48 protein-coding genes are annotated in these 57671 nt (G+C 55.3%); 20 read left to right on the top strand and 28 right to left on the bottom strand.

Going from position 1 to position 57671, the window contains the following annotated elements:
• Positions 1–15: 15 nt before the first annotated feature.
• The 4 genes from B1C80_RS26020 to B1C80_RS26000 all read right to left on the bottom strand — a co-directional run bounded on the left by B1C80_RS26020 (position 16) and on the right by B1C80_RS26000 (position 4370).
• Positions 16–336, bottom strand: coding sequence for a multidrug efflux SMR transporter (locus B1C80_RS26020; protein WP_077924110.1), 321 nt, complete (start codon positions 334–336; stop codon positions 16–18).
• A 143-nt stretch (positions 337–479) separates the two neighbouring features.
• Positions 480–1535, bottom strand: coding sequence for a sugar phosphate isomerase/epimerase (locus tag B1C80_RS26015; RefSeq protein ID WP_077924109.1), 1056 nt, complete (start codon positions 1533–1535; stop codon positions 480–482).
• 477 nt (positions 1536–2012) lie between these two features.
• Positions 2013–3161 carry a Gfo/Idh/MocA family protein gene (locus B1C80_RS26005; RefSeq protein ID WP_077924108.1) on the bottom strand — a complete coding sequence of 383 codons (1149 nt, stop codon included), beginning with the start codon at positions 3159–3161 and terminating at the stop codon, positions 2013–2015.
• 72 nt (positions 3162–3233) lie between these two features.
• Positions 3234–4370, bottom strand: a complete 1137-nt coding sequence (locus B1C80_RS26000) for a Gfo/Idh/MocA family protein (protein ID WP_077924145.1) — start codon at positions 4368–4370, stop codon at positions 3234–3236.
• Between the two features lie 224 nt (positions 4371–4594).
• On the opposite strand from B1C80_RS26000, the gene B1C80_RS25995 reads away from it, so the two are divergent.
• On the top strand, positions 4595–5845 hold the full coding sequence (locus B1C80_RS25995; RefSeq protein WP_077924107.1) for a sugar MFS transporter: 1251 nt from the start codon (positions 4595–4597) through the stop codon (positions 5843–5845).
• 183 nt (positions 5846–6028) lie between these two features.
• Here the strand turns inward: B1C80_RS25995 and B1C80_RS25990 are convergent, their stop codons facing one another.
• The 3 genes from B1C80_RS25990 to B1C80_RS25980 all read right to left on the bottom strand — a co-directional run bounded on the left by B1C80_RS25990 (position 6029) and on the right by B1C80_RS25980 (position 9310).
• A complete protein-coding gene (locus tag B1C80_RS25990; RefSeq protein WP_077924106.1) occupies positions 6029–6607 on the bottom strand; it encodes an HD domain-containing protein in 579 nt (192 codons plus the stop codon).
• Positions 6608–6911: 304 nt separating this feature from the next.
• On the bottom strand, positions 6912–8381 hold the full coding sequence (locus tag B1C80_RS25985; RefSeq protein WP_077924105.1) for an NAD(P)/FAD-dependent oxidoreductase: 1470 nt from the start codon (positions 8379–8381) through the stop codon (positions 6912–6914).
• Between the two features lie 20 nt (positions 8382–8401).
• Positions 8402–9310 (bottom strand): LEA type 2 family protein, encoded by a 909-nt coding sequence (locus B1C80_RS25980; RefSeq protein WP_077924104.1) that lies wholly within the window; start codon positions 9308–9310, stop codon positions 8402–8404.
• Between the two features lie 226 nt (positions 9311–9536).
• Here B1C80_RS25980 and B1C80_RS25975 point away from each other — a divergent pair, with 226 nt between their 5' ends.
• The 3 genes from B1C80_RS25975 to B1C80_RS25965 all read left to right on the top strand — a co-directional run bounded on the left by B1C80_RS25975 (position 9537) and on the right by B1C80_RS25965 (position 14838).
• A complete protein-coding gene (locus tag B1C80_RS25975) occupies positions 9537–10346 on the top strand; it encodes an META domain-containing protein (protein WP_236648930.1) in 810 nt (269 codons plus the stop codon).
• Positions 10347–10540: 194 nt separating this feature from the next.
• Positions 10541–13969: a ThuA domain-containing protein gene (locus B1C80_RS25970; protein ID WP_077924103.1), complete on the top strand. Its 3429-nt coding sequence runs from the start codon at positions 10541–10543 to the stop codon at positions 13967–13969.
• A gap of 128 nt (positions 13970–14097) precedes the next feature.
• Complete coding sequence (locus tag B1C80_RS25965; protein WP_077924102.1) at positions 14098–14838, top strand: DUF6503 family protein; 741 nt, start codon at positions 14098–14100, stop codon at positions 14836–14838.
• Here the strand turns inward: B1C80_RS25965 and B1C80_RS25960 are convergent.
• From B1C80_RS25960 to B1C80_RS25945, 4 genes are all read right to left on the bottom strand, one after another.
• Positions 14832–15581 (bottom strand): GLPGLI family protein, encoded by a 750-nt coding sequence (locus tag B1C80_RS25960; RefSeq protein ID WP_077924101.1) that lies wholly within the window; start codon positions 15579–15581, stop codon positions 14832–14834. The genes B1C80_RS25965 and B1C80_RS25960 overlap by 7 nt on opposite strands.
• 41 nt (positions 15582–15622) lie before the next feature.
• Positions 15623–18478: an outer membrane beta-barrel protein gene (locus B1C80_RS25955; protein WP_077924100.1), complete on the bottom strand. Its 2856-nt coding sequence runs from the start codon at positions 18476–18478 to the stop codon at positions 15623–15625.
• A 238-nt stretch (positions 18479–18716) separates the two neighbouring features.
• Positions 18717–20105, bottom strand: a complete 1389-nt coding sequence (locus B1C80_RS25950) for an anthranilate synthase component I family protein (RefSeq protein WP_077924099.1) — start codon at positions 20103–20105, stop codon at positions 18717–18719.
• A gap of 2 nt (positions 20106–20107) precedes the next feature.
• Positions 20108–21112 (bottom strand): NYN domain-containing protein, encoded by a 1005-nt coding sequence (locus tag B1C80_RS25945; RefSeq protein ID WP_077924098.1) that lies wholly within the window; start codon positions 21110–21112, stop codon positions 20108–20110.
• Between the two features lie 305 nt (positions 21113–21417).
• On the opposite strand from B1C80_RS25945, the gene hisB reads away from it, so the two are divergent.
• Positions 21418–22566: a bifunctional histidinol-phosphatase/imidazoleglycerol-phosphate dehydratase HisB gene (gene hisB / locus B1C80_RS25940; protein ID WP_077924097.1), complete on the top strand. Its 1149-nt coding sequence runs from the start codon at positions 21418–21420 to the stop codon at positions 22564–22566.
• A gap of 286 nt (positions 22567–22852) precedes the next feature.
• Complete coding sequence (locus B1C80_RS25935; RefSeq protein WP_077924096.1) at positions 22853–23425, top strand: 1-acyl-sn-glycerol-3-phosphate acyltransferase; 573 nt, start codon at positions 22853–22855, stop codon at positions 23423–23425.
• On the opposite strand, the gene lpxB is transcribed toward B1C80_RS25935, so the two are convergent.
• Both lpxB and B1C80_RS25925 read right to left on the bottom strand, forming a co-directional pair.
• Entirely contained in the window at positions 23422–24528 is a 1107-nt protein-coding gene (gene lpxB, locus B1C80_RS25930) for a lipid-A-disaccharide synthase (protein ID WP_077924095.1), read from the bottom strand. The genes B1C80_RS25935 and lpxB overlap by 4 nt on opposite strands.
• 29 nt (positions 24529–24557) lie before the next feature.
• The gene (locus B1C80_RS25925) at positions 24558–24974 is read right to left on the bottom strand and encodes a 6-carboxytetrahydropterin synthase (RefSeq protein WP_077924094.1); all 417 of its coding nucleotides are present in this window, start codon (positions 24972–24974) and stop codon (positions 24558–24560) included.
• Between the two features lie 277 nt (positions 24975–25251).
• Between B1C80_RS25925 and rfaD the strand changes: the two genes are divergently transcribed.
• Positions 25252–26217 carry an ADP-glyceromanno-heptose 6-epimerase gene (gene rfaD, locus B1C80_RS25920; RefSeq protein WP_077924093.1) on the top strand — a complete coding sequence of 322 codons (966 nt, stop codon included), beginning with the start codon at positions 25252–25254 and terminating at the stop codon, positions 26215–26217.
• A gap of 15 nt (positions 26218–26232) precedes the next feature.
• Here rfaD and B1C80_RS25915 read toward each other — a convergent pair whose 3' ends face one another.
• Genes B1C80_RS25915 through B1C80_RS25905 form a run of 3 tightly spaced genes read right to left on the bottom strand, consistent with a single transcriptional unit; the run spans position 26233 to position 28759 of the window.
• Positions 26233–26604 carry a DMT family protein gene (locus B1C80_RS25915; RefSeq protein ID WP_077924092.1) on the bottom strand — a complete coding sequence of 124 codons (372 nt, stop codon included), beginning with the start codon at positions 26602–26604 and terminating at the stop codon, positions 26233–26235.
• A 22-nt stretch (positions 26605–26626) separates the two neighbouring features.
• Entirely contained in the window at positions 26627–28174 is a 1548-nt protein-coding gene (locus B1C80_RS25910; protein ID WP_077924143.1) for a S8 family serine peptidase, read from the bottom strand.
• 33 nt (positions 28175–28207) lie between these two features.
• Positions 28208–28759, bottom strand: a complete 552-nt coding sequence (locus B1C80_RS25905; RefSeq protein ID WP_236648929.1) for an ABC transporter permease — start codon at positions 28757–28759, stop codon at positions 28208–28210.
• Between the two features lie 142 nt (positions 28760–28901).
• On the opposite strand from B1C80_RS25905, the gene B1C80_RS25900 reads away from it, so the two are divergent.
• Positions 28902–30197, top strand: coding sequence for an aminopeptidase P family protein (locus B1C80_RS25900; RefSeq protein ID WP_077924090.1), 1296 nt, complete (start codon positions 28902–28904; stop codon positions 30195–30197).
• 70 nt (positions 30198–30267) lie between these two features.
• Here the strand turns inward: B1C80_RS25900 and B1C80_RS25895 are convergent, their stop codons facing one another.
• The 3 genes from B1C80_RS25895 to B1C80_RS25885 all read right to left on the bottom strand — a co-directional run bounded on the left by B1C80_RS25895 (position 30268) and on the right by B1C80_RS25885 (position 32066).
• Positions 30268–30888 carry a TetR/AcrR family transcriptional regulator gene (locus B1C80_RS25895; protein ID WP_077924142.1) on the bottom strand — a complete coding sequence of 207 codons (621 nt, stop codon included), beginning with the start codon at positions 30886–30888 and terminating at the stop codon, positions 30268–30270.
• A gap of 161 nt (positions 30889–31049) precedes the next feature.
• Positions 31050–31493: a hypothetical protein gene (locus B1C80_RS25890; RefSeq protein ID WP_077924089.1), complete on the bottom strand. Its 444-nt coding sequence runs from the start codon at positions 31491–31493 to the stop codon at positions 31050–31052.
• 141 nt (positions 31494–31634) lie between these two features.
• On the bottom strand, positions 31635–32066 hold the full coding sequence (locus B1C80_RS25885; RefSeq protein WP_077924088.1) for a hypothetical protein: 432 nt from the start codon (positions 32064–32066) through the stop codon (positions 31635–31637).
• A gap of 157 nt (positions 32067–32223) precedes the next feature.
• Here B1C80_RS25885 and B1C80_RS25880 point away from each other — a divergent pair, with 157 nt between their 5' ends.
• On the top strand, positions 32224–33438 hold the full coding sequence (locus B1C80_RS25880) for a saccharopine dehydrogenase family protein (RefSeq protein ID WP_077924087.1): 1215 nt from the start codon (positions 32224–32226) through the stop codon (positions 33436–33438).
• Positions 33439–33567: 129 nt separating this feature from the next.
• A complete protein-coding gene (locus B1C80_RS25875; protein WP_077924141.1) occupies positions 33568–34371 on the top strand; it encodes a hypothetical protein in 804 nt (267 codons plus the stop codon).
• 78 nt (positions 34372–34449) lie between these two features.
• On the opposite strand, the gene B1C80_RS25870 is transcribed toward B1C80_RS25875, so the two are convergent.
• Positions 34450–36015 (bottom strand): SusD/RagB family nutrient-binding outer membrane lipoprotein, encoded by a 1566-nt coding sequence (locus B1C80_RS25870; protein WP_077924086.1) that lies wholly within the window; start codon positions 36013–36015, stop codon positions 34450–34452.
• Between the two features lie 38 nt (positions 36016–36053).
• Positions 36054–39344, bottom strand: coding sequence for a SusC/RagA family TonB-linked outer membrane protein (locus B1C80_RS25865; protein WP_077924085.1), 3291 nt, complete (start codon positions 39342–39344; stop codon positions 36054–36056).
• 246 nt (positions 39345–39590) lie between these two features.
• On the opposite strand from B1C80_RS25865, the gene B1C80_RS25860 reads away from it, so the two are divergent.
• Both B1C80_RS25860 and nspC read left to right on the top strand, forming a co-directional pair.
• Positions 39591–40412, top strand: coding sequence for a TonB family protein (locus B1C80_RS25860; RefSeq protein WP_369822743.1), 822 nt, complete (start codon positions 39591–39593; stop codon positions 40410–40412).
• A 69-nt stretch (positions 40413–40481) separates the two neighbouring features.
• On the top strand, positions 40482–41633 hold the full coding sequence (gene nspC, locus B1C80_RS25855) for a carboxynorspermidine decarboxylase (protein ID WP_077924083.1): 1152 nt from the start codon (positions 40482–40484) through the stop codon (positions 41631–41633).
• A gap of 235 nt (positions 41634–41868) precedes the next feature.
• Here nspC and B1C80_RS25850 read toward each other — a convergent pair whose 3' ends face one another.
• Both B1C80_RS25850 and B1C80_RS25845 read right to left on the bottom strand, forming a co-directional pair.
• A complete protein-coding gene (locus B1C80_RS25850; RefSeq protein WP_077924082.1) occupies positions 41869–42843 on the bottom strand; it encodes a UDP-glucuronic acid decarboxylase family protein in 975 nt (324 codons plus the stop codon).
• A 102-nt stretch (positions 42844–42945) separates the two neighbouring features.
• Entirely contained in the window at positions 42946–44277 is a 1332-nt protein-coding gene (locus B1C80_RS25845; RefSeq protein WP_077924081.1) for a UDP-glucose/GDP-mannose dehydrogenase family protein, read from the bottom strand.
• 356 nt (positions 44278–44633) lie between these two features.
• On the opposite strand from B1C80_RS25845, the gene B1C80_RS25840 reads away from it, so the two are divergent.
• Positions 44634–45803, top strand: coding sequence for an acyl-CoA dehydrogenase family protein (locus B1C80_RS25840; protein WP_077924080.1), 1170 nt, complete (start codon positions 44634–44636; stop codon positions 45801–45803).
• Positions 45804–45887: 84 nt separating this feature from the next.
• Here B1C80_RS25840 and B1C80_RS25835 read toward each other — a convergent pair whose 3' ends face one another.
• Both B1C80_RS25835 and pgeF read right to left on the bottom strand, forming a co-directional pair.
• Entirely contained in the window at positions 45888–46130 is a 243-nt protein-coding gene (locus tag B1C80_RS25835) for a GlsB/YeaQ/YmgE family stress response membrane protein (protein ID WP_077924079.1), read from the bottom strand.
• 83 nt (positions 46131–46213) lie between these two features.
• Complete coding sequence (gene pgeF / locus B1C80_RS25830; RefSeq protein ID WP_369822742.1) at positions 46214–47020, bottom strand: peptidoglycan editing factor PgeF; 807 nt, start codon at positions 47018–47020, stop codon at positions 46214–46216.
• A 259-nt stretch (positions 47021–47279) separates the two neighbouring features.
• On the opposite strand from pgeF, the gene B1C80_RS25825 reads away from it, so the two are divergent.
• The 7 genes from B1C80_RS25825 to B1C80_RS25795 all read left to right on the top strand — a co-directional run bounded on the left by B1C80_RS25825 (position 47280) and on the right by B1C80_RS25795 (position 55439).
• Complete coding sequence (locus B1C80_RS25825) at positions 47280–47681, top strand: hypothetical protein (RefSeq protein WP_077924078.1); 402 nt, start codon at positions 47280–47282, stop codon at positions 47679–47681.
• Between the two features lie 179 nt (positions 47682–47860).
• Complete coding sequence (locus tag B1C80_RS25820) at positions 47861–49351, top strand: S8 family serine peptidase (RefSeq protein ID WP_077924077.1); 1491 nt, start codon at positions 47861–47863, stop codon at positions 49349–49351.
• A 73-nt stretch (positions 49352–49424) separates the two neighbouring features.
• The gene (locus tag B1C80_RS25815) at positions 49425–49658 is read left to right on the top strand and encodes a hypothetical protein (RefSeq protein ID WP_236648928.1); all 234 of its coding nucleotides are present in this window, start codon (positions 49425–49427) and stop codon (positions 49656–49658) included.
• Positions 49659–49894: 236 nt separating this feature from the next.
• Entirely contained in the window at positions 49895–51547 is a 1653-nt protein-coding gene (locus B1C80_RS25810; RefSeq protein ID WP_077924075.1) for a putative maltokinase, read from the top strand.
• 31 nt (positions 51548–51578) lie between these two features.
• Positions 51579–52427 carry an SDR family oxidoreductase gene (locus tag B1C80_RS25805; RefSeq protein WP_077924074.1) on the top strand — a complete coding sequence of 283 codons (849 nt, stop codon included), beginning with the start codon at positions 51579–51581 and terminating at the stop codon, positions 52425–52427.
• A gap of 65 nt (positions 52428–52492) precedes the next feature.
• On the top strand, positions 52493–54556 hold the full coding sequence (gene glgB, locus B1C80_RS25800) for a 1,4-alpha-glucan branching protein GlgB (RefSeq protein ID WP_077924073.1): 2064 nt from the start codon (positions 52493–52495) through the stop codon (positions 54554–54556).
• 109 nt (positions 54557–54665) lie between these two features.
• Entirely contained in the window at positions 54666–55439 is a 774-nt protein-coding gene (locus tag B1C80_RS25795) for a hypothetical protein (RefSeq protein ID WP_077924072.1), read from the top strand.
• Between the two features lie 81 nt (positions 55440–55520).
• Here B1C80_RS25795 and arr read toward each other — a convergent pair whose 3' ends face one another.
• From arr to B1C80_RS25780, 3 genes are all read right to left on the bottom strand, one after another.
• Positions 55521–55967 (bottom strand): NAD(+)--rifampin ADP-ribosyltransferase, encoded by a 447-nt coding sequence (gene arr / locus B1C80_RS25790; RefSeq protein WP_077924071.1) that lies wholly within the window; start codon positions 55965–55967, stop codon positions 55521–55523.
• 71 nt (positions 55968–56038) lie between these two features.
• Positions 56039–56629, bottom strand: coding sequence for an HD family hydrolase (locus B1C80_RS25785; protein WP_077924070.1), 591 nt, complete (start codon positions 56627–56629; stop codon positions 56039–56041).
• 201 nt (positions 56630–56830) lie between these two features.
• Entirely contained in the window at positions 56831–57091 is a 261-nt protein-coding gene (locus B1C80_RS25780; protein WP_077924069.1) for a hypothetical protein, read from the bottom strand.
• Between the last annotated feature and the right edge of the window lie 580 nt (positions 57092–57671).

Here is a 57671-nt window from a genome sequence, read left to right as displayed (position 1 = left end):
TTACAGGGCATTCGTTCAGTGGGCCGACACCGTTTTCAGCCCGATGACCGAGCCGATCAGCAGCGCGATGAAGAACAACCGCCAGAAGTCGCCCGGCTCCCGGAAAAACAGTATCCCGATCAGCACCGTACCCACCGCGCCGATACCCGTCCAGACGGCGTAGGCCGTACCGAGCGGAATCGAGAGGGTGGCTTTGTTCAGAAAGTAAAAACTCAGGACCGCACATACCACAAACCCAGCCGCCCAGCCGGGTTTCTGAAAATTGTCAGATAGTTTGAGACAGGTCGTGAAGCCGACTTCAAAGAGTCCGGCCAGAATCAGCAGCAACCAGGCCATTGGATTATAAACGCATTAGTACGTATTGACAACCACCGCCCGGCCCCATTTGTCTGCAAAGGCCCGGCAATCCGCATAAAAAAGTGCCGGAAGCAACGCCCCCGGCACCCTTGAATTTGCCTGAATAAGTTATCAACAACCGCTTAGGGCAGGCCCAGCACTTTTTTGTTGAAGCTTTCGTCGGCTCCGGTGCCGGCGAAGTCGTCGAAGGCACGTTCGGTAACCCGGATGATGTGGCCATCGATAAAGGGCGCCCCTTCGGCCGCTCCCTGTTCAGGATGCTTCAGCGCACACTCCCACTCCAGCACGGCCCAGCCCTCGTAGTCGTACTGTGCCAGTTTGGAGAAGATACCCGAGAAATCGACCTGGCCGTCGCCCAGCGAACGGAACCGCCCGGCGCGTTCTACCCAGCCCTGGAAACCACCGTATACGCCCTGCTTACCGGTTGGGTTAAACTCGGCATCTTTTACGTGGTACGCGTAGATCCGCTCGTGGTAGAAGTCGATGAACTGCAGGTAATCGAGTTGTTGCAGCAGGAAGTGGCTCGGGTCGTAGTTGATACCGGCCCGCGGGTGGTTATTCACCTTCTCCAGGAACATCTCGAACGTAATGCCATCGTGCAGGTCTTCGCCGGGGTGCAGCTCATAGCCCACGTTGACGCCTGCCTCATCGAAGGCATTCAGGATGGGGAGCCAGCGGTTGGCCAGTTCGGTAAAGCCCGTCTCGACCAGTCCGGCCGGCCGTTGTGGCCAGGGGTACATAAACGGCCACAGCAGCGCCCCCGAGAAGGTGACGTGGCTCGTCAGACCGAGGTTTTTCGAGGCTTTGGCCGCCAGCATCAGCTGATCAACGGCCCAGGCCTGCTGTTCGGTTGGTTTACCAGCCAGTTCAGCCGGGCCAAAGCCGTCGAACATGGGGCCGTAGGCGGGGTGTACCGCTACCAGCTGCCCCTGCAGGTGGGTCGACAGTTCGGTGATTTCGACACCGATGTCGCCGAGTTTGCCTTTCAGTTCATCGCAATAGGTCTGGCTTTCGGCCGCCTGCTTCAGATCAATGACGCGCGGGTCCCAGGTGGGCAGCTGAATGCCCTTATACCCCAGGTCTGCCATGTATCTGGCAATGGTATCCAGCGAATTAAAGGGGGCGGCATCGCCCAGAAACTGAGCCAAAAAAATGCCGGGGCCTTTCATTGTTTTCATCCTTTATTGAGCGAGTTAGTGATTGTGTGATTGTGTGATTGTGTGATGACTACGAGCCGCTATTGGCGCTACTACGCGCTTTGGATAGTATCTTCAACAACTGATAGCCCTCATTCATCAAATCACTCAATCGTGTTTCAGATACTATTTCTGTAAAAATTAACATCTCCAGCCAAAAGAGCGACTCGTCTAATTACTCAACGACAATGCTGAGCTTAACGAAAAACTCATTCTGGCTACGGGCACGGCGAACAGCGCGGTATTTGGCAGCAGATGAAGATGATGACCGTATCAATTGCTTACCAAAATATGAGCTTCGTAAGCATGGGGAAGAGCCCGGGAAACCCGAACACAACGAAGCATGAACGTTTTCAGACATTGCTCCATGTTGTCAGCAAATTCACCTTTATCCAGTCTGGCAGGCTCCATAATTATGCCTAGGTCAGCGTCGTCGCGCTCAATCGCTCATTCACCCAATCACTCAATGGTTACCCACCCCTGGCTGCGGTTGCTTTCCAGAATTTTTTCGCAGATGAGCAGTTCGCGGTACCCGTCGGCGAACGTCGGATACGTCGGGTTCTCGGGTTGTTTACCGGCTTCGATGGCTGCGTAGACTTCTTTGAACATCTGTTTCGACGTATCGGGAAAGCCTTCGTTATGCCCACCGGGGAAGCTGATGACCGAGCGCGCTTCGGCATGAACCAGCGACGGATCGTCGGTCATGGTCTGGTTGTACCCATCGCGGTTACCGATCCAGAGCTGGTTTGGCGACTCCGAATCGAAGGCGAAGGTTTTCTTCGAACCTGAAATTTCGATCTTCAGCTGGTTCTTGCGACCGGCCGATACCTGCGAAACCGTAATGACGCCCCGGTTGCCATTGTCGAACCGCAGCAGCACGTTGGCATGATCTTCGGTGTTGATCGGCACATCGGCATAATCTTCCGGCTGCAGCATCTTGCCCGAGTACGTCTCAACGGGCTTCAGGGGCTTCTTACGGGTTTTGTGAACCGTATTGAAGTCGGCCAGTACGGCTACCGTTTTTACTCCGGTCACGTATTCGAGCAGGTCCATCAGGTGCGAACCGATGTCGGCAATAGCCCGCGAATCGCCCGATTTGTCGGGTTCGAGCCGCCAGTTGTAGTCGGTATTGTAAAAGAGCCAGTCCTGGAGGTACGAGCCAATAATGCTGTACACATCGCCCAGCTCACCTTTCTCACGCATGACCTTCATCTGCCGAACCAGCGGGTAATAACGCAGGTTGAAATGAACGGCATTGACCAGCCCCGTTTCTTTAGCCAGCTGTACGAGCTCCTCGGCTTCGTGCAGATCTTTGGCCAGCGGCTTTTCGCAGATCACGTGCTTACCGGCCAGCAAAGCGGCTTTCGACTGCTGATAGTGCAGGAAGTTGGGCGTGCAGATGTGTACCACCTGGATATCATCCATCTTGAGCAACTCCTCAAACGTAGCCGATCGCTCAATACCGAGCTGATCGGCCTTCTGACGGGCCAGCTCCGGCGTTACTTCGCAAAGAGCCAGTACATTCGTGTTGGGCAGGCGACGGAGGGCTTCGATATGCGCCGGTCCGATGAATCCGGTGCCGACGACACCGATGTTGATTTTTTGCATGAAAGGTAGTCCCGAAGCTCCAGCTTCGGTTGAGGTTTGGTGTTTGTTACAGCCGAAGCTGGAGCTCCGGTTTTACTCAACAAATTTGGTCCACTTGGTAGAGTCGTTCTGGCTGGAGGCTATCACGGTATCGATAAAAGCCAGCCCGCGCACGCCATCATAGACCGTTGGGAAGTCATAGAGCGGATCGGCCGGCCGACCTTCCATATGCGCCCGAACGGCGTAGGCAAAGTTGCGGTAAATGTTGGCAAAAGCCTCAAAAAATCCTTCCGGATGGCCCGCGGGCAGTCGACCGTGCGCTTTGGCAGCCGCCGACAAATCACCCACCGACGGGCGAATGATGCGCTGGCTTTCCTGCGTCTTGTAGAGGAGGGTGTTGGGTTCCATCTGGCGCCACTCGAGGCCGCCCAGTTCACCGTATACGTAGATTTTCAGGGAGTTTTCTTCGCCGTTGCTGATCTGGCTGGCGTGCAGAACCCCTTTGGCACCCCCTTCGAAGCGCAGCAGCACATTGCCATCGTCATCCAGCTGACGGCCCGGCACGAAGGTGCTCAGGTCGGCGCATAGTTCACTGATTTTTAGTCCGGTGATGTACTCGGCCAGGTTTTCAGCATGAGTACCGATGTCGCCCATGGCCCCGGCCGCACCCGACCGCGCCGGATCTGTACGCCAGATTGCCTGTTTGTAGTCGTTGTGCTCTTCATCTTTCGAGAGCCAGCCCTGCGGGTATTCGACAACAACCTTCCGGATCGGACCCAGCTTGCCGTTGCGCACCATGTCGCGGGCTTCTTTCACCATCGGGTAGCCGGTATAATTGTGGGTCAGGCCGAACACCAGACCGGTTTTTTCCACAATGGTTACTAGGTCTTTGGCTTCCTGCAGGTTGAGGGTCATCGGCTTATCGCAGATGACGTGAAACCCGTTTTCCAGTGCCATTTTGGCGGCCGGGAAGTGCAGGTGGTTGGGGGTAACGATACTGACAAAGTCAATACGGTCGCCTTCGGGCCGTTCCTTCTCGGCCAGGATCATCTGCTCGAACGAATCGTAGACCCGTTCGTCGGGCAGATAGAGTGCCCGACCGGTAGCTTTGGATTTTTCGGGCGACTGGCTGAAGCAGCCGGCCACCAGTTCAATTTCGTGGTCGAAGATAGCGGCCCGACGGTGTACAGCCCCGATGAAGGCGTCGAGGCTACCCCCTATCTGACCCATGCGCAGTTTGCGATGCATAACGAAGTTTTTTAAGTAAAGAGCCTGTTCGGGCCGGTTTACCCGTTGTTCGGCGTGAACAATTTTCGGGGCGGAAATTAGCGGAATAACTTTTTTTTAGGAAATTTTGCACGAACGGACTACTTACAACAGGTAATTGCTACCATTAGACACCTTTTTTTGACAAACCATTTCGTTCTAATCTAAACCCCTAAAGTGTATTCCAAATGAACCTAACCATCAACCGTTCTCGGCTGTTCAACGCCAGTTGCTTCGCCCTGATCACTACCGCTATGTCATTTGGCATTCGGGCGGGTGTGTTAACTCAACTTCAAGAGTCGTTTTCTATCAGTGCAGAGCAGGTTGGATTTATCAACCAGATGGCCTTCCTGAGCTTTGCCGTAGCAGCCGTTGTTGGTGGCCCTATTTATAATATCATAGGCCCGCAACGCATTGCCTGGGTAGCGTTTGCAAGCCACATTGTTGGCCTTGGCCTAACGGTATCGGCAACCAGCTACGAGATGCTTCTGGTGGCTACATTTATCCTAGGCTTCGGGAATGGCATGGTCGAGGCAGCCTGTAATCCGTTAATTGCCAGCATGTACAGTGGCAATGAAACCACCAAAATGCTGAACCGTTTTCACATGTGGTATCCCGGTGGTATTGTAATCGGCAGCCTGGTTTCACAGTTTATGACCAGCGTAAATTTGGATTGGCGGCTTCAGTTTGGGGTTATTTTCATTCCGACCCTGGCGTATGCGGCTATGTTTTTAGGGCAGCAGTTTCCGGTAACCCGGGTTGAGGGAGGCAGTTTGATCGGCCAAAACCTGAAGGCCATATTTTCACCCCTGTATCTGTTTATGCTGGCCTGCATGTCGTTGACGGCTATCTCTGAATTCGGTCCAAACCAGTGGATTGAGCCAATCATGAAGAATGCCGGTGCTAATCCAATGGCTATTCTGGCTATCGTAACGGGTCTGATGGCAGTAGGGCGCTTTTTTGCGGGTCCAATTGTTCACCGCCTGAACCCAACAGGCGTTTTGCTGGGGTCATCTATTTTTACCGCGATCGGTATTTACTCCATGAGCCAGGCCAGCGGTAGCATGATTTACGTATCGGCCATTATTTTTGCCATTGGCGTGTGCTATTTCTGGCCAACCATGCTTGGATTCGTAGCCGAATACATCCCGAAAGCAGGCGCTTTTGGCTTATCAATCATGGGTGGTATCGGCATGTTCTCCACGTCAATTTTTCAGCCGATTATTGGCAGTTGGTTAGATGCAGAACGCTCTAAGGTAGCAGGTCGGGGGTTGACAGGGCCTGAAGGTGACTTGATTGCAGGCCAGGCTACACTCGGCTACATGGTTACCTTCCCACTGATCCTGATTGTTGCTTTCAGCGTCCTCTGGTTCCTGATGCGCAACCGCAAGCCGGGCCACGTAGACGAAAGCGTCGTGCTGAACCAGCCGATCCAATAAGCAATCCGTTTATTCTATCATCAAAAAGCCCTACTGCTGATCAGCAGTAGGGCTTTTTGATGGTGCCCGATCAAGGTTGACATACTCGCCAGACAACCTGCCGTCCGGTTGCCCCCAATCCGGCAGAGGTCCGGAGTTGTATCCTATTGGCTCGCCTGACAGCGGCAACCAACTCCGGCCGACTTATACCAGGGCCCGTAGCGCATGCAATCGCTGTTCCTTAGCCGCTTGCCGGGTAGCAATGGCTGTGGGGGTCCAGTAGTGATGGCTGGCCAGAAAGCCAACCTGTATCTGGTTCCAGGCAGTCTCATCGGCCACCATATCCCGAACTTTCAGTTCTTCGAAAAGCGAGTGGGCAATGGGTTCGAAATCGGTGCGGCCCAGGTAATCCAGGTCAGCATCGCACAGGATCTCTTCCAGCTTGTTCTGAGGAGTTTGTGGGACGCGCGTGGCCATGATCATCCCGCAGATGGTCTCGATTTGCCTGTCATTGTAATCAAAATCGGGTAACACCTGCCGCACGTACACGCAGCCAGCTTCTTCGTGGCCCCGGTAGGTCGACAAAAAGCCCACATCATGAAACAAAGCCGCCGTATGGAGCAGCGTCAGCGACTCTTCGTCAGTGACGCCCTCGCCCTGAGCAATCCGATTGACGGCCTCCACTACGTCGCGCACATGATGCAGACCATGATAATGCAGGGTTGGCGATAGCCCGGCCCTCAGTCTGTCAATAATAAACTGTTCAATATCAACAAGATTCATGAATGGCTACGATCAACTATTCCGTATTTTTTTCAGCGAATGTAAGCGGAGAATCCAATATCCTACTGAAATAGTACCGGAATATCTGTAATTTAATTCAAGTAGCGATCCTCTCCGTACTACCAACACAACCGCCCGCACCAGGCAGACCAGTGAACCCGGACGGGTCAACCTAAGCGGTCGCAGCGGGGAGGTCATTCAGAATCCGTTTTCGGTCGCCTTTCGTGAACGCGTCAACGCCAGGCATAAAGGCGCTATCGATACGTATTGTATCGATAAATCACGGGCATACCGCTGGCGACACTCAATAGACCCACTTTACGGCCCGTTTCACCACGCCCGGCAAATTATCGAGTACGTAGTCAAGCCAGATCGATTTGTTGACCCGGCTGGCGGTAGGGTACGGGTATATTTTGTTGAAGAAATCGCCGACCGTAAGCTTCTTCTGTACCGCCAGAATCAGCTCCTGCGCCAGCTCACCCGCGTTGGGCGCAATGACCGTTCCACCCAGCAAGCGGGTTCCAAACGGGTTGAGGCCTTTGGGCTCGGTGAACAGGATCATTTTTGCGTATTCGTAGGCTTCAATGACAGCCCGATCGTCTTCGGCAAAATCATAGACAACCCGTTCGTAGCGGATGTTACGCTTCGTCAGCTCGTCTTCCTGGAGGCCGAAGGTTGCCACTTCGGGATCGGTGAAGGTTACCCAGGAGAAATGATCGTAACTCAGTTTTTTATCGAGCACCTGGCCCGGCGTCAGCAGGTTGGTCACCAGCGTTGACACGTGTAACTCGGCCGCGTGGGAGAAATAGCGGGTACCCGCTGGTGCCCCGGCAGCCGCGTCGCCAGCCGCAAAAACGTGCGGATTGGTTGTTTGCAGGAAGTCGTTGAGTCTGATCTGCCCTTTATCGTTCAGTTCGATACCCGCAGCCGGCAGGTTCAGGTCCCTGACGCTGGCTGTCCGGCCAACGGCTACCAGCACCGCATCGAACGGTAGGGTCTCGGTGGTGCCGTTTTGGCTCTCGATCCGGGCCGTATGCGGGTTGGGGAAGGCGGTTACCTGCTGCCCCAGCCGGAACGTGATCCCTTCGACCTCGAGCCGCTGCTGTAGCAACGCCGACACCTCGGGCAGCTCTTTGCTCAGAATCCGGTCTTCCTGCCCCACAACGGTTACCTGGCTCCCAAACCGCGCAAACGCCTGCCCCATCTCCATGGCAATGGGCCCGGCACCTACAATCAGCAAGCGGTTGGGCAAGCGGTCGAGCGAGAAAATGGTCTCGTTGGTATGTACCTCAACGGCTTCGACCCCGTCAGCCTTCAGCAACTGCGGCTTCGACCCGGTGCAGAGGACAATGTTTTTGGCCGACGTCCGTAGGGGTGGCCCGTCTTCGCTGGTCACTTCGATTTCCTGCCGGCCCACGAAGCGTGCCGTTCCCAGCGCCACATCGAGCCCTTCGGTATCGCGCAGGTAGGCCGCGTTTTCGTGGGTGCGGATGATGTCCTGCCGTTCCCGGACGTACTGCATTACGGCCCCCAGATCGGTAGCGCCCTGCATGGTCCAGCCAAACGGGCCGGAGCGCCGGGCGTTATGAATCATCCGGCTCACGTGGATCAGGGCTTTACTCGGTACGCAGCCATCGTTGAGGCAGTCGCCCCCGATACGCCGGTCTGATCGGTCAATGATAAGCACATCGAAGCCCAGGCGTTTCATGGCAATGGCCACACCCAGACCGGCCGAACCGGCTCCGATAGCAATTAAATCGTAGTGCGTCTTCATGGTGGTTGTCGGCCGGTCGGCTAGTCTTTTTTGAAGTCGGCCAGGGTTCCGCGAATGGTCGTGTTGAACTTGCTGTTTTTGAACGCCAGATTCCCGTTTTTATCGATGATTTTACACTGAAACGTCACCAGGAAAGGAGTGTCTTTTTTGTCGAACAGCATCTTGGGCAATAAACCCAGCGACTGCCCCGGCTTTACCGTTACCGGAAAAACAACGGGCGTGACGGCCTGTTGTTTGATCAAAATTGGTTCAGGCTGCTCCCCCTCCGCAATCTGCTTTCCGTCAATGGATACCGTGTAGCGCGTATCGGTGAAGTTGTACGGAAACCGGTTCCGGTTTTCGACGTTCACCTTCGCGGCCACATCCGTCCGCTTCAGGCCGAGTTTGCCGAAATCGATGTCTTTAATTTTGATGGTCGGAATGTAGTACGTAGGCAGCTTCTTCTCGATGGTCTGCGTGAACGTACGTTCGCCCAGAATCGGCACGTCGAGATCGAACGTGGCCCGAACCCCGTAGGTGGTACTGTCGATGCCTTTCTCATCGAGGGTTTTGAGCACCGTCATCAGTTTTTTATTCAGCAGCTTCATGGGCAGCGTAATGAACGTGCTGTCGCCCGACTCGACCTCGATGGGTTTGGCGTAGGTTTCTTCGACAATGGGCGTTTTGGCCATGTAGACCGTATACCGCAATCCAGTGGCCTTGAACCCTACCGGCAGCGGGTTATCGATCAGCATCTTCAGGGTCATATCGATCACATCGTCATCGATATTGGTGATATCGAGCGTGCTGACTTCCAGGCGTGGTTTGAGTGTGTTGTCATACGCGCCCCCTTCCGATTCGGCATTATTTTTCAGTCGGCTATACCAGATATAAGCGCCAATGACGCCGAGCAGCAGCAGCCCCAGGGCAATGATCCATCCTCTTTTCATAACGTTGTGTTAATAAGCTAACTTAACGATACACAGGCAATGACTGTTCAGAAGCCGTCCGAATTAATGAGACTGGCCGTAGCCATCAGCTTAGGGGCATAAATCGCCTGGTCAAACAGCTTCTCAGCCGGTTAAACTATTTACTCCGTTTTAAACCTAAAAGGCATCAAAGACATTATTAGTCAGGTAGGGACCGGTTGGTTTTCTGCCCATCTCAACTCCCGTCATGACACTGAGACTCGTTTTGGTTCTGTTGCTTATCAGTGCGGCATGCCGCAGGCCGTCGACCCGGTTAGGCGCGACGCTTACCCCAACCGGACAGGCGTCCCGACCGGTTTCGACCACGCCCCTCCCCCAGTTGGCCGACTACAGCTCCGCGCTGAAAGCCGGCCATGAACTCGTTGCAACCGGCACGGAGCCGTTCTGGTCGCTGACCATCAACCCTTCCAAAAACCGACTACAATTTTCGACCCTGACCGGCGACAGTCTGACGACAGCCGTACCGCCAATGACCGCGGGCCCGGACGGCAGTTTCCGGTATGAGACCGAAGCCGGCGCCGACCGCATCACCATTCAGTTCCGGCCCGACAGCTGCGTCAACGCCATGTCGGGCCAGCGCTACGATTACCGCGTAGCCATCTCGTACAAGCGTCAGAATTACGCGGGCTGTGGCGCGTCGCTCCGGCAGGTTGCCCTGCTCCAGGACATCTGGGTGCTGAAAACCCTGAACGGGAAACCTGTACAGGCCGCTGGCCCTCGCCAGGAAGTACCCCGGCTGGAGATCCAGCTAACCGAAGGCCGGGTTATGGGTACCACCGGCTGCAACCGCCTGAGCGGGCGCGTCAAGGCCGACACCCGACTCATTCAGTTTGGACCGCTGGCCGTAACGAAAATGGCCTGCCTCGACGAATCCGGCCGGACCGAGGGCGACTTCCTCGAAGCGCTCAGCCAGTCGCTCGCCTACAGCGTTACAAACGGCACCCTGACACTGCTGCGGGACAGCAAACCAATTATGACCTTCAGGAAGGTAGACTAGGTGGTTTACAGCCCGGTATAAAATGCGTAAACCCCGTCAAAAAAGCGGCAAAACGGGTATAAAACCTAGCCAACGAGCTTACTAGATCGGTGTCTTTTTGGTACATTTGTTTCTTGGTATAAGCCAATGTGGCTTTCCGTCCGGAACATAGCTTCCGTCGTACTGTTCCCAGTTACCCAATCAGGTATATCTCTATGAAAAATGAATGGCTCCCCTCCCGCTCATGGTTGCTGGCGGGTGCGCTGGCAGCGCTGTTGCCCGGTCTGAGCGATCAGGCACTGGCCCAGTCATCGGCCAAACCAGCAACCGCAGCCGTCAAACCGATGGCGCTGAACCGCGTGCTGGTCTTCTCCAAAACAAAAGGCTACCGGCACGGCTCAATCCCCGCCGGTAAACGCGCGATGGTTAAACTCGGTCAGGAGAACGGCTTTGCTGTCGACACCACCGAAGACGCCAGCCAGTTTACCGATGCCAACCTGAAACGCTACGGTGCCGTAATCTGGCTCAGCACCACCGGCGACGTGCTGGACGACGCCCAGCAGGCGGCTTTTGAGCGGTACATTCAGGCCGGGGGTGGCTACGTGGGCATCCACGCTGCGACCGACACAGAATACGGCTGGCCCTGGTACAACAAGCTGGCGGGCGGGCAGTTTGCCAGCCACCCCGGTAATCCGAACGTTCAGGAAGGCGAAGCGTATGTGGTCAATAAAGACCACGCGTCGATGTTTGGCTTCCCCGACCGCTGGAAAGTCAAAGACGAGTTCTACGACTTCAAGAACTTCAACACCGATGTGAACGTGCTCGTCAAGATTGATGAGAAAACGTACAAAGACGGAAAAATGGGCGATAACCACCCCATGTCGTGGTATCACGATTACGACGGCGGCAAAGCGTTCTACACCAATTTTGGTCACCCCGACGAAACGTTTGTCAACCCGGTTTATCTCAAGCATCTGATGGGCGGACTCAAATCCGTGATGGCTACCAGCCTGAAATACAGCCAGGCCAAAACCCAGCCCTATCCCGAAGAAAACCGGTTCGAGAAACAGGTACTCGTATCGAGCCTCGACGAACCGACCGAACTGGCGGTGCTGGACAACGGTAAAGTGCTGTTTGCCGAACGGAAAGGCGCGCTGAAGCTCTGGGACCCGAAAACCAAGGCGGTAAAAGTAGTGGCCAATTTCCCGGTCTATACCAAGTTCGAATACGGCCTGATGGGTATCAACATCGACCCGAACTTCAAACAGAACAAGTGGATTTATGCCTACTACTCGCCCGTTGCCCGGGCCGAAGCTCCCGGCGATACCGCCCAGCACTTGTCCCGCTTCGTGTACGACGACGTTCGGGATACCCTGCTGCTGAACACCGAAAAGGTGCTGCTGACCGTACCCGTCAAGCGCACCGACTGCTGCCATACCGGCGGTTCTATTGCGTGGGATCGTACGGGTAACCTCTACCTCTCGACCGGCGACGATACCAACCCCTTCAACTCTCAGGGGTTTGCGCCCATCGACGAGCGGCCGGGCCGGAGCGGCTGGGATGCCCGCCTGACCAGCAGCAATACCAACGACCTGCGCGGCAAAATCCTGCGCATCAAGCCAGAAGCCGACGGTACCTACTCTATACCGGAGGGCAACCTGTTTCCGAAAGGCAATCCCAAGGCCCGTCCGGAAATTTACGTGATGGGTAACCGTAACCCCTACCGCATTGCCGTTGACCAGCGTACGGGCTTCCTGTACTGGGGCGAAGTAGGGCCCGATGCTGGTGAAAACAGCCCCAAGAAAGGCCCACGGGGTCATGACGAGATCAACCAGGCGCGTAAGGCGGGCTACTACGGCTGGCCACTGTTCGTAGCCGACAACCGCGCCTATAACGCATACTCGTTCAAAGACAGCCTGTCGGGTCCGCTGTTCGATCCGATGAAGCCGATCAACGACTCGCCCCACAACACCGGTTTGCGCGAGTTGCCCCCGGCGCAGAAAGCGTTTATTTATTATCCCTATGCCGAGTCGCCCGAGTTTGGGGAGATTGTTGGCAAGGGTGGTCGTAACGGCATGGGCGGCCCGGTTTATTACTACGACGACTATCCGGAAACCCCCGTCAAATTCCCCCGCCACTACGACGGGAAGTTCTTCGCCTACGACTGGATGCGCGACTGGATCAACCCCGTTACCATGACTAAAGAGGGTGACTTCGTGAAAATGGAGCGGTTCATGCCCAGCGCCAAATTTTCGCACACCATCGACATGCAGTTCGCCAATGACGGTAGCCTCTATACGCTGGAATATGGCCAGCGCTGGTTTGCCGCCAACGACGATGCCCGCCTGAGCCGCATCACCTACAACGCCGGTAACCGCAGACCGGTAGTCGTAGCCTCTGCCAGCAAAATGGTGGGCGCGGCCCCGCTGACGGTGAAGTTCGACAGCAAAGGCACCACCGATTATGACGGCGACGCGCTGAAGTACGAATGGTCGTTTGGCAAAGGACTACCCAAACAAACCACCGCCAGCCCATCGGTAACGTTTGCCAAACCCGGTGTTTATCCGGCCGTTCTGAAAGTGACGGATGCTGCCGGTAACGTGGCCACTAAAACGATGGATATTCGGGTAGGGAACGATGAACCCAAAGTCGACCTGGCCGTGACCGGAAACCGCTCGTTTTACTTCCCCAACAAGCCGGTCAAATACGCCGTTAAAGTGGTTGATAAAGAAGACGGTACGCTCCAGAAAGGTATCAGCGCCGACGACGTGACGATGACGATCGACTACCTCGAAGGTTTCGATAAAACGATGCTGGCGCAGGGTCACCAGGCCAATACCAGTTTCTCGACCGGCAAACGCCTGATCGAACTGAGCGACTGTAAAGCCTGCCATGCCATCGACAAAAAGTCGATCGGACCGGCTTACCTCGATGTAGCCAAAAAATACAAAGGGGCGTTCCAGATCGAAGGCAAACTGGCCAACAAGATCATCAAAGGCGGGGGCGGTGTATGGGGCGAACAGGCCATGAGCGCACACCCGCAGCTCAAAGACAGCGAAGCAACCGAGATGGTCCGGTATATTCTGTCGCTGGCCGATGAGAAAACAGCCAACAAGCAGCCGGTAGCCGGTAACTACGTACCCGCCGATCAGAAGAAAGAGGGTGCCTACGTCCTGACGGCCTCGTATACCGACCGTGGTAACGGCACCATGGGCCCACTGACGGGAACAACCACACTGGCGCTGCGTAGTCCGAAGATCAAAGCCACCGCTGCCGATACGAAAAAGGATATCCGCGAAGTCGACATTCCCAAGCAGGGACCAGCCGCTTTCGGTACCAAATCGGGCAGCTACGTAGCCTTCAACGATATCGACATGACTGATATTCAGAGCCTGTCGGTGATGGCGTTTGCGCCGAACGAACGAGCCGCTGGTGGTAAGCTCGAGGCTCGTCTCGACTCGCCCACGGGTACGCTGATCGGTGAGGCCGATGTGAAACAGGGAACAACCGGTCCGGTAAGCCTGCCCTTCCGGCAGCCGGTGGCGGGCACTCACAAGCTGTATCTGATTTTTGTGAACCCATCGGCCGGGCAGAAACCCCTGTTCGCCGTTGATCGAGTACAGTTCTCCACCTCGGGTATGTAAGCGATTGCATTTCTACCTGACAAGAAAAGCCGGATTCTATCCGGCTTTTCTTGTTACAACCTGACAGGTACTCCTTTTCTTTCAAGAGCCGCTTTTTGTAGGTTTGTATCTCTCGCGCTCCGTATCCTATGCTCCGTCTTCTCCTTGTCGCCAGCTCCCTGTTCCTCATCACAGCCGCCTGCCAACCGCAGAACGACGCTCGAACTATTATCGATCAGGCGATTGCGGCCCACGGTGGCGATGCATACCAGAATAAGCGGATCTCGTTCGACTTCAGGCAGTTTCACCTCGTGCTGGAACAACAGAATGGCCGTTTTCGATACGAACGCAGCTATCGGGACTCGGCCGGCGTAGCCATTCGCGAAGTGCTTACCAACGATTCGTTTACCCGCACCCGCAACAACCAGGCTCAGCCGCTCGATACCGCCCAGATCGGTAAATACAGCCGGGCGGTGAACTCGGTAGCCTATTTTGTGCTGCTGCCACACAAACTGAGCGACCCGGCCGTACTGGCCGATTATGCCGGCCAAAGCCAGATTGACGGGCAGGCTTATCATAAAGTACGGGTGCGGTTTCGGGCCGAAGGCGGTGGCAACGACTACCAGGATACGTTCTTCTACTGGTTCAACCAGCAGACCCACACCATGGATTACCTGGCCTACAGCGAAGGAGGCCCCCGCTTCCGCAAAGCCATCAACCCCCAAACGATCGGCGGTATCCGGTTTCAGGACTATATCAATTACAAGGGCGACGAAAAAGATACGACCTCGGTAGGCACCTATGACCAGCGCTACCAGGCGCGACAACTCCCCGAGCTATCGCGCATTGAGCAGAAAAACATTCAGGTTACGCCCCTGGCCAATCAGTAGCGAATGGTCCAGAACGGGTTGCGATGAGCGGTCATGCTCTCCGCAATATGCTGCGAAATCAGGGCGTCGTAAGCTGTATCAGTCAGCTTTTTGCCTTTCAGTTTGGGTAGCTTCAGATCGTCGGGGGTGAGCTTACGGAAAGCCACGCCGGTTGCTTCGATGATGACGTCTCCTTCGTTCAGGTTCAGCTCCAGAATGACGCCGGGCAAACCACTGTACCGCTCCGGACCGGCCGGCACCGGAATATCCTGCGCAAACCAGGCCGTTATCTTCTGCTTCTTGATGGGATCTTCCGTATCGGCCCGCATACAGATGTAGCCCGCCACCTCCTTGATCTGGTTACCGATTTTCCAGGTCGGTGTATGCAGGGAGTCTTCAACGATATAGGTTTTACCCAGCATCTCCATCACATCGATCTTTTTATCCTTGTCGAAGTTTCGGTACAGCACCAGATCGGCATTACGCCACGAATACTGACCGTCTTCGGTTTCGCCCTGCTCGCTGGCGTAGGTATACAGACTCTCGTTGGCGTTGAACGACAGCTTCATTTTTTCTTTCGATTCGTCGTCGTTTTTCCAGGTCTGAGCCGCCCGGTCTTTCTGTTCCTGGCTCAGAAAAGTCATCCGGGCTATAATCTTGCTCCAGTAGGTTTTGCGCTGGTACGTTACCACGCCTTCGGTCTGCTGCGCCAGCGATAGCGTAGTCAGCAGCATACCGCAGAGAATAAGAATGAACCGGTTCATAACTTGCTAATTTGAGTGTATCAGACGGGTTGGTTTCTCCATTAAAAGTTTTCCCGGCGCATCTTGGCCTGAACGCCACGCATGTTATAGGTAAAGCTAAGCAGAAAATACCGGGCCAGCGTCTGCACCCGCTCTTCCGAAACGAAGTTCTGGCCGGCATACTGCGACACGTTGAGATTCCGATTCAGCAGGTCGACCGCCGACAGCCGGACTTCGGCTTTTTTGGCCTTGCCCAGAATGTGGTAGGCCGATACGTTCAGGAGCGGCACCCGCTGGTCGAAGCCGAATCGTTCATTTTTATAGACCCGGTAGTTCAGCGCCGATGTCAGGTAGATACCGGCCGGTAGCTTGAGGTTAAGATCGCCCCCGAAGTTGTTGGTGATAATGGTCTGATTCTGGCCCGTATTGATCGAATACCGGGTTTGGGAAATGCCTACGTTCGCATTACCGTAAAACGTCAGCCACTCAACCGGCGTCAGGTCGAGCCGGGTTCCTATGTTGTAGCTTTGGTTGTAGGTTTCATTCCTGACACTGTCGATATTGGTCAGGTTGCGCCCAAAATTGAGCTGGGTATTGAGCCGCAGCGTAGCTTTGGTTTTTTTGAGGGGAAACCCGTAATCTAGGTACGAACCGATGGTACGCCCGCCGGTCAGGTTCTCCGGAAAGCTCCGGGTAACGAGCGTTTGCCGGTCAACAAACTGGCTGTATACGATCTGGTTGACGTAGTAATTGCCGTACAGATTGGCGAAGAAATTGGTAAAGTTACCGGGGTTGAAGTAACTGAAGCCCATATTGACACCATGCTGGAGTTCGGGCAGCAGGTTCGGATTACCCTCGGTGATAAACAGCGGGTTGGCGTTGTTCGGAAACGGCTGCAAATCCCGCGATGAAGGTATGCGTACGTTCAGGTCATACCCGCCGTAGACGTACCGATTGTTTTTCATATCGTAGTTCAGCGAGACGTTCGGCACAACGGTCGTAAACGTCCGGCGAATAAACCGAAATGCCGACGAGGTCTGATCAACCGCAAACCGACCATCGATCGTGAACTGCTGCCCGGCCAGCCCCACCGCCAGATTCAGTCCCTTGTACGAGTAGCGAACGCTGCTGCCCAGTCGGTTGTAGATGTAGTTATTTCTGTAGTAGCGGCTCAGCGAATCGTTGCGGCTGTTACCCACATCGGCCACATCGAGTACGTTCCGGTCCACTTCGTCGTAACGGAGGCTGAAGTTGTAAAACGACTCCCAGAAAAACTTCTTCGCAAATGGTTCGATGAACAGCAGGCTGGCTTTGTACTCGCTGCGCAAACTGGTGGTTTCCTGATCCTGCCGAATCCGGCGCAGCTGTTCGTTGACGCTGGTGGCCTGGAAAAACTCATTCGTCGCGTCCAGGTTCAGGGTGCCGTCGCTGGTATTGATCTGGTAGGTAGCGCTGGCGGCAAAGCTGCGCCCTTTCTTTTTGAACTTGAGTCGGTACAGCAGCGTATTGGCCGACCCGAATGTGGCCGCTATCGTTCGGTTGTTGGTGCGGTTGCGGGTCGATAACAGCTCGGGGCCCGATGTCCCGTTAACCCGGAATTGCTCCTGTAATCTGAACAGGCCCGCATTGCCGTTGCCGAGCCGGCTGTTGTTGATGAAGATAATCGTATTCAGCGAGTCGATGGCTTTTTCGTAGCGCAGGCTAACGCGGTGGTTGGCGTTGAAGTTGGTCTGACCGCTCGTTTCTGCCGTCCGGAACGAGCCATCTTCCAGGAAGTTACGCCGGTTGCGTTCGGCATCCAGTTGCAGCCGTGTCTGGCTGTAGTAATAGCTGGTGCTGAGCTTGGTTTTCTTGGTATCGTAGTTGTAGTTGGCCCCACCGGCCACGTTGTTGGAAAAGCCCCGCCCGGCCCGGCCATCGACCGGAATACTCAGGCTTTCGTTGTCTTCATCGCCCCCGAAAAAGATGAACCGTCCTCCGCTGCTGAAGCCAAAATCAGCGTTGTCGTTCCAATTAAAGGAGTTACTCCCCCTAAAATCCTGATAATCGTTCCACGACAGCCCCTGCTGGTTGGTGTTGTTGCCCAGCCCGATGACCGAGAACTGCCGCTTAGCGTCGAATTTGTTGTAGTTTCCCTTGGCGTCGGCCCGGGGGCTGATGCCGTTCGAAGCCGGGCCTGCCCCGGCGGTTAGCTTACCGAATCCGCCTTTCTTGAATTCTTCCTTGAGTTCCAGGTTAACGGTCTTCTCTTTCTTGCCGTCCTCAACACCCGTCAGTTTAGCCTGTTCGGTCTTGTCGTTATACACCTGCACTTTCTGAATCGCGTCGGCCTGGAGGTTCTTGGTAGCCAGCTTGGGATCGTTGCCGAAAAAGTTCTTGCCATCTACGGTTACTTTCTTTACCTCCTGCCCCTGCGCCCGGATATTGCCGTCCTGATCGACCTGTACGCCGGGTAGTTTCCGCAGCAGGTCTTCGACGGTCGAGCCCGGCGGCACCTTGAACGAACTGGCATTATACTCGATCGTGTCTCCTTTGATGGTCAACGGGGCCTTGGCCGTTCTGACCACTACTTCCATCAGCTCTCTGGTAATCGGTTTGAGTTTCAGCGCACCCAGGTCTACGAGGGCCTCGCCCGTTGGTTTCACCAGCTGATTATACGGCATGTAGCCAACGAAGGATATTTTCAGGATGTAGTTACCCGCCTTCAGGTTCTTAAATGAAAAGGCTCCTTTCTCGTCGGTCCGGCCAAAATTCACCAGCGACGAATCCCTGGGGCTGAGCAGCATCACGGTAGAGGAAGCCAGCGGAGCGGCTGACGTATCTACGGCTCGGCCCTGCAGGGTAAAACGAGCCGGAGACTGTGCATGGAGTTTCCCCATAAGCAGGCACAATACGGCCAGCAGGAAAAGATTTTTCATACGGTTTGGATTTAGGAAAGGGGTAACCAATAGTAAAGCTACGCGTACTATTTTAGGGTGGTTACAGGCTTAACGATTTTTAACTAAAAATATAGTAGTTTATTTCGTAAGCGGTAGATACCTCCCTCTGGAGCCTGTAAACCAGCAAATGACCGCGCGACTTACCTCTGGTGAGTCGATTCCGGCAGAAATTCCATACGGATCAGGCAAAAGATTATTGAACCGCCAGCGCCCCCGCTCAGCCAGCCAGGGCGGTCTGCTCCAGCACCTCCCGAATAGCACTGGCTTTGAGCAGACATTCGGCCCATTCCTGGTCGGGATCAGCGTCGTAGGTAATAGCGCTCCCTACCGAAAACGACGCGTACGCCTGGTCGGCATCGTACAGCAACGAGCGGATAACTACGTTGAATTCGAAATCACCGTCGGGGGTGATGTAGCCGATCGCTCCCGAGTATACGCCCCGTCGGCTGGCCTCCAGCTGATCGATCCGTTCCATGGCCCGGATTTTGGGCGCCCCCGTCATACTACCCATCGGGAAAGCATTACGAATGCTGTCGGCCCATGACACATCGCTCCGCAGCGTAGCTGACACCGTTGAAATCATCTGGTAAACTTGCCGGAAACCATAGATTCCAAACAACTCCTCTACCCGTACCGAGCCAGTTTCGGCACTTCGGGCCAGGTCGTTCCGTACCAGATCGACAATCATCAGGTTTTCGGCCCGCTCTTTTTCTGAATGAAAAAGCTGGCTCCGCAACTCGGCATCTTCCTCGGCCGTTTGCCCGCGCCGAATGGTGCCTTTGATAGGTTGCGACAAAATGCGGGAGCCTGTTTTCCGGAGAAATCGCTCGGGCGAGGCTCCCAGCACATAGCGATTGTCAAGCCTGAGAAACGACGAGAACGGCATCGGCGATCGATCCGTCAGCGCCTGGTACGTACGCAGCGGGTCCAGCCGGGCCTTTTCCAGAAAGAACTCGATGCAGTAATTGAGTTCGTACACGTCCCCATCGCGGATAAGCTGCTGGATCTGCCGAACCGTATCCAGGTAAGCGTCGGGCGTTACGCGACACTGAATGGCGGGCATTGCTGATTCATCTGACCGGAAAACTCCGCTTACCGGCTTCCGAAAGGCCAGGATGGCCGCCAAAACCGCCCGCACATCCCCGTCGCCCCGAACCGTTATCTCCTGCGATGAGCCGTTGATCGGGCTGATGTCAATAACCCAGGCCGGCTCCACAAAGTAGGCATCCGGGAAACCCAGCCGGTTGGGGTGGCGGCTGTTCAGTTTTTCGAGCTGGTTTTTGAGGTCGTAGCTGAAGTAGCCAACCAGAAACGAAGCCTGTTGCCGATGCGCTTCGTACAAAGCCTCAAAAACATCGGGACCTGCGGAGCGCCGTACGCCGTCGGCAGTAATTATGGTCGTCTCCTGGCTGGCCTCCGAAAACGAAATAACCCGTTTCGCCCCAACAAACAGTCGGTTCGGAAACGGGTCATTGGGATAGGCAATACCATTGTTGGTCAGCGAAGCAACGAAGGTACCGGTATGGGTGGGTTGTGTCATTGCCCACTTCAGCGCCTGCCACTGAAGGGATGAACTATCGGTAATCGTTACCCGCGCTTCACGCATACTTACGGCCGAAGCAGCCGGACATCTACGGCAATGTCTTTGCCCTCGGCGTTATGACCAATACTAAATTCTACTTCGTCGTCTACCTGTAGTTCGTTAAAGTCCGTATCCAGCAGACTCGTGTAATGGAAAAACAGGTTGTTGGGCGGGTAGTTTACAAAACCATAACCGGTTTTCAGGCTGCGGATCGTGCTGATCTTGCGGCCTTCCGGATCGTCGTCGACATCGTCGGCTACGTTGTAGTTGGGTTCGTCACTTATCTGATACGCATTGTTATACCCGCTCCCGTTCATATAATCGCCGTCGTAGTTACTGCCATTGGTGGTAGCTGCCGTGAAGGTGGGGCGAGACTGCTGTTTTACGAACAGGTTCTGAATAACAGTATCGTTTCGGCGGCTGCGGTCGTCGATCAGCGCGTGCATACCGACTGGGTAGGATACTTCTTCGAGCAGGTCCTGCGAGGTGCGGGTCACCTGCTTTTCGCCCTGTTCGTTCAGGAATTCGAAATCCCAGCTCAGCACCATGATCCGCGAGCCGAGCGTATTGAGTTTACGAATCAGCGGTACGTAATCACCATCTGAGGTGATCAGCACAACGACATCGAATTTTTTGTACTGAGCCAGCTCGAAAGCTTCCAGCGCCAGCCACACATCGATCCCTTTTTCCTGCCGATACCCCTGGTAGGTTTTAACCGGCAGATAGTGCGTTACCACCCCTTCCGACATCAGGATATCGTCGAACAGGCGATCGTAAAAAAGCTGGTTACCCCGTTGATTGGCTTCGTGCGCGTTGAGCCGCCCCCGGAAATAATGAGCATCGACAATCTGGCAAAGCCGTTCGTTAACCCCTTCTTCTTCGGCCACCTGGCGTCGGATAAAGGCATGAAGTCCGGAAATACTGATGCGGCTGCGTCGTTCGTGGGAGTAGTTGTAATAGTTGCTTACGTGTAAAAAATAATTACCATCATAAAAAACCCCGATTCGGGTTAGTCCAGATTGTGCAGGCATAAGTTAACCGTAGTTTATCGAAATGTACGAACTGTAAAAAAAGGCAACGTCTGATGTTCTTATTACTGTAATCGAGCTGTTAGGATGTGTACGTGTTGTCTTTCGTCAGGCTTCTTTTGAGAAGGAGGTCTCTATATTCTTTCGTATGGATAAACCAATAAGGCAGCTTACTACAGATAACAACGGGTACTTTTTCTGGCTAATAAAGAGAGGGGTACAGCTATAAAGAACTACCGGGCAAAAATAGTATAATTTCACTTGCAATCCGATGGGGGCGTATCTTTGTCCCCTCATTTGCGCCTACCATGCAGAAAATTCTTTTCATTGATCGCGACGGTACTCTCATTGTAGAACCCCAGCCCGACCAGCAAGTCGACTCGCTCGCCAAGCTCGATTACATACCCAAAGTGCTATCGGCCCTGCGCCGGATTGCCGAAGACACCGACTACCGACTGGTGATGGTCACCAACCAGGATGGGCTTGGTACCGACGCCTTTCCGGAAGATACCTTCTGGCCGGCCCATACCAAGATGATGAACACCTTCGCCGGTGAGAACATCCACTTTTCGGGTGTCCACATCGACCGTCATTTCCCCCGGGATAACGCCCCTACCCGTAAACCCGGTACCGGCATGTTAACTGAATACATGGACGGCTCGTACGACCTCGCCAACAGCTACGTAATTGGCGACCGCCTTACCGACGTGCAGCTGGCCGTTAATCTGGGGGCGCAGGCCATCCTGTTTCTGCCGCCGGGTGGCCTCGATACCGTTCAGATGGCCGATGTTACCGGTTTGACGGAGGCTATGCAGGAGCGGATAGCGCTCAAAACGGGCGACTGGGACGAGATTTACGAGTTTTTACGGATGCCCAACCGCACGGCCACCATTGCCCGAAATACCAAAGAGACCCAGATCAGCGTCGAGCTGAACCTCGACGGGCGCGGCCGGGCCGATATTCATACAGGTCTTGGCTTCTTCGACCATATGCTCGATCAGGTCGCCAAACACTCCGGAGCCGATCTGACCATACGGGTGCAGGGCGATCTGCACATCGATGAGCACCACACGATCGAAGACACCGCGCTGGCCCTTGGCGAAGCTTACCGGCGCGCCCTGGGCGATAAACGGGGCATTAGCCGCTACGGCTTTCTGCTCCCCATGGACGAAGCACTGGCTCAGGTAGCCATTGATTTTTCGGGGCGGCCCTGGCTTGTCTGGGATGCCGACTTCAAACGCGAAAAAATTGGCGACATGCCGACCGAAATGTTTTTCCATTTCTTCAAGTCGTTCTCCGATACGGCCCTGTGTAACCTCAACGTAAAAGTAGAAGGCGATAACGAGCACCATAAAATCGAGGCTATTTTCAAAGCCTTTGCCAAAGCCATCAAAATGGCGGTTCGGCGCGATAGTAAGGAGCTGGACAACCTGCCCAGCACCAAAGGCGTTTTATAAGCAGTTACCACCCAAAAGGTAGACCGAGCCTTTAGGTTTAAACCGCTGGCTCTTGTACTTTTGCACCCGAATTCAACTGAATACAGACATGGATCTTTCAACCCCACTAACTATTCTGTTCTACGTTGTTCTGCTGGCGGCTTCTTTCATGACCGGCCGTTGGTTAGAGCGCAAAGACCGGAAGTACTAGTTCAACTAGTCGTGAGCAGGTATTGGTCAGGCTCTTCAGCTTCGGTTGAGTATATACCCATACCTGTTCACGAATAGCTGTTCACATCTTTTTATTATGCTTGGCGCACTCGCCCGTTGGTTATTTAAAGTTTGGGGCTGGCGTATTGTTGGCCCGGTTCCAACAGTGCCGAAAGGGATCTGGGTAGTAGCCCCTCATTCGACCAACTGGGATTTCCCGATCGGCCTCGGTATTCGGCCCACCATTCACATCTGGATTCAGTATCTGGCTAAAAGCTCGCTGTTTACCTGGTATGCCGGGTGGCTGTTCCGGGCGCTGGGTGGCAAACCCGTTTACCGCGACAAGTCGAACAACATGGTCGACGCCACCGCCAGCCTCTTCCGGGAAAGCGACGAACTTCACATCTGCATTGCGCCGGAAGGAACCCGAGGTAACGTTTCGCGGCTCAAGACCGGCTTCTACTACATTGCGCTCAAGGCGGGGGTTCCGCTTATTCTGGTCGGCTTCGACTGGCCGCGTAAGCTCGTTCTGCTCAGCGAACCGCTCTACGTAACCGGCAATTACGAACGCGATATGCTGCCGTTCTACCAGTTTTTTTCGCAGGTTCAGGGCGTCAAGAAAGACTGGCTCCGCAACTGGGAGCGTACGGGCATCATCGAGAAGAGCTAGCGCATCAGCTCGACCATGCGTTTGCCCGCCCGCTCAGAGGCCCCAGGTTCGCCCATTTTCTGCGCTACCTCGGCATAGCCGTCCAATACCTCCTGCCGCCGATGTCCGCCCGGCAGAATGGCCCGCAGTTCGGCGGTAACCCGCTCCGGTGTGCAGTCGTGAATCAACTCCCGAACCACTTCCCGACCGGCAATCAGATTTACCAGCGACAAAAACGGCACCGCCAGAATACGCTTACCGATCTCGTACCACCAGCGTGGCGTTTTGTAGAGCACCACTTCCGGTACGTTGAGCAGGGCGGTTTCGAGCGTAGCCGTACCAGACGTAACGAGCGCAGCCGACGCCAGATGCAGCAGGTCGTAGGCCGCATCGCTCACCCGCAGAACGGCCGGGTAGTCGGCCATATAGGTATCGTACAGCTCGTCGGGCAGGTTGCTGACCGTTCCGACCACGAACTGATAGTCCGTAAACGACCGGGTTGCCGCCAGCATAACCGGTAACATCCCTTTGATTTCCTGCCGCCGGCTACCGGGCAGCAGTGCCACTATGGGCCGTCCGTCGAGCGCCAGCTTACCGGCAAACGCCGGATCGGGCCGGAACGCCCGGAGCGCATCGAGCAGCGGGTTACCCACGTATTCGACCTCGTAGTCGTACTGGGCAAAGAACTCGGTCTCGAACGGGAAAATGGTAAACAACCGATCAACACTGGCTTTGATGTTGAGCGCCCGTCTTGGGTTCCAGGCCCACACCTTGGGCGATATGTAGTAAAATACCCGAATGCCGTGGCGCTTGGCGAAGCGGGCCATACGGAGGTTGAACCCGCCATAATCGATCAGGATCAGCACATCGGGCCGATTGGCGAGCAGGTCTGCCTCACACTCACGCATGATGCGCCGGATGGTGCCCAGATTCCGGGCCACTTCCAGAAAGCCCATAAACGCCATCTCGCGGTAATGCCGGACCAGGGTGGCCCCGGCGGCTTCCATCTGTTCACCCCCATAGCCGCGGCAACGGGCTTCTGGATCATACTGCCGGATGGCCCGGATCAGGTTCGCTCCGTGCAGGTCGCCCGACCGTTCGCCGGCTATCAGGTAATAGGTCATCTATGGTTCTTGACAATCACGTGGGTTGATTATTCGCCAAAATAATCAACAAAGTTTTTGGGCGTTTCGTACAGACGCAGCTGGTGCAGATGGGCTTCGGTAACGGGAGCCAGCGCGCGCTCGAGAATTTTCCAGATCTCCATGATAAAAATTTCGCAGCTGGCCATTTTCCCCTGCATGAAATCGACATCAAGGTTCAGGTTTTTATGATCCACTTTTTCGATCACCTCCCGCTTGATAATATCGCCGAGGACTTTCAGATCGATCACGAAACCTGTATCGGGATTGGGCTCTCCTTTTACCGTTACAATCAACTCAAAATTATGCCCGTGCCAGTTCATATTCGCGCAGGGGCCAAACACCTCTTTGTTGCGCTCTTCCGACCAGGCCGGATTGTACAGCCGATGGGCGGCATTGAAATGTTCAATTCTGTTTATATAGACCATTTTTCTGGTTTAGATAAGGCGGTTGCCAGAAACGCCGGTGAAAAAAAGTGCACAAAGATACGCATTGATGAGCCGCTATAAAAACCAGCTGTCAATCCGCAGAGACAGTATCCGGTGGTACCACACGGTCAGCGCTAACTTCAATAAATACAATTTTATCACCAAAAACGCTATTCCTTTCTTCGGCCTAAATCCAGTATCTTTACACCCTACTTTGCCTTGTTTATCCTGATTATTATCGACTTATCGATACGAACACGTTTACGGACATACATTTATGATTATTGTTACGGGGGCCGCTGGTTTTATAGGGAGCTGTTTGATTGACAAACTAAATCAGGAAAATTTCAATTTTATCATCGCCGTAGATGACTTTTCCAACCCCCGTAAAGCGCCGAACCTTGCCAGTAAACGTATTCAGGAACGGGTAGATCGGGAGGTTTTTTTTGACTGGCTCGATCAGAATTATCACGAGGTTGAATTCATCTTTCACATAGGCGCCCGCACCGATACGACCGAGTTTGACCGGCAGATATTTGAGCACCTTAACGTAGAATATTCCAAACAGATCTGGCATCGCTGCATCCAGTATCAGATTCCACTCGTCTATGCCTCCTCGGCGGCTACCTATGGATTAGGCGAGCTGGGCTACGATGATAACGAATCCCTCATTCCGCAACTCAAACCGCTCAATCCGTACGGCGATTCAAAAAACGAGTTCGACAACTGGGCGCTGGAGCAGGAACGGAAACCGTTTTTCTGGGCCGGTCTGAAATTTTTTAACGTATACGGCCCCAACGAGTATCATAAAGACCGGATGGCGTCGGTTATCTTTCACGCCTACCGCCAGATTTGCCAGTCGGGCCACATGAAGTTATTCCGGTCGCACAACCCTGACTTTGCCGACGGCGAGCAAATGCGCGACTTCGTCTATGTAAAAGATGTGGTGGATGTCTGCTCCTTTCTGATGCACCACCGGCGTAACTCGGGTATCTATAACCTGGGCAGCGGCAAAGCCCGCACTTTCCGCGATCTGGCCGTCAACACCTTCCGGGCGCTGGGTCTCGAGCCCCAGATCGATTTTGTAGATACCCCGGCCGACATCCGCGATAAATACCAGTATTATACGCAGGCCAATATGGCCAAGATCCGCTCCATCGGCTACGAACGCCCTTTCACCTCGCTGGAAGATGGCATTACCGATTACGTGACCAATTACCTCAAGGCCGATAAATACCTCTGAGCCAGCAGCCCTGGCTTACCATTTCTTGAAGATAAAAAACACGGCCAGCACAATGAAGGCGAAGCCAACCAGGTGATTCCAGGCCAGCTTGTCAGTTTTGAAAAAGTACACCGTAATGATCGTAAAGACGATCAGCGATACGGCTTCCTGAATGGTTTTCAGCTCGAACAGGGAGAAAGGCCCGCCCGTTTCGTTGGAACCGATCCGGTTGGCGGGTACCTGAAAAATATACTCGAAGAAAGCGAGTCCCCAGCTCAGCATGATGATACCGAACAGCGACAGTTTGGCCAGCATCGGATATTGCTTGAGTTGAAGGTGGCCGTACCAGGCCAGGGTCATAAACACATTGGAGAGCGTTAACAGCAGAACGCAATAGATTCCTTTCATGGATGAAGCCCGTTGATGACGTTTATTCCCAGACAACCTCGATTACTTCCCGAATCAGATCGACAGTGGTCTGCTTTTCACCGCTACTGCGTTTAAGGGTCAGCTTGCCGCTGCTAACCTTGGCCGCTTCCTGTTGCAGTACGTGGGTGGCATCTTTCTTATGAAAGACCGATACCGCCGGTTCAGCCGTATTGACATCCAGCGTCAGCGACTTACCCGAGGCTTTGATGGAGCGGGCGGTTGCCGGCAGGGACTGGTTTTTGACAAGCGCCAGCGCCCGCGACGCCTGGGGTACGCCGTAGCCAACGTAATTGTTACCGTATGGGTACAGATGTGATGACTTCTCAATGATCTCCATCACCTGTTTGTTGGTAAGCTTCGGATTGGCCTGCATCAGACAGGCCGCAAAGCCCGTAATCACAGGCGCCGACAGGGAGGTGCCATACAGCGAAAAACATGATACGTTGGGCTTCAGGTACGGTAAACTCTCGGGACCGATGCTGCTGTAGCCGATGCGGTTCCAGAGTTTGGCGTTGGTAGCGCCGATGGCCAGCACTCCCTGTGCATCGGCCGGGGTGCTGATGATCCGCCACGAACGGTCGTCGCCTTCGTTACCAGCCGATACCACGATCAGGATCCCTTTCTTGTCGGCGGCAATCTGGGCGGCCCGGCTGATCAGGCTCGTGTGGCCATCCATTTGCCGGGGCTCGTAATTTTCCTTGGGGTTACTCATGCCTTTGGCATACCCCAGCGAGGTGTTGATGAGCCGTACGCCCAGGCTGTCCATCCACTCCATAGCGGCCACCCAGTTGTCTTCTTCGCCCCTGTATTCGCGGTTTCCCTGGTCGGTACGGGCCAGGTAGAAGGTGGCATCGGTAGCCAGGCCATACTGAATATTTTCGGTAGGATCGGTCCCGGCAATGGCCGCCAGCACCTCGGTACCGTGAAAGTCAGACATGGACTCCAGCGTTCGGAGCAGATTGGTTTTTGGCCGGTTCGGATGTACATAATCGCGAACCAGCCGAACGCCCTCCCGGCTGAACACGTGTTTGAGCGCGTTGGCCGAATCGGCTCCGAAAAAGCCCGCGTCGATCACCCCGATGGTCACGAATCGCCCCGTTAAGCCCGCCCTCACAAAATCCGGTGCCTGAATCTGGGTCATGACCGGTGCGAGCTGCGGTTTGGAGACGGGCTCCGTAGCGGTGATGATCAGGGCAGGATCGATGGGTTGTATGCTTTTTACGAAAGGCAGCGCCAGCACCTGCCGACGCTGTTCGTACGTTAGCCGGGCCGATACCGCGTTCAGCCAGCGCGACTGGCGCAGGGGCCGAATACCGGTTTGCTGGAGCTGATGCAGATAAGCCGCCGATACCGGGCGGTCGGTATCGTCAATGGGGAGTTGCTGAAGTTGCCGTCGGGCCAGCGCTGCGGGCGATAAAGCGGGCGGAGCTGTGATGTCTTTACCCTCCAGCAGGATCCAGTAGTTTGTGTTCGCCGGTTCCGGCTGACCCCATGCCAGGCCAGGCAACAGCCATAAAAGCCTCAGGCATCTCCGTACAACATGATTCATCATGCTAAAATAGCCACTCCAGACCGGAATTGTTCAGAAATTGTCGATAATTTCCCGAACCCGTACCCGCATTCGGGGCTTCTCACCCGCCGGTACGATCACAATGATCCGATCACTGACGCTCTCGCCGTTGCGAAGAATATACCCGGCCTGCACGTTGGTGGTTTTAACGACGTCTTTCCCGTCGGCTCCCTTTACGGTTTCGCGGTAAGGCACCACAAAAGGCCGGGCCAGCAGATTCCCGCCTTTGCTGGTCATCCGTTTGCCGGTTGCGTTCAGACAGTCGAAACTGGCCAGGAGGTTCGGGTTGCTTTCGGTACCAAACAGGGTCTGCCGCGGGAAGATCAGCTTGGCACAGCCACTTTTGTTGGTTACGTACAGCCCCAGTTCGTAGCGGTTATATTCTTCGGTTTTGACGTCCTGGGCTCGTTCGTTCAGTACTTCGATGCCGTACTCGACGCCGTTGAATACGGCCGGTTCGCCGGGAGCTATATCGTATGACGTCTGCGCCAGAGCCGCTGCAGACAGGGTAAAAAGCGTGGTGGTCAATACCGAAAACCGGACTAAAGTAGAAGAAAAGGACATACGCGGTGGGGTTATGTGAACGGCCAAATATGCACGCTTTTCAACTAACCAGCGCGACCATTTACTACATTTGCCGCACAGCAGACCGGTGATTTAGTAAACGTCACGATGCCGGATACCACAATCAAATTCGTTGAGCCTAATGCGCTACTTACCCCTCGATTCATCACTTTTCATTAAAAATCGGCAGCGACTGGCCACCCGGCTGAAGCCCAGATCGTTGGTCGTGCTCAATGCCAACGACATACTGCCTACCAATGCCGATGGGACGATGGCGTTCCGGCAGAACAACGACCTGTTTTATCTCTCCGGCGTCGATCAGGAAGAAACGCGGCTGGTTCTGTTTCCCGATCATCCCGATCCGAAATTCCGCGAAGCGCTGTTCCTGCGCGAAACCAGCGAACTCATCGAGATCTGGGAAGGGCATAAACTCACCAAAGCGGAAGCTGAGCAACTCACCGGTATTCCGCAGTCACGCATCTACTGGAACAACCAGTTTGAGCAGATATTTGGCCAGATGGTGTTTGAGGCCGAACACATCTACCTCAACACCAACGAGCACACCCGCGCCACAGTCGACGTACAGACCCGCGATGCCCGCTACATCGACCAGTTTCGGCAGCTGTACCCGTTGCATCATCTGGAACGGCTGGCTCCGCTAATGCATTACCTCCGGGCGATCAAGCAACCGCAGGAGGTCCAGCTTCTTCAGACGGCTATCGACACTACAGAAAAAATGTTCCGGCGTTTGCTGGGCTTCATCAAACCCGGAGTCTGGGAGTACGAAATTGAGGCCGAGATGATGCACGAGTTCCTGCGCAATCGCTCCCGGGGGGCGGCTTATTCGCCCATTATCGCGTCGGGGGCCAACGCCTGCGTACTGCATTACATCGACAACAGCCAGCAGTGTCAGGATGGCGATCTGGTCTTGCTCGACCTGGGCGCCGAGTATGCCAACTACAATGCCGATATGACGCGTACGGTACCCGTGAACGGCCGCTTTACCGAACGCCAGCGGGCCGTATACGATGCGGTGCTGCGGGTGATGAACGAAGCCAAACAGATGCTGCGCCCCGGTAACCTCTGGGACGATTACCACCGCGAAGTAGGTAAGGTGATGGAGTCGGAACTGATTGGACTGGGCCTGCTGGATCGGGCGGCCGTAGAAAAACAGGATCCTGATGCGCCCCTGTATAAGAAATATTTCATGCACGGCACCTCCCACTTTCTGGGGCTCGACGTACACGACGTAGGGAACAAGTACCGGAAGATGGAGCCCGGCATGGTATTTACCGTTGAGCCGGGCATTTATATCCGCGACGAGAAAATCGGGATCCGGCTGGAGAATAACGTGATTCTGACCGAGTCGGGCAATATCGATCTGATGGCTAACATTCCGGTCGTTGCCGACGAGATCGAGGAGTTAATGAACCGGTAAGCGGGCCCTGGTAGTCGGGTTGCGGTGTACCGGAGTTTATCCAATACCCGCAACCCGATTGCCAGATCGTTTATTTAACCTCGGCTTTCTTGGCGTTTTCGCGGTCGAGCGCAATGTTCAGGCTTGAATAGATTCGGCGGATTGCCGTTTCGATGCGCTCCCAGCCGGCTTCGGTGCGGAGATCGATATCGACGATATGATCACGCTGTGCGCTGGTCAGTACCATATACGTAACGGCCGAAACCATCAGGCTGGTAATGGCAATCGGGTCGAAATCGGTGTAGGGAGCCAGTTTGTCAACCAGGTTCTTATACGACCGATCCCGGTATTCGGCCAGCCGGCGGGCCAGCTCGGTTTCGCCGTGGGTCATCTCCCAGCGAATAAGCTCCTGCGACGGCTTGCGCGCCCGGAACTCACGCAGAAACTGGATGGTATACTCGGACCATACTTTACTCCGGTTTTCGGCGGGCAGGTTGTCGGGAACGGACTCCAGAAACTTGTCATTGAACATCGACAGGAAGAACCCGCGCTGCACATACGCTTCCAGCAAACCGTTCCAGCCACCGAAATAACGGTAGATCAGCACCTTATTAACCCCGGCACGTTCGGCCACAGCGTTAATACCTGCTTTTTCAGTACCTCGTTCGGCCATTACATCCCCCATGGCACGCAAAATACGTTCCATGGTCATCTGGCGGTTTCTGCGCTTGACGACTTTCATACTTGTTAATCAGTTATGTTTTAATTAGGTGTTTATCGACTCTTACAATCGGGAGGGCGCTACTAACTCTACCCAAGCCATAGTCTGGGTACAAATATGTATAAACAAGTTGATGTTACCAAGCGGTAACCTTAACGCCTTACCGGAAAATTGAGGAACTGGTCCGACAGCTGACCGATGGCTTCGGCGAGCTTATGTCTGGTCACAACAACGGGCAGCCAGAACGGAGAAAGTGGGTCGTCGTGCCAATCAGGGGCTATTTCGAAGGCCAATTTGATTTGCAGGAGAAACTCGTCGGAGTCAGCCGAAATACATTCGAGGCTGAGGCACGGTTCCGTAAAGACCAGCCTTCCCTGCGAACGACCAGTGGCGTGCAGCTGCCGCAGCCAGTCGAGCAGGGTACTGATTTCGTAGGTATAAAGGATAGCAGCGGTAGAGGTAGACTGGTGGTGCTGCCAGCCGGACCGAAGCGCCACCCAAAGCAGATTCCGATCGGCCGACGAAGGGCTGTCTGGGGCGTTTTCGTAGTCTAAAATGTTCAGTTCGAAGAAACTGCGCTGGCCGATTAGAAGCATGGGGTTAGAGCTGTAGCCTGACGTAGTACCTACCAGGTTGTGCGGAACACGTATATACGTCTGAAAGGTACCACTATACGTTTAGATACGCAAACCCGGCTAGGGTCTGGCACCTGGCAAACGCACGAAAGAAACGCCCCGTCAACGCTCCGGATAGGCCGCCACCTGACCCGACAGGTCCTGGATGGCTTCCTGCAACTGTCTGCGGTTCAGCAGCAGATTGATCTTGACCGGAAAACCGGGATACGTATGCCAGGCAGGGGTCAGGGCGTGGTCCAGCTGAATCTGTAACCGATAGCTATCGTTCGGGAGCGCCGTGGCCTCAACACTCAGACCGGGCTCCGGAAACGAAACGTCAATGTGGCTCGCGGCTTTGTTCCAGAGCGCACGAAGGCCGTTCAGCAACCGGCCAACTTCCCAGGTCTGCAACGGAGCCGACTGCGTATCGGCCTGCTGCCCCAGTAACGTCGATACCCGACACTGCAACCGGTTTCGCTCCCGCCAGTTGGTTGCCTTTTTACCGTAACCCAGAATCGAGAGTTCAAATGATCCAGCTGAGGAGATAAATTTCATAACGAGAGCGATTTAAGACTGCATATTTCCTATAAAACAAATATAGTAATAATTTGTTTAAGGTAACTATTTGTTCATCAGCGAAGATATCCCTTACTGACCAAGTCCGCGGCTGGCTCACTATCTTTGCGGCCAAAACGTAAACTATAGACGATACATGGCAAACGTGCTCATTATTGGAGCCGGTGGCGTTGGCAGTGTAGTAGCGCACAAATGCGCTATGAACAGCAACGTATTTACGAACATTATGCTGGCCAGCCGCACCAAGGCAAAATGTGACCGCATTGCGGCTGACATTCAGGAGATGCACGGCGTTACGATTCAGACTGCGCAGGTCGACGCCGATGTGGTGGCCGAGATGGTAGCGCTGATCCGGTCGTTTGGGCCGAAGCTGGTCATCAATGTGGCTCTCCCCTACCAGGATCTGCCCATCATGGACGCCTGTCTGGAAGCCGGTGTGCATTACATGGATACCGCCAATTACGAACCTAAAGATGTAGCCAAGTTCGAATACAGCTGGCAATGGGCTTACAAAGAACGCTTCGAGCAGGCCGGGCTGATGGCCCTGCTGGGCTGCGGCTTCGACCCCGGCGCCACGCAGGTGTTTACGGCCTATGCCAACAAACACCATTTCGACCGGATGGACTACCTCGACATTGTCGACTGCAACGCCGGTAACCACGGCAAAGCCTTTGCAACCAACTTCAACCCGGAAATCAACATCCGTGAAATTACCCAGCCCGGTCGGTACTGGGAAAACGGCGAATGGGTCGAGATACCGGCTATGAGCATTCATAAGCCCATCGACTACCCGGAAATTGGCCCCCGCGAGTCGTATGTGCTGTACCACGAAGAACTCGAGTCGCTCGTCAAGAACTTTCCGACCCTGAAGCGCGCCCGTTTCTGGATGACATTCGGCCAGGCTTACCTGACCCACCTCGAGGTGCTGCAAAACGTAGGCATGACCCGCATCGACCCGGTGCCGTTTCAGGGTATGAACATCGTTCCGCTCGAGTTCCTGAAAGCGGTATTGCCCGCCCCCGACAGCCTCGGCGAGAACTATACCGGCCAGACCAGCATTGGCTGCCAGATCAAAGGGGTTAAAGACGGCAAAGACCGGACGTACTTCATCTGGAACAACTGCGACCATGCCGAAACATACAAAGAAGTGCGCGGCCAGGCGGTTAGCTACACGACCGGTGTGCCGGCCATGATCGGCGCCATGCTAATGCTGACGGGCGTCTGGATGAAACCCGGCGTCTGGAACTGCGAAGAGATGGATCCGGACCCGTTCATCGAGCAAATGAACAAACAGGGCCTGCCCGTGCAGGAGCGCGTAGACATACCGCTTCCTCACGAGTATCCGGCCTGAGCCTAAGGCAACAGCCTGACCCGAATCGGCATCAAGCACAGTCGGTCATTATAGTGACAAACGGCCATGTGTTTTGATGCCGATTTTGTATTTTTACCCCTATTCATTCCCGTTAACCAACGAACTATCATGTTCCTAAAACAGTACGCATTAGTAGTACTGGTGCTGCTTCCCTTCGCGCTGCAGGCCCAGACGACCGACAGCAGCCGAACCAGGCGGGCGCTTAAACCCGACCCGGCGCCGGTAACGTCCAGGCAGCCCAACAACCCGCCCCTGACAAACCAGGAAATGTCGCAGATTGTCAACGCGGTGGGTAGCGCTGGTAGCCCGGGCATCATGGTCCGCACCATCGACACGCGCTACGAAGGCCTCCGCGGCACCCCCTACTTCCTCAACGGCTGGTCGAAGGGTCAGATTCTGCTGCTCGGGGGCAAACGCTATACCGACGTACCCATTAAATTCGACGCTTTCCGGCAGGCACTGATTCTGCTTCGGCCTACGATGGGAAACGACTCCATCATTATTGATCGCAGCACGGTCAGCCACTTTCAGCTGGTTAGTCCTGATGGGCAGGAATACCTGTTCAAGCGATATCCGAACGTAAAAACATCCGATGCGGCCGCCGATGGCAGCTATTTTCTGGTGTTGTATGAGGGCAAGACCGCCCTGCTGAAACGGGTCGCGAAAACGTTTCAGGGCGCTGATTACAAGCAACCCTACTCCAACGACATCCGGTACGACTCGTTCCAGAACAGCCACGCTTACTACCTGCTCAAGCCCGACCAGACGCTGGTTAAAGTAAGGCTGACGAAAAAATCACTGCTCGACGCCCTGTCCGATAAACGCGACGGGTTGAAAGCCATGGCTGACCAGCTTAGTTTCAAGAATGAGGGCGACGCGGCCAGCCTGGTGGAGCAATACGATAAACTGTAGTCATAACTGGTCCGCAAAAAAAAGCCGCCCTCATCGAAGGCGGCTTTTAATCGTTCCTACTTAATTTAACTCACATGATTACTGGGGCCCGGTGGTGCGCGTGTCCCAGAAGACAGGCCGCTCACTCAGGCTATTTCTTTGGCTGATGTTGGGATTGGCATCTACCTCCTGCTGGGGGTACGGTAAAGCCCGCGGCACACGCCCCTGATTACCCGGGTTCACGGACGTCGGTATGCGCGACAATCCTGGGTAACCGGTTCTGCGCCAGTCGTTCCAGGGCTCGAGCGCCACCATGAAATTGCCAACGTACTTTTCTTCGATAATTTGCTGGAGCTGCTGCTCAGGTGAACCGGTCAGGGTGCCGTTGCGGGTAATATAGGCCGCTGCCTGAGCCCCTAAGCCCGCGTCGGTAAACGAGGCCGTAATACCGCGCTGAAAGAACGTCTGTGCATCGCCGGGCCCACCGTATCGTAGGGCCAGCTCGGCACGGATGAAGTTATACTCCGCAAAATTCAGCATTTGTACCGGCGCCGTACCGTCGTAGGCCAGGCTGGTCACGCCGAGCGTTGGGCCGGCCGGTACCGATGCCGCCGGTGTAGTCACGTTACCCCGCACGTAGGTGTGTAACCGCGACAGGGTGTTCCGAACCTGGTTGCCCCCCGTACCATTCTGCAGGCCTATATACCCTGTTGTACTGGCCGGGGGAGTTGCCAGAGCCGCCGGACTGAACGGAGCGGGCGTAAAATAAACTGCCCGGCGCGGGTCGGCCTTGCTGTTCATCAGATTCATGATCGTTGCGCTCACCGCAATATCGTCCGTGCGGGTCAGGATGAACTGATGAATGGGGTTCTGGCGGTTGGCAGTTGCTTCGAAGCGCTGCTGAAAGTCGTCGGCCACCCCGGTCATGAAGCCTGTCTGCGCGTTGGCCTCGGTAGTCCGAACAAACGCATTCACGACCTCAGGCGTTACGGCACCGGCGTTCAGCATATGCAGGTATAACCGGAGTTTAAGCGTATTGGCCAGGCGAATCCAGCGCTGCGTATTTCCAGCATACACATAATCGGCAGTCGTGGGCGCGGCCAGAGACGACGTCTTTCCCAGATCAACGATGGCTTCGTCCAGGAGCCGGATCAGGCCCGTGTAGATATCACGGGATGGGTCCAGCTTGGGCTGGGTATTCGTTGTTCCCTGCAGGGCCTGCGAGAAAGGCACATCGCCCCAGAGATCGGTAATGACGCTGTACGTGAACGCTTTCAGCGTTTTCGCAATTCCGAAGAAGGCCGGGTGGGTCACCTGCGGGTCTTTGGCCAGTATCTGCTCCAGATCGGCCATAACACCGGCGTAGAGGTTAGTCCGGAACAGCCCGTTTACTTCAGTCGACTGAAGGTTATAGGCATCCCAGGCCTCCGTCTGCCGACCGTTCTGAGCAGCCAGCTGCTGGGAGAAAAGCAAGGTATACCGGTGTACATCACTCCCCATCGTAAACCCGAGCATCCCTTCAGCACTTGTCAGCAACAGGTTGGCCGGTGCTGACGCAGCCAGGTTAGGGCTGGTATTTACATCGAAATAGTCGCTGCAACTCGTACCGGTCAGTAGTAACCCCGCTACGATCAGCGAACGAAATCCTGCTTTGTATGTATTCATTGGTGATTTTTCTTTTTGCGTGAAACACAATGGCCGACTTAGAACGATAGCCGCAACAGGGCTCCATAGGTCCGGGCCTGCGGCATGGTGTTGAACTCAATACCCTGCAGGTTCTGGTTGCTGTTGACATTGAACTCCGGGTCAATATGAGGCACCTTTGTCCAAAGCAGCAGATTACGGCCGTTGACACCCACTTCGAGCGAACCGAATGGCGTACGATCCAGCCATTTCTTGGGCACCGTATAGGTCACACTAGCCTCACGCAGGCGGGTCCAGGAGCCATCGAAAACGAACATGCCGGGCGCGTTGAAGGTATAGAGTTGCCCCCAGTACTGCTGACCCGATATAGCAATGTCGTTGGACACGGGGGCCTGGCCCGACGCCAGAGCCTGCCCTTCGCGGGTTGTCAGCACCGGCGCGTTCGTTGTCGGATTTATCGTTCCGTTGCCATACACGCCATCAATCGTATAGTTGCGCAGTGGCTGTCCGTCGGCGCCAAAACGGGGTCGGTCAGCGGTTTCAGCCGCCACACCCGTCCGGCGCAGATCGCCCACCACCCGCGACAGCACATCGCCACCCCGGCGGATATCGATCAGGAAATTCAGATTGATGCCTTTGTAGCTGAAGTTGTTGATAACGCCCCCCGTCCAGCGCGGGTTAGGGTCGCCTACGTTCTGCAGACCACGGGGGTCCAAAATGGGAAGCCCGTTGGTTGGGTTAACGACCAGCTGTCCTTGTGGTGTGCGGAGCAGTGTGTTGGCAAACATAGTCCCATATGGCAGTCCGGCCTGAATACGGCCCTCGGCGGTTGTAAACGGCCCGAGTGGTATGTTCTGCACCCCTTCGGCTAGCGAGATCACGTTATTGCGGATGCGGGCTCCGTTGAAACCGATATCCCATTTGAAGTTAGCCTTCCGAATGGGTGTAATGCTCAAGTTCCACTCCCAGCCCCGCGACTCCAGCACCCCGGCATTTCGGGCTACGTTGGTAAAGCCGGAAGCGGCCGCAATAGGCACCGAAATAATGATATCGGTCGAGCGCTGGTTGAAATGGGTTATGTCTAACCCGATGCGGTTTTCCCAGAACTTCAACTCTACCCCATATTCGAGACTGCGCGTGAACTCGGGACCCAGTTGCGGGTTACCGGCTCCGTTCTGTAAGGTACGCCCCTGCTGCCCCAGAAACGGATACTGTATCTGCGGACCAAAGCCATCGGATGGGTTGGCGTTATCAAAATAGGTAGCCGTGGCAAACAGAAACGCTTCGCGGCCTACCCGCGCCCAGGCCCCTTTCACCTTGGCGAACGACAATACCCGCTGGTCGGCAAACAGCCGGGGCAGCGCATCGCTCAGGATAACGCTTCCCGACGCAGAGGGGTAGAAATACGAGCGGTTCCCGGCGGCAAACGTCGATGACCAGTCATTCCGGCCCGTCAGGGTCAGGTTGGCCCATCCTTTGTAGCGAAGGTCGACGTTGGCAAACACCCCAACCAACCGCCGGCGCAGCTGTTCGTAATACGGGATAAAGTTGGTAGCGTTGTTGATGTTGTTGAAATCACGCGTGGCGAGCGTATTACCAACAACGGCCTGATCGACCTGATTGATCTGGTTGATTTCGCTACCCACCAGGGCCGTCATGCGCAGGTCTTCGGTCAGATCACGGGTAGCCGTAAACGTATTATAGAAACTCGTTTCCCGGCGGGTTATGTTTCGGTTGCCGATGGCGCCTACCCCCGCCACAGCGTGGTTGGCCTGCCCCCGCGACCCGATTGCATCGACCGTAAACCGGTTTTCGGTGAACATATCGGTACCCGCGCGACCCGTGTACGACAGCCAGTCCGTCAACTTGTAGGTAAGGTTCACGTTACCAATCAGCCGGCTCCGGTTGTCGTCGTAGAGGTTGTTGCGGAGTGTCCAGAACGGATGATCGGTGTTGGCATTGAAGTACACCTGCGAGCCATCAGGACGGGTATTGGGTTCGCCAAGCAGATCATAATCGCGGGGTAAAAACCACCCCCGAAACAGCGGATTGGCCAACTGGTTACCAATCTGGCTCCGCTTCGATGTGTTGTAAATGTATTGAATATTGGTCCCGACGCTCAGCCGGCTGGTCAGCTGCGAGTTAGCGTTGGCCGAAAAAGTGTGGCGATCCAGTTGGTTATTCTCCAGAAAACCACGATCACTCAGCATCCCGTACGAGAAGTAGTAGTTAGACTTATCGGTTGCGCCGGAGAAGCTGACATTATGCTGCTGGTTGATTCCCTGCCGAAACATGTTACGGACGTTGTTGGGGTAAGCAGTCAGCGTAACCGAATCGGGCAGGTTGAACAGCGTACGGTCGGCAGCCGAGTACGAACTCGCCACCCGCTGACCCCGAATAACGGGGCCCCAGCTCAGCTGATCTGCATTGGGCTGATAAACGGGGGCCGCGGGCTGCCCCTGCGCATTGAGCGAGGTGCCGCGGGCGTATTCATTCTGGTAGTCAGGAAACCGGTTTACCTCAACGACGTTGAACGAACCGGTATAGTTGACAGTATTTTTTTTATTGCCGTTGGCCCGGCCTTTCTTGGTGGTAATCATAATGACACCGGCCGCAGCCCGCGACCCGTACAGGGCGGCAGCAGCAGGCCCTTTCAGCACGGTCATCGTTTCTATATCGTCCTGATTGAGGTCGATGCCACGGTTTGAGTTAGACACCCCCGTTTGCGAATTCGAGGTATTGAGCAGACCGGAACCGGCTACCCCGCCCCCGTTATCGACCGGAATGCCATCGACCACGAAGAGAGGCTGATTACTCTGCGTAAACGTCGTTAGCCCCCGAATCTGAATGTTCGACGAGGAGCCCGTCATACCATTGGAGCCGGCGATGCGCACCCCGGCAATTTTACCGCTCAGTGCGTTGGCAATGTTGGTGGTTCGGCCAACCGTTAGTTCCTGGTTGTTGATGGATGTCTGGGAGAAGCCTAGTCCTTTGGCTTCTTTCTGAATTCCCAGCGCGGTCACGACAACCTCTGTCAGTTGTCGCGAATCGGGTTTGAGCGCAACATCTATGACCGATCGACTCCCAACTTCAACTTCCTGGCTCATCATGCCAACGAAACTGACGACAAGCCCGTTGTCGGTACCTACATTGAGCCGGTAAGTGCCATTGACGTCGGTTGTAGTGCCACGGTTCGTCCCTTTTATCGAAACACTGGCCCCCGGGATAGGAGTGCCATCTTCCACATTAGTGATTTTTCCGGATACAATCCGCTCCTGGGCAAAAGCCAGTCCGGGTAAAATCAGCAATAACCATCCGCCCAGCAGTAATCTAATACACGTTATACGCATGATACATCTCGATTAAGTTACAAGAGTAGGGTAAGTAATATCACTTAGATATTATTACTATCCAACTCAATAGCAAAGTAAATAGTTTTGATAGTATTACTATTATTTATACGCAGAAAAATTACTTGCCCCCAGTAAAGCGCACGTTCACCTGACTTCCTGGCTTCTCTTCGTCTGAATTGTGGAAATTGTTTCCGGTGCGCATCCATGCGGTACAAACCAAACCGCTCCGAGATCATGTCCCGTATAGCTACACCAGCCGATGCGCTGACCTACAACGAAATCATTTTTCAGGCCCGGCATCGGGCCTACGGTGCCTTTGACCTGCGCCAGCAGTACCGGCCAGCGCTTACCCGCGCCCTGTGGGTGGGCGTGGGTTTGTTTCTGCTGGGTCTGGCGGCACCAGCTCTCTACGCCCGGCTTTTTCCAAAGCCCGACCTGAGCGATCAGATCGTACTGGTCGAAACTGATCTGGTCAAACTACCCGACACGCCCAACGAACAACCCGTACCGATCCCGCCGGTTGAACAGGCCCCGGCGGTCAGTACCGTCCGGAACCTGCCACCGGTAGTACTGCCCGACCCCGAGGTCGTCGACGAAGCCCTGCCACCCACAACCGAGCAGCTGGAGAAAGCCACCTCCGGGCCGGTTACGGCCGAAGGAACGGGGGTCGATGAAGTCATTGCCGCCCCCGAGGCTACCGGCCCCACGGCAACCGAACGGGCCCTGGACGTAGCTCCTACCAACCACGACGAGACCTTTATTGCGGTCGAGCAGCAACCCGAGTACCCCGGCGGTATGGCCGCCCTGAGCGACTTCGTTACCCGTACGTTACAATACCCCCGACGGGCCAGCACGGCGGGTATATCGGGTCGGGTATACGTCAGTTTCATTGTCAACACAGACGGGAGCCTGACCGAGGTTCAGGTGCTGAAAGGAATAGGATTCGGCTGCGACGAGGAGGCCGTACGCGTGGTCCAGAAGATGCCCCGGTGGCGCCCGGGTAAGCAGTCGGGGCGCTCCGTTCGGGTGAAATTTACCTTACCTATTGCCTTCACGCTCGAATAGCCCGGCCGGCGGGGTAGTAATGCCGGATCGGTCGCGTGGTCAGAACCAATCAGGCCGTACCTTTGCGCCATGCAAACGACCTTACATCAACCGGCTTATATCAATACGGCCCCGTCGCCCTGTTTCGTGCTCGACGAAGCCAAACTACGCCGGAACCTGGAACTCATCGACTCGGTGCAGCAGGCGGCCGGTGTCACCATTATTCTGGCGCTGAAAGGGTTTTCTATGTACAGCGCGTTTACACTCGTGCGCGAGTACCTGAGCGGAGCCACGGCCAGTTCGCTGAACGAGGTCAAGCTCGTAAACGAGTACATGAATGTTAAAGCCCATACCTATATTCCGGCTTATCAGGATAGCGATTTCGAGGAGGTCATTGAGCGGAGCAGCCACCTGACGTTCAACTCGTGGAGCCAGTGGGAACGGTTCGGGCACCGGGCAGTGGGGCGGGTATCCTGCGGGATTCGGGTCAACCCCCAGTATTCGGAAGTAGCGACAGACATGTATAACCCCTGCGTACCGGGTTCGCGGCTGGGTGCCACCCGTGATCAGCTTCCCGATCAGCTCCCCGAAGGCCTGGAAGGCATTCACTCACACACCCTCTGCGAAAACGACTCCTATACGCTGGAACGCACCCTCGACGCGCTCGAAAGCCGGTTCGGCTCTTTGCTTCACCAGGCCCGGTGGGTTAACCTGGGCGGGGGCCACCTGATGACCCGCGAGGGCTACGATACCGACCACCTCATCCGGATTCTGCGGGCGTTCCGGCAGAAGTACAACGTAGATGTCATTCTGGAGCCGGGTTCGGCCATTGCCTGGCAAACGGGCGTACTGGTTTCTACCGTACTCGATGTATTTAACAGCCAGGGCATCGATGTTGCCGTTCTGGACACGTCGTTTGCCGCCCATATGCCCGACACCCTCGAGATGCCCTACAAACCACGCATTCTGGGAGCTTACCACGAGCCGGTAGCCGGCAAGCCTACCTACCGGCTTGGTGGTATGACCTGCCTCGCCGGCGATTTTATGGGTGATTATTCGTTCGACGAACCGCTGGCCGTTGGCGACCGTATCGTATTCGACGATATGATTCACTACACCATGGTGAAGACGACCACTTTCAACGGCGTGAACCTGCCCAGCATTGGTATCGTCAACGAAGACCAGCACTTCCGGCTGGTACGGAGCTATGGCTACGATAGCTTTAAAGATCGCCTGAGTTAACCGATTACCGCTGGCGCAGATCTGTTCCGTTCGGCGGAGTAGATTCGCGCCAGCGGACCGGCCATAAAAAAACCTGCATGCATCGGGGCACGCAGGTTTTGATCAGACAGCTAAAGGTGTTCTGCACAAGGCAGATACTGCCGTAAAAGTACAAATAGATTTACGATTTCGTGATAAAGTTTCCAACTCGTTCCCAGGCCGGTCGGATACGCGCCAGGCGGGGAGCTCGTCTACCTTATTTGAACTCGCGATGATAGGCGGCTTTGTACAGTTCTTCCTGAGGCAGGCTCTTGAAGTATTCATACGTAACCCGAAGTCCTTCGGCCCGCGACACCTTGGGCTCCCAGCCCAGTAGTTCCTTAGCCTTGGTAATGTCGGGCTGCCGCTGTTTCGGATCATCTTTCGGCAGGTCTTTAAAGACCAGTTTCTGCGACGTACCGGTCAGCTTGATAATTTCTTCGCCAAACTCCCGAATCGTGATTTCAGACGGGTTACCGATGTTGACCGGGTAAGCATGATCGCTGAGCAGCAACCGATAAATGCCTTCAACCAGGTCGTCGACGTAGCAGAACGAACGGGTCTGGCTCCCATCGCCAAACACGGTCAGGTCTTCACCGCGCAGGGCCTGGCCAATGAAAGCCGGCAACACCCGACCGTCGTTCAGCCGCATCCGGGGGCCGTAGGTATTGAAGATCCGGACAATGCGCGTTTCCAGACCGTGGTAGGTATGGTACGCCATCGTCATGGCCTCCTGGAACCGTTTCGCTTCGTCATAGACACCCCGCGGCCCGACCGGATTCACATTGCCCCAGTACTCTTCGTTCTGCGGATGCACGGTGGGATCGCCGTATACTTCTGAGGTCGAGGCAATCAGTACGCGGGCGTTTTTTACCCGGGCCAGCCCCAGACAGTTGTGAATACCCAATGAGCCTACTTTCAGCGTCTGAATTGGGATTTTCAGGTAATCGATTGGGCTGGCGGGCGAAGCAAAGTGAAGAATATAGTCTAGTTCGCCCGGTACATGGATGAACTTCGAGACATCGTGATGATAGAACTCGAAATTCGGCAGGTGGAACAGGTGTTCAATATTCCGGATGTCGCCCGTGATGAGGTTATCCATCGCAATGACGTGATAACCTTCCTTAATGAAGCGATCACTCAAATGCGACCCCAGAAAACCGGCCCCGCCGGTAATAAGTACACGTTTCATGAAATGCCTGTAAAATGAATAAACATAGCGAAGTAGCTAACCACACAGCGTAACGAAGATTGCCGTATGCTCTGCAAATCTCCGTTACGCCGTCGTTAAAAACTACACTTTTTGCTCTACTGGTGCCAAAACGGCTTCGCGGCCTACGCTATAGTACGTATAGCCCTGTTCACGCATCTGGTCCAGTTCGTACACGTTACGACCGTCGAAGATGACTTTGCCTTTCAGCAGCAGGTTCATCTTGTCGAAATCGGGGGTACGGAACAGCGGCCACTCCGTCACGATCACGAGTGCGTCGGCATCGTCGAGGGCGGCATACTGGGTATGGGCGTAGGTAACGGTGTTGCCGATCAGGTTGCGCACGTTCTCCATCGCTTCGGGATCGTATACGGTTACTTTAGCACCCGCGTCGACCAGCGCCCGGATGTTGTCAAGCGCCGGCGCTTCCCGAATATCGTCAGTATACGGTTTGAACGCCAGGCCCCATACGGCAATAGTTTTGCCTTTCAGATCGCCCCCAAAGTGGTTCAAAATCTGCGGAATGAGCTTGATCTTCTGCTCGTAGTTTACCTCCATGACCGACTTCAGCACTTTGAAGTCATAATTGAAATCCTGGGCGGTTTTGGCCAGCGCCTGAACGTCTTTCGGGAAACAGCTGCCGCCGTAACCAATCCCCGCAAACAGGAATCGTTTGCCGATACGGCTGTCGGTACCGATACCGCGCCGGATGTCGTCAACGTTGGCGCCCGCCCGCTCACACAGGTTGGCGATCTCGTTCATGAACGTAATCTTGGTAGCCAGGAACGCATTGGCTGCGTATTTGGTCATTTCGGCCGAGCGCTCATCCATAAAAATGACGGGGTTACCCTGCCGCACCAGCGGGGCGTACAGTTTGTTCATGACCGACTTGGCCCGCTCAGAACGCGTACCGATAACGACCCGGTCAGGCTTCATAAAGTCTTCTACGGCTACGCCTTCGCGCAGGAATTCCGGGTTCGAAACCACGTCGAAATCGACCGTTGCGTTGTCGGCGATGTGGGCGTGTACCTTTTCGGCAGTTCCTACCGGCACCGTACTTTTATCCACGATCACCGCGTACTGCTTCAGGATCGGGCCCAGATCACTGGCTACTTTCAGGATATACTTCAGGTCGGCCGACCCATCTTCGCCCGGCGGGGTGGGCAGGGCCAGGAAAATAACTTCGGCACCTTTGATGCCTTCTTCCAGGTTTGTAGTGAACGATAAGCGTCCTTCTTCTACGTTACGGTGAAAAAGCGTCTCCAGTCCCGGCTCGTAAATTGGCACGATGCCGTTGTTAAGCTTCTCTACTTTCCGTTCGTCAATATCGACGCACGTCACCTGGTTGCCGGTCTCCGCAAAGCACGTTCCCGTCACAAGACCTACATAGCCGGTTCCAACGACTGCCAATTTCATAGACTGAACATTAAAGAGTTGTTACTAAGAGTTGGTTGAGATAGACCGAATGACGGTCGAACGTTGCAAAAATAGGAGTTTTTTAATAATACGCTACGTTTCCATACGAATACTAACTATTGCAGCTAAACTTATAGACCTGATTGACTGCTCCCGGTATGGTGCTTTATCCCGTATGACCTGAGCCAGTGGGTAAGTTATTGGTAATCAGAACGACTCGGACTCGTATTTTCCGTGAAAAATGTCTCAATTCTGGTATCCATTTTGCCTACATGGTGGTTAGATAAGAAGCGATTGTATTTATCCGTTTTAAGGATAGCTTCAACAACAAACCGATAAAACCAGGAACTGCACTTATGGTCAGTGAAATTGTAGAAAACCAAGTTAGTACATCTGAGCGAACGGCACTGTCGCAGCTCATTATCCAGGCCGTCCGTGACATCAGTGAGCGTCATATCCGCCCAAACAGTCGCCAGTGGGACGAGACCCAGCATTTCCCGGCCGATCTGTTTCGCCTGTTGGGCGAGCAGGGCCTGATGGGTATGCTCGTGCCGGCCGAATACGGCGGAGCCGGGCTCGGCTACCGCGAATACGTAGCCGCTATTGTTGAACTGTCGCGGGTCGATGGCTCGATTGGCCTGTCGATGGCCGCCCACAATTCGCTCTGCACCAACCACATTTTATTATTCGGTAACAGCGAGCAGAAGCAGGCCTACCTGCCCCGGCTGGCCAGCGGAGAATGGATCGGAGCCTGGGGCCTTACCGAGCCCAATACCGGCTCCGATGCGGGCAACATGCGCACAACGGCGGTTCGCGACGGCGACGAGTGGGTCCTCAACGGGGCCAAGAACTTCATCACCCACGGCAAGAGCGGTAACCTGGCCGTAGTGATTGCGCGCACCGGCGAACCGAACGCTCCCCATAACGCTACGGCCTTTGTGGTTGAGCGGGGTACGCCCGGTTTCACGGGTGGACGAAAAGAAGATAAACTGGGCATGCGCGCTTCCGAAACAGCCGAGATGCTGTTTCAGGACTGCCGGATACCAGACAGCCAGCGGCTCGGCGAAGTAGGCGACGGCTTTGTTCAATCGCTGAAAGTGCTCGATGGCGGGCGTATTTCGATCGCGGCTCTGAGTCTGGGAATTGCCTACGGAGCCTACGATGCCGCAGTAGCGTATGCCAAAGAGCGCGAACAGTTCGGCAAGCCGATTGCCAGCTTCCAGGCCATTGGGTTCAAACTAGCCGATATGGCTACCGAAATCGAGGCCTCCAAACTGCTGACCTACCAGGCAGCGGATCTCAAAGACGAAGGTAAGACCGTAACGAAAGAGTCGGCCATGGCCAAGCTGTTTGCGTCGGAGACGGCGGTGCGGGTTGCCAACGAAGCCGTTCAGATATTTGGCGGTTATGGCTATACGAAAGATTTCCCGGCCGAGCGGTTCTACCGCGATGCCAAGCTGTGTACCATTGGCGAAGGCACCAGCGAAATCCAGAAGGTTGTGATCTCCCGCCAGATCCTGAAATAGTCTGAAAACAGCAGCGGGGTCAACAAGAAGAGGAATGTGCCGTATCCTGCTTCTTGTTGACCCCGCTGCCTGTTATAGTCTTTATTATACCGTCCGGCGCGAGCCTTTGATCAGAGCCGCAACCCCGAGGATAATAACTGCCCCTACAAACGCGGTCAGAATCTGATCAATGATACCACCGTCGCGGCCAAAAATCCATCCGCCAACGAATCCACCGGCAATACCGAGCAGAATTTCGACGAGCAGCGAAAACGAGAACCGTTTAAAAACAAGGTCGGCCAGCCAGCCAGCTACCGCACCCACCAGGATTGAAACTAGGATACCCATGGTCTTGTGTGTTTGGTTTATTATGCGTTGAGTAAAAGTTGTTTGTGTCAAACACATACTTAACATGGGACCTCTAACTTTGTTTAAGAGACCGATCCAATGACCGCGAGCATACGCCCCGTTTGCCCCTTCTCGGCCCGGTACGAGAAGTAGTCGGCCCGGTGGGTTACCGTCGAGAAGGGAGACAGCTCGATCTGGTCAGCCGGCAAACCGGCCTCAATCAGCTGTTGCCGATTGGCCGCTTTCAGATCGACAGCCGGGCGCTGTGTCTCGGGTTGCACCTGTACGAAATCGGCGGCAAACTGATCAGCCACCTCCGGCCCCACCTCAAACGAGCAGGCATCGATACAGGTACCTATATATCCATAACAATCGGCCGGGTCGGTACCGAACTGGTCAGTCATAGCGGCCAGCGTTTTCACGACAATACGGCCCACGGTACCGCGCCAGCCCGCATGAACAGCCGCTACGGCCCTATGCCGGGGGTCGTAGAGCAGGATCGGCACGCAGTCAGCTACCGTAACGCCTACCAGCAGCCCCGGTACGTTCGTGATTAGCGCGTCGTATCCGGTATACCGACCCGGCTCGGTGGCATACAGCACATCGGTGCCGTGGATCTGGTGAGCAGACGCAAATCCCAGATCGGTGGCGCCGATGTGCTGGAAGAAGCGACGCCGGTTCTCCTCCACATGGGCGGGCAAATCGTCGGTATTGATACCCAGATTCAGGGAAGCAAACGGAGCCGGGCTTACACCGCCATGCCGGGTACTCTCGGCCGATACCAGCGCATCGAACCGGGCAAACAACGCTGGTTTTCGATACAGCGGGGTTTCTGTCGTAGTTGGTTGATTGATCATGTTGCTCATCTGCAAACCAGACGGGTTCGCCATAGGCCGTTAACGCCCGAAATGTACGAAATCGGTTAGTTTACCTAATGATCCGGACAGCTTTGCTCCCGTACGGCGACCGGCTGCCGGGTTTGTACCGCATCGAACCGGGCTGACTGCTGCGCAACTTGACAGGCCTCAAACCACTCATCCCGTCTATCGACCATTCCGCTAGTTTGTAATGCATAGTACTGTTCGGTGCCTATATCTTTGTTTCACCAACCGAGACAAACCCGGCTGCTGAACACAAACAACAAAAGCTATGAAAACCCTCATCAAATCACTGGCTCTAACGCTCCTGACAGGCATCGCTACGGCATCGGTATCACTGGCCGAAACAAAACCCATTGTTCGCCCTACGGCCGCAGCTTCCTTTAAAACGGGTGTTTACAGCACACCCAGTGGCAAACTGCACATTTCGCTCGACAAACAAACCGGCGGTACGGTCGACGTTCGGCTCAAGGATGCCAAAGGTACCGTACTGTACAGCGAACGCCTGGGCCGGAACGAAACCCGCTACCGCACCCGTCTGGATTTGTCCGAACTGGAAAACGGTACCTACGAACTGGAGATGACCAACGGCGTTGAAACCACCCGACAGACAGTCGTCATCAACGCGCAGCAACAACGGATTGTCAACATTCAGCTGCTGGCCGCCAACTGATGCGAACCGCCCACTGGCCCCGACCGCCGGACTGATCACCCAGTCCGGCTTTTTTATGGCAAAAAAGGCCCAATTCGAGGTGTAGCGTATCATTTTTGGTACTGTTTCTGCCCATAAATACGTTACTTGTGCTGTCTAAGTTGCCCATCTCTGACCGCTCGTCAACCTGTATACGCGTTATGGACAAACCGCCCCGCTACCAGAATTACGTTATCCTCCCCGCTATCGGCGTTCATTTTTCAAACAATCATCCGGTTTCAGAAACGCAGGTTCAGTACGCCAGACTCACCCCCAACACCCACCTCAACACCCTGCTGGACGGTAGCCTGCCCGACCAGGCGGTGGTGCTGGACTCGACCGAACGGGGCGATATCAAGCTCATCCGGCTGCCCGAGTCCGAACTGCCCGACCTGCGGGCTCAGCTACCGGGCCTTCGCTTTGTTCCGGAAGTGTTTTACTATCCACAGCGCTGGCAGCACGAAGTCCGCAACAAACCGGCTCCGCTGGCCAACCAGGTTCGTACGGCGGTGCGGATTGTGCTGCGGGCCGCCAAAACCAATGTCCCCATTGCGGGTGCCACGGTCATTGCCTTTACCAACTTTGACGAGCGGGAAGGCGAACAGGCGGTCTCGAACGCGCAGGGCGTTGTTCGTTTCAACAGCGTTGGCAACCGACCTATCGATCAACTCTTCGTGTATCCTAAAGTGGGGTACTGGAGTTTCTGGAAGCAAAACCTGATGCTGACCAACAACGAGGTCTTTCCGATTCAGCCCGTTACCCCCGACTATACCGACGCTAAAACCTATTTTTACCCGCCCGCGCCGGCAGGAGACCCCAATGGCCGGCAGGTAAAAGTAGCGGTTATCGACACCGGTGCCGGCCCCCACCCCGATCTGATCATTAAAGGGGGAGCCTGTACCGTAACCGGCGATGACCCCGATGATTATGCCGATATCGATGAGCACGGCACCCACGTATCGGGCATTATTGCCGGACAGGGCACCCCGCCAGACAGCCTCCGGGGCGTAGCACCCAACGTCTCGCTGTATGTATACCGCGTATTTGGCCGGAGCAGCCAGGGAGCGTCCAACTTTGCGATCATCAAGGCCATTGAACAAGCCGTGGCCGACGGCTGCGACCTGATTAATATGAGCCTGGGAGGTGGTGCATCAGACGATGCTACCGAAGATGCCATCAGCTATGCGCACGCGAACGGGGTTGTCTGTTTCGTAGCGACCGGCAATGATGGCCGGCAACCGGTCAGCTTTCCGGCTTCTTACTCGCTGGCCCTGGCGGTTGGGGCCATGGGGCGCAAAGGCACGTTTCCGGCCAACACGACCGACGCGCCAAACGTAGAGGCTCCTTTCGGGACCGACCGCAAAAATTTCGTAGCCGCCTTTTCCAACATTGGTCCCGAAGTCGATTTCATTGCGCCGGGCGTAGGGATCGTCTCAACGGTGCCGGGGGGCTATGCTCCGCTCAGTGGTACGAGTATGGCCTGCCCGCTGGCAACAGGTATCGCGGCACGGCTGCTCTCGGCCGAACCCGATATCTTGAACATGCCCCGTACAGCTGCCCGGGCCGAAGCCATTGTCCGCCTGCTGGCTACGAAAGTAAAAACACTGGGTTTCGGACCAACCTTCGAAGGGATTGGAATGTTGTTTGTGTAAGTTTTGTTGGCTATCTATGCAAACAGTTTGCAACCCAATGACAATCAGGACTATGGCGCAGGACAGATATATCTTGAATTTTAAGGGCACCCCGCCCCTGCCTGCCGATGATATCCGGCTGATCCGGGCCAAGTCGAACGTGGTCGATTCGAGTCGAAAAACGCTGCTGGTCGAAGTCAACGAAGAGGAAGCCGTTTATGAGCTAACCCGCCGACTGACCGACTGGACCGTTAAAAAAGAAACCCACTACGCCGTACCAACTACCCGACCCAAGGTTCAAAAACCGCCCCGGCCGTACAAGAAATAACTCATTGATACCAAGCCAGTCTTCTGCATACGGAGGCTGGCTTTTTTTCTGGTAGCCGGCCACTGCCCAGGTCGGGCTAACATTGGGCTGTCGCGTTTGTTGTATATTCAAGAAATTATTTACTTACAACCGTTGACTGACTGGCACAGACCCGCGGCTCAGGCCCGGCTGCCCGCCACTCGTTGATCAGCCCATAACCGTTGTGCAGACTCCGGTCGGCCAGCGCCTTATCCAGTATGTCTAGTACGCCGTCTATCTCCTCAACCACCGCCTGGCCCGACCTGGCTACCGATACTCAATTCCGGGCTGATCTGGCTCAACTCTTACTGCCGTACATCAACACCTGCCGCTGGTTTGCCGGTAAAGCCCGGCAGCAGACGGGCTGCTCCGTACAAACGGTTCACACCCTGCCGCTGCCAGACGATTCCGTAGCGTATCTGCTCATTCTGGAAGCTACCTACGCCGACGGCATCCCGGAAAGCTACCAGCTTCCGCTGGCGTTCCTGCCCGAGGACTCACCCGCGCTGGAGGCCGTACCCGACAAGGGCCGCATCGGTGCCGTCACCCTGGCCGGTCAGCCCGGTACGCTGATCGACGCCATTTACGACGAGCGCTTCCGAACGGCCTTGTTTTCGGCCATATACGCCAACCAGACGATAGCCCAGTCCGAGGGTACGCTGGCGTTTCACCGCGGGAAGGGACTGGCCGACGGCGATGCCAGCCTGCCCTCCCAGGTGTTGCCCGTCGACTCGAGTAACTCGGCCATGACGTTCGGGGGCAAGTACTTCCTGAAGCTATACCGCAAGCTCTTCAACGAAACCAATCCGGAAGTCGAGATGGTCGCCTTCCTGACCGACGAGAGCGAGTTTGCCCATATCCCGGCCTTTGGCGGTAGCCTGGTCTGGCAGCGGCCCGAAACCGATATAACCCTCGGGATGGTACAGCGTATGGTGCCGAACGATAAAGACTCCTGGGCACAAACGGGCGATTACCTGAACGACTTCCTGTACGCCGTACCACAGCGCCTGTTCGCCATCCGCGAAGACGTATTCGACAAAGTAGAACTGCTGGGCCGACGAACCGGCGAAATGCACTGCGCCCTCTACAAACCCGACCGGCCCAACGAACCGGCCAACCCGGCCTTCGCCCCGGAACCGTTCACCAATGAGTACCGCGACTTCCTGATCCGGCGTTTCGAAGACCTGCTCGACCGCCGGTATGCCCTGCTGATCGACAACTACACCCGGCTCGACGCACAGGCGCAGCGGCTGGCCTGGGTATTTATGGAGGCCAAAGAGATGATCGACGCCTTCGTCGACGATTTTCGCACGCGCCCCCTCGACTCGCTCCGCATCCGGATTCACGGCGATTATCACCTCGGACAGGTGCTAGCTACGGAGTCGGACTTCGTGCTGATCGACTTCGAGGGCGAACCGGAGAGCAGCATCAGCGAACGAAAAATAAAACACTCGCCCCTAAAAGACGTGGCGGGCATGATCCGGTCGTACCATTACGCCGTGTCGGCCAAGCTCTTCAACTCCGCCGAAACCGAAGGCATCGACCCCGACCATCTGCAACGGGTGTCGGACCGCTGGTTTTACCTGATTCGGGATACGTTTCTGGATGCTTACCTCGACACCTTTGGCGCGCCCCACCCGCTCTTCAAGAACAACAACGAGATCAACTTCCTGCTGCTGATCTACCTGCTCGAAAAAGCCGTGTACGAGCTGGGCTATGAAATCAGCTACCGACCCTCCTGGGTAAAAATTCCGCTTAAAGGTATTATTGACGTGGTACGCGAGATCGAAAAAATCCGGCTTAGCGACGGCGACCTCATACCCGACGTACCCATGCTGCAAACAGGGCTTTTGCAGGGGAAGCCTAGCTGATCGTAGTTCGTCCTAAACCCATACCGTACACTTGAATCCGTTTCAGAACACCATCGTCCTTATTACCGGAGCCGGGTCAGGGATTGGCCGCCAGCTCACGATTCAGGCCGCAGCGCAGGGAGCCGCTGTGCTGGCCACCGACCTCAACGAAGCCGGTCTGGCCGAGACCAAAGCCTTGTCGACCGGTGCGGTTACAACGGCCCGGCTGGACGTTTCGGACGCCGGCGCGATTCGGGCGTTTGCCGCCGAAACCATTCCGGTTCTGGACGGGCGTAAACTCATTCTGGTCAACAATGCCGGGGTAGCCCTGGGCAGCGGCCCGTTCAGCGAAACCGACCTGGACGATTTCGAGTGGCTGCTCAGTATCAACCTCTGGGGCGTTATCCGGATGACCAAAGCCTTTCTGCCGTATATGCTGGATGCGAGCCGCGCGGATGGCCCGGCCGGTCATATCGTCAACATATCGAGCGTATTCGGCCTGGCGGGCGTCATGAACCAGTCGGCCTACTGTACGGCTAAGTTCGGCGTTCGGGGCTTTTCAGACGTGCTGCGCATGGAGCTGCTCGACACCCCGGTTCGGGTAACCTGCGTACACCCGGGCGGCATCAAAACCAACATTGCCAGCAGCGCCCGCGTCGGCAAAGGAACGTTCGTTACCGAAGCCATGCATAAACAGGGAGCCGCCAGTTTCGAGAAAGCCGCCCGAACCACCCCCGACGAAGCCGCCCGGGTGATCTGGAACGGCGTCCGGAAAAACAAAGCCCGGGTTCTGATCGGGGCCGATGCCTACCTGATCGAGCGGCTGACCCGTTTGTTTCCGACTGCCTATGTCGGGCTGATGAAGAGCCAGATCGAAAAAGCGTTTAGTACGGAAGGCTAAGATTTTTTCTAACTTTCCGGCCCTGATCGCGTTCAACAACGTACGTAATCCGATTCGTATACCCAATGGCAAAACGCACAACTTCTTCCGAATCAACGTCTGATTCCTCCAATACGCCCCGGCCGACCCGTTCCCGTTCGGCCAAAAAAAGCGACCCCATCACCGAATCGATCAACGCGCCGGAGGTACCGGTTCAGGCCGATCCCGTCGGCCAGCCGCCCACCGAAACCGGGCCTTACTCTCGCTTCACTGATTTCGATATACACCTGTTCCGCTCGGGCAAGCACCAGCGGCTGTACGAAAAGTTCGGCTCGCACGTGGTTGAACACAATGGCGTTACAGGCACCTACTTCGCCGTGTGGGCTCCGTCGGCCCGGTACGTAGCCGTCATCGGTAACTTCAACGGCTGGGACCGGGGCAGCCACCCCATGAACGTTCGCTGGGACTCGTCGGGTATCTGGGAAATTTTTGTTCCGCATATCGGCAGTGGCGAATCCTACAAATATTTCATCGTCCACGAAGGCGGCCGCGAGCTTGAAAAAGGAGACCCCTATGCCCACTTCTGGGAAGTACCACCCCGTACGGCTTCCATTGTTCGGGATACCTACTACGAATGGCAGGATGGCGACTGGATGGCAAACCGAAAAGCCAAAAACGCGCTCAACGCGCCCGTTTCGGTCTATGAGGTTCACCTCGGCTCGTGGAAGCGCGACCCGTCGGACCCCGAACGGGAGCTGAGCTATGGCGAGATAGCCGATGCGCTGGTGCCGTACGTGCAGGACATGGGCTTCACCCATGTCGAGTTCATGCCGGTGATGCAGTATCCCTACGCCCCGTCGTGGGGTTACCAGATTACGGGCTACTACGCCCCCAGCAGCCGCTTCGGCACTCCCCAGGATTTCATGCGCCTGGTCGAGCGGCTCCACCAGGCCGGAATCGGCGTATTGCTGGACTGGGTACCGAGCCACTTTCCCGGCGATGCCCACGGGCTGTACGAATTCGACGGGTCGCACCTGTACGAGCACCCCGACCCGCGCAAAGGCTATCATCCCGACTGGAAAAGCTATATTTTTAATTACGGCCGGCCCGAAGTGCGCTCCTTCCTGCTGAGCAACGCCCTCTTCTGGCTTGACCGGTGCCATGCCGACGGCCTTCGGGTCGATGCGGTCGCGTCGATGCTTTATCTCGATTACTCGCGCAATGCGGGCGAGTGGGAGCCGAACGTATTTGGCGGTCGCGAAAACCTCGATGCCATCTCGCTCTTCAAAGAGATCAACGAAGCCGTTTACCTCAACTACCCCGACGTACAGACCATTGCCGAAGAGTCGACGGCTTTCCCCGGCGTGTCGAGACCGGTATTTACGGGCGGACTGGGCTTTGGCATGAAATGGATGATGGGCTGGATGAACGATACGCTTCGTTACTTCGAGCGCGACCCCGCCTTCCGCAAGTTCCACCAGGACGAGCTGACGTTCAGCACGGTTTACGCCTTCACCGAAAACTTCATGCTGCCGCTCTCCCACGATGAGGTCGTGTACGGAAAACACTCGCTGGTCGGCAAGATGCCCGGCGACGAGTGGCAGCGGTTCGCCAACTTACGGTTGCTGTTCAGCTACATGTTTACCCACTCAGGCACCAAGCTGCTGTTCATGGGTGGCGAGTTTGGGCAGACATCGGAGTGGAAGTTCGACGCCAGCCTCGACTGGCACCTGCTGGAGTTTGCTCCGCACCAGGGTATGGCGGCCTGCGTCAAGGCGCTCAACAACCTGTACCGCACCGAGCCAGCGCTGTTCGACCGCAATTTCACGGCCAACGGCTTCGAATGGATCGACACGACAGATCGTGAGAACAGCGTCATCACCTACGCCCGGAAGGGTGAAAATCCGGCCGATACGCTGCTGATTGTCCTGAACATGACCCCGATTCCGCGTGGCGATTACCGCATCGGGGTACCGTCGGCGGGTTCGTATAAAGAGATTTTCAACTCCGATGCACGGGAGTTTTATGGAAGTGGCGTACAAAACGAAGGAACCATCGGCAGCGAAGAGCAGCCCTGGCAGGGTCGGCAGCAGTCGATCCGGCTTAACGTGCCTCCGCTGGGGGCGGTGGTGCTGAAGATTAGCCAGTAAACACCCGCTCCTGCAAAGGCCGAAGGAGGACACCGAGAAGAGCAGACCGTTAGCTCCCTTCTTTGTGTCCTCCTTCTTCTGTTTATTCGCTTTCTCTATCTTTGCCCGCATGAAGACAGTTTTTGCTGGTTTGTTTCTCCTGCTATCCGTTCAAAGTTTTGCCCAGTCGCCGGTGGCAGCCCGCCTGAACAGCGGATATGATCTGGGCATGGCCTACTCGAAAGATCATTATAACCCCTCGCTTGCTTATTATCAACTCATCAACATCGGCGAACGAAAGCTCTTCTCCCTGGGGTGGACACTACGGCTTGGCGCCTTCTACGGAGATAACCTCAATTACTACACGGCTCCGGCCCGGCTCACGCGCGAGAAAACCGGTTTCGAAGCGCTGGGAGCTCCGCTCGTGGTGCGGAATGTAGACACCGTTCGTTATGATTACATTACCGCCACCTCGCTGAACGTAGGCGTTCGGGCCCAGGTCAACCTCGGGCGGGTAACCCTGGGAGCCAGTGCCGACCTGCTGGGCCTCACGCTGGGCCGCTGGCGCACGGGGCGTTACCGCTCGTCTACAGGTCAGTTTACCATACAGAGCGCTTCGGGCAGCGATTCGGCGAATGTCTTCTTCCAGGGAGCCAACACCTTTCAGCGGTCGTACCCTAGCCGGGTTAACCTGAGGCTGCTGGGCGATAATGATATCGGCACCCTCTCGACCGAGGTATACGCCCGGATCAGCGTGTCGCAGCGCCTGGGCGTGAAACTCGGCTACCAGTGGCTTACCACCGAAGCAACCGTTCAGAACCGCGACGTCATTGCCGACAACAACCGCTTCCGGCACCGCGCGGGCATGCCTTATCTGGCCCTGACGTTCCCGATCTTTTACTGACACCCTTCCATCAGAAACACAGAAGGGACGGTTTGGCACCGTCCCTTTTTTTAGTTGTTTCGTTTATGGAGCGGGCCACGTTTAATTCTCTATGGTATCCAGCCCCTGCTCCCTCAGTTTGGCCAATCCGTCTTTCATGGCTTTAACCTGTTCGGGGGAGTGTCCCTGCCAGAGCGTAACCTCCCCAACGACTTTAAAGGGATGCACGGAGCGATACGCCATCGTCGGATTACCGGGAAACTTCCTGTTGGTCAGATTCGGATCATCTTCGATCGGTCCCGTTGGTTCTACCAGATAGATCCGTTCGCGGCCCTCGCCAGATGCGAGTTCGGCGCCCCAGACAGCCGCGTCGAGCGTTGCGGTCAGGTAGATGTGGTTCAGCTTACCGTACTGAGCATAATTTGAGTTGAAGCCCACCTGTATATAGTCACCTACCTTCAGATCGGCTCGGGTGCCGTGCAGGTATGTCTGTGCAAATGGGCTGTGAAAAGGGGCTGTCGTTTTCGAGTCGCGCTGCGTGTCTTCCATAATCGGGCGTTGAGAAGCACTGGTTGATTTTAACCTTCTCGTGACGTGGCATTCAGGCCCCATGTTGGGTACTACTTCTTCAGAATGCCCTTCTCAACACTCTCGTTGATTAGGGCCTCGGCGTACTTCCAAACGGTTGTCGACCCGTTTTTGATCGCTTTTTTCTTGTCGTATACCTTTTGATACCTGACGTCGAACTCCGCCCAGGTTCCACCATTGTTTGAGGTATTCTGGAGCAGCGGTTCAAACCGGTCCATGGCTCGGGCAAATTTCGCTTCAGGCGTCAGCCCCTCCTCAAACTCCTCCCAGATTGCTATAAACTCATCGGTCTGCTTTTGTGGCAACAGCCCGAAGATTCGTCGGGCTGCCGCTAACTCTTCGTTGGTGTTCGTGTGATTTTTTTGCGTGTCATAAATGAACGTATCACCCGCATCGATCTCGACAATGTCATGAATCAATACCATTTTGATGACTTTCAGTACGTCAATCGGACCATCGGAATGCCCGGCCAGCACAATGGTCATCATGGCCAGATGCCAGCTGTGCTCAGCATCGTTTTCGGGTCTGTCGCTATTAAACAGCTTTGTTTTACGCTGTATGTATTTGAGTTTGTCAATCTCCTTGATAAAGTCGATTTGCTTTACCAGATCGCTAGTCTCCATGCTGAGTAATAAGTAATTCTGATTGTCTGATCCAATGACGATGTCAACCACATCTGCCGGCTAACCGGCCTGAACCATTGGCCGATGCAACGGATGTTGACGCTAAGCGAGCTACCTGGTTGCGCATATTGTCTCTACCCTTTGCTTCCTGTTCGGTCGAGCCAGGGTCGGGAAGCCGGCCAGTAACAGCGAGACGCGAGGTCAAAGCATCTGGTTCCGCGCTTGTAGCTCCTTCTTGACAACTCTCACATCATTTATGTTGATATAAAGAACCGAAGACAGGGCCAGAGGAATCATCAGCAGGGGGAGTCCGATGGAAGCCTGCTGATTGAAGCACAAAAAAAGCGCTGCCAGTAGCAATAGCGAGAGTAACCCAGCGAGCGCAGCGGTTACGACTTCGGTTGTCTTTTTCCGTTTGAGCAAAGCCTCGTTGCTCATCTCCTGAATTGTCGGGCTTTTCATACAGCTAATGTAGCAAAATCAACGTTATTTATCGGGTGTATAGTCCGTTATCGGAACTCTTCCTGGCTAATCCGGCCTTACCTGGAACCGTCATCTATATCGCACCGAGCTTAAAAGCGCGACCTCCCGAAGCGTGCCTTCGTAAGCCAGGACCGCCTGCGACTTTCAAACCCCGCCAGCTAACTACTTAGAGCATCACTACCGGTTAACCCAACGGGCAAGCAAATAGTGAATTGCTCCTATCAGGAAACATAACAAACCTACCCCCCTTAGCAGAATTCCCCAGCCGATGACGTAATACGTGTCATAAAGCTGAATGTCAAATTCACTACGACCAGCCCCAAAAGAGACAACTATCAATAGCAAGCTAAATCCTAATAATATCAATCTGGTGTTCATTACTACTTTGTCTACGATGAAGATGTGTTCAGGTCTACCTTCCTGTTGCACGAACGCGGGCACACGAACATTTGACGAACGGTCCATCCAACGCCCGAAAGGGGTTGATGGTGGAGAACACTACGTCCCTGAACAGTAATAACTCGCAACTTTTACACCCCTGTTTGGTCGGACTAAAAAC

The organism is Spirosoma sp. 209 (assembly GCF_002006735.1).
GTDB lineage: Bacteria > Bacteroidota > Bacteroidia > Cytophagales > Spirosomataceae > Spirosoma > Spirosoma sordidisoli.
This window is presented reverse-complemented; position numbering and strand designations above follow the sequence as displayed.

What these genes read in the sequence shown, in the direction of transcription:
- B1C80_RS26020 (WP_077924110.1), bottom strand. Translation starts at nt 336, where the DNA reads ATGGCCTGGTTGCTGCTGATTCTGGCCGGACTCTTTGAAGTCGGCTTC.
- B1C80_RS26015 (WP_077924109.1), bottom strand. Translation starts at nt 1,535, where the DNA reads ATGAAAACAATGAAAGGCCCCGGCATTTTTTTGGCTCAGTTTCTGGGC.
- B1C80_RS26005 (WP_077924108.1), bottom strand. Translation starts at nt 3,161, where the DNA reads ATGCAAAAAATCAACATCGGTGTCGTCGGCACCGGATTCATCGGACCG.
- B1C80_RS26000 (WP_077924145.1), bottom strand. Translation starts at nt 4,370, where the DNA reads ATGGGTCAGATAGGGGGTAGCCTCGACGCCTTCATCGGGGCTGTACAC.
- B1C80_RS25995 (WP_077924107.1), top strand. Translation starts at nt 4,595, where the DNA reads ATGAACCTAACCATCAACCGTTCTCGGCTGTTCAACGCCAGTTGCTTC.
- B1C80_RS25990 (WP_077924106.1), bottom strand. Translation starts at nt 6,607, where the DNA reads ATGAATCTTGTTGATATTGAACAGTTTATTATTGACAGACTGAGGGCC.
- B1C80_RS25985 (WP_077924105.1), bottom strand. Translation starts at nt 8,381, where the DNA reads ATGAAGACGCACTACGATTTAATTGCTATCGGAGCCGGTTCGGCCGGT.
- B1C80_RS25980 (WP_077924104.1), bottom strand. Translation starts at nt 9,310, where the DNA reads ATGAAAAGAGGATGGATCATTGCCCTGGGGCTGCTGCTGCTCGGCGTC.
- B1C80_RS25975 (WP_236648930.1), top strand. Translation starts at nt 9,537, where the DNA reads ATGACACTGAGACTCGTTTTGGTTCTGTTGCTTATCAGTGCGGCATGC.
- B1C80_RS25970 (WP_077924103.1), top strand. Translation starts at nt 10,541, where the DNA reads ATGAAAAATGAATGGCTCCCCTCCCGCTCATGGTTGCTGGCGGGTGCG.
- B1C80_RS25965 (WP_077924102.1), top strand. Translation starts at nt 14,098, where the DNA reads ATGCTCCGTCTTCTCCTTGTCGCCAGCTCCCTGTTCCTCATCACAGCC.
- B1C80_RS25960 (WP_077924101.1), bottom strand. Translation starts at nt 15,581, where the DNA reads ATGAACCGGTTCATTCTTATTCTCTGCGGTATGCTGCTGACTACGCTA.
- B1C80_RS25955 (WP_077924100.1), bottom strand. Translation starts at nt 18,478, where the DNA reads ATGAAAAATCTTTTCCTGCTGGCCGTATTGTGCCTGCTTATGGGGAAA.
- B1C80_RS25950 (WP_077924099.1), bottom strand. Translation starts at nt 20,105, where the DNA reads ATGCGTGAAGCGCGGGTAACGATTACCGATAGTTCATCCCTTCAGTGG.
- B1C80_RS25945 (WP_077924098.1), bottom strand. Translation starts at nt 21,112, where the DNA reads ATGCCTGCACAATCTGGACTAACCCGAATCGGGGTTTTTTATGATGGT.
- hisB (WP_077924097.1), top strand. Translation starts at nt 21,418, where the DNA reads ATGCAGAAAATTCTTTTCATTGATCGCGACGGTACTCTCATTGTAGAA.
- B1C80_RS25935 (WP_077924096.1), top strand. Translation starts at nt 22,853, where the DNA reads ATGCTTGGCGCACTCGCCCGTTGGTTATTTAAAGTTTGGGGCTGGCGT.
- lpxB (WP_077924095.1), bottom strand. Translation starts at nt 24,528, where the DNA reads ATGACCTATTACCTGATAGCCGGCGAACGGTCGGGCGACCTGCACGGA.
- B1C80_RS25925 (WP_077924094.1), bottom strand. Translation starts at nt 24,974, where the DNA reads ATGGTCTATATAAACAGAATTGAACATTTCAATGCCGCCCATCGGCTG.
- rfaD (WP_077924093.1), top strand. Translation starts at nt 25,252, where the DNA reads ATGATTATTGTTACGGGGGCCGCTGGTTTTATAGGGAGCTGTTTGATT.
- B1C80_RS25915 (WP_077924092.1), bottom strand. Translation starts at nt 26,604, where the DNA reads ATGAAAGGAATCTATTGCGTTCTGCTGTTAACGCTCTCCAATGTGTTT.
- B1C80_RS25910 (WP_077924143.1), bottom strand. Translation starts at nt 28,174, where the DNA reads ATGAATCATGTTGTACGGAGATGCCTGAGGCTTTTATGGCTGTTGCCT.
- B1C80_RS25905 (WP_236648929.1), bottom strand. Translation starts at nt 28,759, where the DNA reads ATGTCCTTTTCTTCTACTTTAGTCCGGTTTTCGGTATTGACCACCACG.
- B1C80_RS25900 (WP_077924090.1), top strand. Translation starts at nt 28,902, where the DNA reads ATGCGCTACTTACCCCTCGATTCATCACTTTTCATTAAAAATCGGCAG.
- B1C80_RS25895 (WP_077924142.1), bottom strand. Translation starts at nt 30,888, where the DNA reads ATGACCATGGAACGTATTTTGCGTGCCATGGGGGATGTAATGGCCGAA.
- B1C80_RS25890 (WP_077924089.1), bottom strand. Translation starts at nt 31,493, where the DNA reads ATGCTTCTAATCGGCCAGCGCAGTTTCTTCGAACTGAACATTTTAGAC.
- B1C80_RS25885 (WP_077924088.1), bottom strand. Translation starts at nt 32,066, where the DNA reads ATGAAATTTATCTCCTCAGCTGGATCATTTGAACTCTCGATTCTGGGT.
- B1C80_RS25880 (WP_077924087.1), top strand. Translation starts at nt 32,224, where the DNA reads ATGGCAAACGTGCTCATTATTGGAGCCGGTGGCGTTGGCAGTGTAGTA.
- B1C80_RS25875 (WP_077924141.1), top strand. Translation starts at nt 33,568, where the DNA reads ATGTTCCTAAAACAGTACGCATTAGTAGTACTGGTGCTGCTTCCCTTC.
- B1C80_RS25870 (WP_077924086.1), bottom strand. Translation starts at nt 36,015, where the DNA reads ATGAATACATACAAAGCAGGATTTCGTTCGCTGATCGTAGCGGGGTTA.
- B1C80_RS25865 (WP_077924085.1), bottom strand. Translation starts at nt 39,344, where the DNA reads ATGCGTATAACGTGTATTAGATTACTGCTGGGCGGATGGTTATTGCTG.
- nspC (WP_077924083.1), top strand. Translation starts at nt 40,482, where the DNA reads ATGCAAACGACCTTACATCAACCGGCTTATATCAATACGGCCCCGTCG.
- B1C80_RS25850 (WP_077924082.1), bottom strand. Translation starts at nt 42,843, where the DNA reads ATGAAACGTGTACTTATTACCGGCGGGGCCGGTTTTCTGGGGTCGCAT.
- B1C80_RS25845 (WP_077924081.1), bottom strand. Translation starts at nt 44,277, where the DNA reads ATGAAATTGGCAGTCGTTGGAACCGGCTATGTAGGTCTTGTGACGGGA.
- B1C80_RS25840 (WP_077924080.1), top strand. Translation starts at nt 44,634, where the DNA reads ATGGTCAGTGAAATTGTAGAAAACCAAGTTAGTACATCTGAGCGAACG.
- B1C80_RS25835 (WP_077924079.1), bottom strand. Translation starts at nt 46,130, where the DNA reads ATGGGTATCCTAGTTTCAATCCTGGTGGGTGCGGTAGCTGGCTGGCTG.
- pgeF (WP_369822742.1), bottom strand. Translation starts at nt 47,020, where the DNA reads ATGGCGAACCCGTCTGGTTTGCAGATGAGCAACATGATCAATCAACCA.
- B1C80_RS25825 (WP_077924078.1), top strand. Translation starts at nt 47,280, where the DNA reads ATGAAAACCCTCATCAAATCACTGGCTCTAACGCTCCTGACAGGCATC.
- B1C80_RS25820 (WP_077924077.1), top strand. Translation starts at nt 47,861, where the DNA reads ATGGACAAACCGCCCCGCTACCAGAATTACGTTATCCTCCCCGCTATC.
- B1C80_RS25810 (WP_077924075.1), top strand. Translation starts at nt 49,895, where the DNA reads ATGTCTAGTACGCCGTCTATCTCCTCAACCACCGCCTGGCCCGACCTG.
- glgB (WP_077924073.1), top strand. Translation starts at nt 52,493, where the DNA reads ATGGCAAAACGCACAACTTCTTCCGAATCAACGTCTGATTCCTCCAAT.
- B1C80_RS25795 (WP_077924072.1), top strand. Translation starts at nt 54,666, where the DNA reads ATGAAGACAGTTTTTGCTGGTTTGTTTCTCCTGCTATCCGTTCAAAGT.
- arr (WP_077924071.1), bottom strand. Translation starts at nt 55,967, where the DNA reads ATGGAAGACACGCAGCGCGACTCGAAAACGACAGCCCCTTTTCACAGC.
- B1C80_RS25785 (WP_077924070.1), bottom strand. Translation starts at nt 56,629, where the DNA reads ATGGAGACTAGCGATCTGGTAAAGCAAATCGACTTTATCAAGGAGATT.
- B1C80_RS25780 (WP_077924069.1), bottom strand. Translation starts at nt 57,091, where the DNA reads ATGAAAAGCCCGACAATTCAGGAGATGAGCAACGAGGCTTTGCTCAAA.